Origin of the sequence: Micromonospora sp. NPDC048842, from assembly GCF_040649935.1 — a bacterium.
Taxonomy (GTDB): domain Bacteria; phylum Actinomycetota; class Actinomycetes; order Mycobacteriales; family Micromonosporaceae; genus Micromonospora; species Micromonospora hortensis.
Window position 1 is genome coordinate 1 of sequence record NZ_JBEZGK010000028.1, and the last position, 57,033, is coordinate 57,033.

General features: G+C 71.3%; 50 protein-coding genes. 18 read left to right on the plus strand and 32 right to left on the minus strand.

The annotated features are described in order from the left end of the window. Nucleotides 1-119: 119 nt before the first annotated feature. From AB0C19_RS28335 to AB0C19_RS28360, 6 genes are all read right to left on the minus strand, one after another. Nucleotides 120-1,229: a branched-chain amino acid ABC transporter permease gene (locus AB0C19_RS28335; protein WP_357190198.1), complete on the minus strand. Its 1,110-nt coding sequence runs from the start codon at nt 1,227-1,229 to the stop codon at nt 120-122. Next, complete coding sequence (locus tag AB0C19_RS28340; protein WP_112584735.1) at nt 1,226-2,116, minus strand: branched-chain amino acid ABC transporter permease; 891 nt, start codon at nt 2,114-2,116, stop codon at nt 1,226-1,228. Before AB0C19_RS28340 ends, AB0C19_RS28335 begins: the two co-directional genes overlap by 4 nt. After that, nucleotides 2,116-2,886: an ABC transporter ATP-binding protein gene (locus AB0C19_RS28345; RefSeq protein ID WP_357190200.1), complete on the minus strand. Its 771-nt coding sequence runs from the start codon at nt 2,884-2,886 to the stop codon at nt 2,116-2,118. The genes AB0C19_RS28340 and AB0C19_RS28345 overlap by 1 nt, the downstream gene beginning before the upstream one ends. After that, a complete protein-coding gene (locus AB0C19_RS28350; protein ID WP_357190202.1) occupies nt 2,886-3,629 on the minus strand; it encodes an ABC transporter ATP-binding protein in 744 nt (247 codons plus the stop codon). The genes AB0C19_RS28345 and AB0C19_RS28350 overlap by 1 nt, the downstream gene beginning before the upstream one ends. Nucleotides 3,630-3,631: 2 nt before the next feature. After that, entirely contained in the window at nt 3,632-4,831 is a 1,200-nt protein-coding gene (locus AB0C19_RS28355; RefSeq protein WP_357190204.1) for a substrate-binding domain-containing protein, read from the minus strand. Between the two features lie 473 nt (nt 4,832-5,304). Continuing rightward, nucleotides 5,305-6,417: a glycerophosphodiester phosphodiesterase gene (locus AB0C19_RS28360; RefSeq protein WP_357190206.1), complete on the minus strand. Its 1,113-nt coding sequence runs from the start codon at nt 6,415-6,417 to the stop codon at nt 5,305-5,307. Nucleotides 6,418-6,556: 139 nt separating this feature from the next. Here AB0C19_RS28360 and AB0C19_RS28365 point away from each other — a divergent pair, with 139 nt between their 5' ends. Both AB0C19_RS28365 and AB0C19_RS28370 read left to right on the plus strand, forming a co-directional pair. Beyond that, a complete protein-coding gene (locus tag AB0C19_RS28365; RefSeq protein WP_357190208.1) occupies nt 6,557-7,891 on the plus strand; it encodes a potassium transporter TrkG in 1,335 nt (444 codons plus the stop codon). A gap of 68 nt (nt 7,892-7,959) precedes the next feature. Then, nucleotides 7,960-8,628: a TrkA family potassium uptake protein gene (locus AB0C19_RS28370; protein WP_357190210.1), complete on the plus strand. Its 669-nt coding sequence runs from the start codon at nt 7,960-7,962 to the stop codon at nt 8,626-8,628. A 119-nt stretch (nt 8,629-8,747) separates the two neighbouring features. Here AB0C19_RS28370 and AB0C19_RS28375 read toward each other — a convergent pair whose 3' ends face one another. The 7 genes from AB0C19_RS28375 to AB0C19_RS28405 form a co-directional block, all read right to left on the minus strand. Next, nucleotides 8,748-10,406 (minus strand): serine/threonine-protein kinase, encoded by a 1,659-nt coding sequence (locus AB0C19_RS28375; protein ID WP_357190212.1) that lies wholly within the window; start codon nt 10,404-10,406, stop codon nt 8,748-8,750. Nucleotides 10,407-10,477: 71 nt separating this feature from the next. Next, complete coding sequence (locus AB0C19_RS28380) at nt 10,478-12,040, minus strand: fused MFS/spermidine synthase (RefSeq protein ID WP_357190214.1); 1,563 nt, start codon at nt 12,038-12,040, stop codon at nt 10,478-10,480. Nucleotides 12,041-12,076: 36 nt separating this feature from the next. After that, complete coding sequence (locus tag AB0C19_RS28385; protein ID WP_357190216.1) at nt 12,077-13,093, minus strand: hypothetical protein; 1,017 nt, start codon at nt 13,091-13,093, stop codon at nt 12,077-12,079. A gap of 180 nt (nt 13,094-13,273) precedes the next feature. Next, entirely contained in the window at nt 13,274-14,083 is an 810-nt protein-coding gene (locus AB0C19_RS28390; protein WP_357190218.1) for an inositol monophosphatase, read from the minus strand. Next, nucleotides 14,076-14,528: a response regulator gene (locus AB0C19_RS28395; RefSeq protein WP_030491688.1), complete on the minus strand. Its 453-nt coding sequence runs from the start codon at nt 14,526-14,528 to the stop codon at nt 14,076-14,078. Before AB0C19_RS28395 ends, AB0C19_RS28390 begins: the two co-directional genes overlap by 8 nt. Then, on the minus strand, nt 14,525-16,258 hold the full coding sequence (locus tag AB0C19_RS28400; protein ID WP_357190221.1) for an ATP-binding protein: 1,734 nt from the start codon (nt 16,256-16,258) through the stop codon (nt 14,525-14,527). Before AB0C19_RS28400 ends, AB0C19_RS28395 begins: the two co-directional genes overlap by 4 nt. Continuing rightward, a complete protein-coding gene (locus AB0C19_RS28405; RefSeq protein ID WP_328652055.1) occupies nt 16,255-17,454 on the minus strand; it encodes a fused response regulator/phosphatase in 1,200 nt (399 codons plus the stop codon). The genes AB0C19_RS28400 and AB0C19_RS28405 overlap by 4 nt, the downstream gene beginning before the upstream one ends. 338 nt (nt 17,455-17,792) lie before the next feature. On the opposite strand from AB0C19_RS28405, the gene AB0C19_RS28410 reads away from it, so the two are divergent. Continuing rightward, nucleotides 17,793-20,165 carry a M28 family peptidase gene (locus tag AB0C19_RS28410; RefSeq protein ID WP_357190294.1) on the plus strand — a complete coding sequence of 791 codons (2,373 nt, stop codon included), beginning with the start codon at nt 17,793-17,795 and terminating at the stop codon, nt 20,163-20,165. Nucleotides 20,166-20,253: 88 nt separating this feature from the next. Here AB0C19_RS28410 and AB0C19_RS28415 read toward each other — a convergent pair whose 3' ends face one another. The 3 genes from AB0C19_RS28415 to AB0C19_RS28425 all read right to left on the minus strand — a co-directional run bounded on the left by AB0C19_RS28415 (nt 20,254) and on the right by AB0C19_RS28425 (nt 21,905). Next, nucleotides 20,254-20,418 (minus strand): hypothetical protein, encoded by a 165-nt coding sequence (locus AB0C19_RS28415; protein ID WP_357190223.1) that lies wholly within the window; start codon nt 20,416-20,418, stop codon nt 20,254-20,256. A gap of 272 nt (nt 20,419-20,690) precedes the next feature. After that, nucleotides 20,691-21,386, minus strand: a complete 696-nt coding sequence (locus AB0C19_RS28420) for an SMI1/KNR4 family protein (RefSeq protein WP_357190225.1) — start codon at nt 21,384-21,386, stop codon at nt 20,691-20,693. Between the two features lie 21 nt (nt 21,387-21,407). Beyond that, complete coding sequence (locus tag AB0C19_RS28425) at nt 21,408-21,905, minus strand: NUDIX domain-containing protein (protein ID WP_357190227.1); 498 nt, start codon at nt 21,903-21,905, stop codon at nt 21,408-21,410. A gap of 188 nt (nt 21,906-22,093) precedes the next feature. Between AB0C19_RS28425 and AB0C19_RS28430 the strand changes: the two genes are divergently transcribed. Together AB0C19_RS28430 and AB0C19_RS28435 are read left to right on the plus strand one after the other, a co-directional pair. After that, entirely contained in the window at nt 22,094-22,696 is a 603-nt protein-coding gene (locus tag AB0C19_RS28430; protein WP_357190229.1) for a DinB family protein, read from the plus strand. A 20-nt stretch (nt 22,697-22,716) separates the two neighbouring features. Then, a complete protein-coding gene (locus tag AB0C19_RS28435; RefSeq protein WP_357190295.1) occupies nt 22,717-23,088 on the plus strand; it encodes a class I SAM-dependent methyltransferase in 372 nt (123 codons plus the stop codon). Here the strand turns inward: AB0C19_RS28435 and AB0C19_RS28440 are convergent. The 3 genes from AB0C19_RS28440 to AB0C19_RS28450 form a co-directional block, all read right to left on the minus strand. Beyond that, on the minus strand, nt 23,012-23,266 hold the full coding sequence (locus AB0C19_RS28440) for a Smr/MutS family protein (RefSeq protein ID WP_007465523.1): 255 nt from the start codon (nt 23,264-23,266) through the stop codon (nt 23,012-23,014). The two genes, AB0C19_RS28435 and AB0C19_RS28440, sit on opposite strands and share 77 nt — an antisense overlap. A 121-nt stretch (nt 23,267-23,387) precedes the next feature. Next, the gene (locus AB0C19_RS28445) at nt 23,388-23,756 is read right to left on the minus strand and encodes a tetratricopeptide repeat protein (RefSeq protein ID WP_355005736.1); all 369 of its coding nucleotides are present in this window, start codon (nt 23,754-23,756) and stop codon (nt 23,388-23,390) included. A gap of 120 nt (nt 23,757-23,876) precedes the next feature. After that, entirely contained in the window at nt 23,877-24,647 is a 771-nt protein-coding gene (locus AB0C19_RS28450; protein ID WP_357190231.1) for an ROK family protein, read from the minus strand. A gap of 62 nt (nt 24,648-24,709) precedes the next feature. Here AB0C19_RS28450 and AB0C19_RS28455 point away from each other — a divergent pair, with 62 nt between their 5' ends. The 3 genes from AB0C19_RS28455 to AB0C19_RS28465 all read left to right on the plus strand — a co-directional run bounded on the left by AB0C19_RS28455 (nt 24,710) and on the right by AB0C19_RS28465 (nt 27,681). Continuing rightward, nucleotides 24,710-26,347 (plus strand): ABC-F family ATP-binding cassette domain-containing protein, encoded by a 1,638-nt coding sequence (locus AB0C19_RS28455; RefSeq protein ID WP_357190232.1) that lies wholly within the window; start codon nt 24,710-24,712, stop codon nt 26,345-26,347. 38 nt (nt 26,348-26,385) lie between these two features. Continuing rightward, complete coding sequence (locus tag AB0C19_RS28460) at nt 26,386-26,694, plus strand: hypothetical protein (protein ID WP_124822832.1); 309 nt, start codon at nt 26,386-26,388, stop codon at nt 26,692-26,694. Between the two features lie 261 nt (nt 26,695-26,955). After that, nucleotides 26,956-27,681, plus strand: a complete 726-nt coding sequence (locus AB0C19_RS28465; protein ID WP_357190234.1) for a methyltransferase domain-containing protein — start codon at nt 26,956-26,958, stop codon at nt 27,679-27,681. Here AB0C19_RS28465 and AB0C19_RS28470 read toward each other — a convergent pair. After that, on the minus strand, nt 27,678-28,685 hold the full coding sequence (locus AB0C19_RS28470) for a LacI family DNA-binding transcriptional regulator (RefSeq protein WP_357190236.1): 1,008 nt from the start codon (nt 28,683-28,685) through the stop codon (nt 27,678-27,680). The genes AB0C19_RS28465 and AB0C19_RS28470 overlap by 4 nt on opposite strands. A 37-nt stretch (nt 28,686-28,722) precedes the next feature. Continuing rightward, nucleotides 28,723-30,204 (minus strand): amino acid permease, encoded by a 1,482-nt coding sequence (locus AB0C19_RS28475; protein WP_357190238.1) that lies wholly within the window; start codon nt 30,202-30,204, stop codon nt 28,723-28,725. Nucleotides 30,205-30,406: 202 nt separating this feature from the next. Between AB0C19_RS28475 and AB0C19_RS28480 the strand changes: the two genes are divergently transcribed. Next, nucleotides 30,407-32,065, plus strand: coding sequence for a family 10 glycosylhydrolase (locus AB0C19_RS28480; RefSeq protein ID WP_357190240.1), 1,659 nt, complete (start codon nt 30,407-30,409; stop codon nt 32,063-32,065). A gap of 179 nt (nt 32,066-32,244) precedes the next feature. Next, nucleotides 32,245-32,781: a phospholipase gene (locus AB0C19_RS28485; protein ID WP_357190242.1), complete on the plus strand. Its 537-nt coding sequence runs from the start codon at nt 32,245-32,247 to the stop codon at nt 32,779-32,781. 126 nt (nt 32,782-32,907) lie between these two features. Here AB0C19_RS28485 and AB0C19_RS28490 read toward each other — a convergent pair whose 3' ends face one another. Beyond that, the gene (locus AB0C19_RS28490; RefSeq protein WP_357190244.1) at nt 32,908-35,748 is read right to left on the minus strand and encodes an NB-ARC domain-containing protein; all 2,841 of its coding nucleotides are present in this window, start codon (nt 35,746-35,748) and stop codon (nt 32,908-32,910) included. Between the two features lie 152 nt (nt 35,749-35,900). Next, nucleotides 35,901-36,116 (minus strand): zinc ribbon domain-containing protein, encoded by a 216-nt coding sequence (locus AB0C19_RS28495; protein WP_238666924.1) that lies wholly within the window; start codon nt 36,114-36,116, stop codon nt 35,901-35,903. Nucleotides 36,117-36,153: 37 nt separating this feature from the next. On the opposite strand from AB0C19_RS28495, the gene AB0C19_RS28500 reads away from it, so the two are divergent. The 5 genes from AB0C19_RS28500 to AB0C19_RS28520 all read left to right on the plus strand — a co-directional run bounded on the left by AB0C19_RS28500 (nt 36,154) and on the right by AB0C19_RS28520 (nt 43,824). After that, nucleotides 36,154-37,692: a lytic transglycosylase domain-containing protein gene (locus tag AB0C19_RS28500; RefSeq protein ID WP_357190246.1), complete on the plus strand. Its 1,539-nt coding sequence runs from the start codon at nt 36,154-36,156 to the stop codon at nt 37,690-37,692. Between the two features lie 72 nt (nt 37,693-37,764). Then, the gene (locus tag AB0C19_RS28505; RefSeq protein ID WP_357190297.1) at nt 37,765-38,781 is read left to right on the plus strand and encodes a GNAT family N-acetyltransferase; all 1,017 of its coding nucleotides are present in this window, start codon (nt 37,765-37,767) and stop codon (nt 38,779-38,781) included. Between the two features lie 91 nt (nt 38,782-38,872). Further along, nucleotides 38,873-42,151 carry a lamin tail domain-containing protein gene (locus AB0C19_RS28510; protein WP_357190248.1) on the plus strand — a complete coding sequence of 1,093 codons (3,279 nt, stop codon included), beginning with the start codon at nt 38,873-38,875 and terminating at the stop codon, nt 42,149-42,151. 156 nt (nt 42,152-42,307) lie between these two features. Next, nucleotides 42,308-42,877: a sigma-70 family RNA polymerase sigma factor gene (locus AB0C19_RS28515; RefSeq protein WP_220090045.1), complete on the plus strand. Its 570-nt coding sequence runs from the start codon at nt 42,308-42,310 to the stop codon at nt 42,875-42,877. A gap of 17 nt (nt 42,878-42,894) precedes the next feature. Beyond that, nucleotides 42,895-43,824 (plus strand): CU044_5270 family protein, encoded by a 930-nt coding sequence (locus tag AB0C19_RS28520; RefSeq protein WP_357190251.1) that lies wholly within the window; start codon nt 42,895-42,897, stop codon nt 43,822-43,824. Nucleotides 43,825-43,832: 8 nt separating this feature from the next. Here AB0C19_RS28520 and AB0C19_RS28525 read toward each other — a convergent pair whose 3' ends face one another. The 6 genes from AB0C19_RS28525 to AB0C19_RS28550 all read right to left on the minus strand — a co-directional run bounded on the left by AB0C19_RS28525 (nt 43,833) and on the right by AB0C19_RS28550 (nt 50,316). Continuing rightward, nucleotides 43,833-44,336, minus strand: coding sequence for a helix-turn-helix transcriptional regulator (locus AB0C19_RS28525; RefSeq protein WP_357190253.1), 504 nt, complete (start codon nt 44,334-44,336; stop codon nt 43,833-43,835). 269 nt (nt 44,337-44,605) lie between these two features. Next, nucleotides 44,606-45,589, minus strand: coding sequence for a porphobilinogen synthase (gene hemB / locus AB0C19_RS28530; RefSeq protein ID WP_357190255.1), 984 nt, complete (start codon nt 45,587-45,589; stop codon nt 44,606-44,608). A 20-nt stretch (nt 45,590-45,609) separates the two neighbouring features. Then, on the minus strand, nt 45,610-47,190 hold the full coding sequence (locus AB0C19_RS28535) for a uroporphyrinogen-III synthase (RefSeq protein WP_112584249.1): 1,581 nt from the start codon (nt 47,188-47,190) through the stop codon (nt 45,610-45,612). Next, entirely contained in the window at nt 47,187-48,155 is a 969-nt protein-coding gene (gene hemC, locus AB0C19_RS28540) for a hydroxymethylbilane synthase (protein WP_091402711.1), read from the minus strand. The genes AB0C19_RS28535 and hemC overlap by 4 nt, the downstream gene beginning before the upstream one ends. Further along, nucleotides 48,152-49,549 carry a glutamyl-tRNA reductase gene (locus AB0C19_RS28545; RefSeq protein WP_238682184.1) on the minus strand — a complete coding sequence of 466 codons (1,398 nt, stop codon included), beginning with the start codon at nt 49,547-49,549 and terminating at the stop codon, nt 48,152-48,154. The genes hemC and AB0C19_RS28545 overlap by 4 nt, the downstream gene beginning before the upstream one ends. Next, the gene (locus tag AB0C19_RS28550) at nt 49,546-50,316 is read right to left on the minus strand and encodes a redox-sensing transcriptional repressor Rex (RefSeq protein WP_091402715.1); all 771 of its coding nucleotides are present in this window, start codon (nt 50,314-50,316) and stop codon (nt 49,546-49,548) included. Before AB0C19_RS28550 ends, AB0C19_RS28545 begins: the two co-directional genes overlap by 4 nt. Nucleotides 50,317-50,685: 369 nt before the next feature. Between AB0C19_RS28550 and AB0C19_RS28555 the strand changes: the two genes are divergently transcribed. Further along, nucleotides 50,686-51,990 (plus strand): sensor histidine kinase, encoded by a 1,305-nt coding sequence (locus AB0C19_RS28555; RefSeq protein ID WP_357190259.1) that lies wholly within the window; start codon nt 50,686-50,688, stop codon nt 51,988-51,990. Between the two features lie 117 nt (nt 51,991-52,107). Continuing rightward, a complete protein-coding gene (locus AB0C19_RS28560) occupies nt 52,108-52,761 on the plus strand; it encodes a response regulator transcription factor (protein ID WP_357190261.1) in 654 nt (217 codons plus the stop codon). Here AB0C19_RS28560 and AB0C19_RS28565 read toward each other — a convergent pair. The 3 genes from AB0C19_RS28565 to AB0C19_RS28575 are packed head-to-tail and all read right to left on the minus strand — an operon-like array spanning nt 52,742 to nt 55,276. After that, complete coding sequence (locus AB0C19_RS28565) at nt 52,742-53,404, minus strand: HAD hydrolase-like protein (RefSeq protein ID WP_357190263.1); 663 nt, start codon at nt 53,402-53,404, stop codon at nt 52,742-52,744. The two genes, AB0C19_RS28560 and AB0C19_RS28565, sit on opposite strands and share 20 nt — an antisense overlap. A 20-nt stretch (nt 53,405-53,424) precedes the next feature. Then, on the minus strand, nt 53,425-53,679 hold the full coding sequence (locus tag AB0C19_RS28570) for a glutaredoxin family protein (RefSeq protein WP_030490173.1): 255 nt from the start codon (nt 53,677-53,679) through the stop codon (nt 53,425-53,427). Next, a complete protein-coding gene (locus tag AB0C19_RS28575; protein ID WP_357190265.1) occupies nt 53,669-55,276 on the minus strand; it encodes an AMP-binding protein in 1,608 nt (535 codons plus the stop codon). The genes AB0C19_RS28570 and AB0C19_RS28575 overlap by 11 nt, the downstream gene beginning before the upstream one ends. A gap of 585 nt (nt 55,277-55,861) precedes the next feature. Here AB0C19_RS28575 and AB0C19_RS28580 point away from each other — a divergent pair. Next, a complete protein-coding gene (locus tag AB0C19_RS28580; protein ID WP_091403551.1) occupies nt 55,862-56,818 on the plus strand; it encodes an ECF subfamily RNA polymerase sigma factor, BldN family in 957 nt (318 codons plus the stop codon). Nucleotides 56,819-57,033 lie beyond the last annotated feature (215 nt).

The following is a 57,033-nucleotide window of genomic DNA, read 5'->3' on the forward strand; positions in this document are numbered from 1 at the left end:
GCCCCCCCGGGGCCCGCCCCCCCCACAACCCCCCCACCCCCGATTTCATTATCTTTCCCCCCTCCCGCCCGGGCTTCCTTTCTCAACAATAACTGCACCCCCGGGGTGGTGGGGTGGGGTCAGCGGGGGGAGCGGGGGCGGAGGGCTCGGGTTACGTGGGACAGGCGGGGGGCCAGGCTGGTCAGGCCGCCGGGGAAGAAGTAGACGGCCAGGATGAAGACAGTGCCCAGGACGAACAGCGGCTGGCTCAGCGGACGGCTGAGGACGGCCGGCAGGTTGTCCACCGCGTCGCTCGTGCCGAAGGCGGTGAGCCGGTGGTCCAGGTACATGTAGAGGACACCACCGAGCACCGGACCCCACCGGGTGCCCGGCCCGCCGAGCACCACCATGACCAGCAGCGACAGGGTCAGCTCGGAAGACGTGATGTGCGGCGACGCGCCGCCGACGATCAGGACGTAGACCACCCCGCCCGCCGACGCCAGGCCGCCGGCCAGGGTGAACGCCACCAGCTTGTAGCGGTACGGGTCCAACCCGAGCACGCCGATCCGCCGCTCGTCGTCGCGCAGCCCGGCGAGCACCCGACCGGTCGGTGACCCGCTCACCCGGTGCACCACGAAGACCACCAGGGTCAGGTACGCCAGCGCCAACCAGTACAGGTTGACAGTGTTCGTCACCCCCACCAGTCCGGCGGGCAACCCGGACACGTCCAGCGGCAGGCCCTCCTCGCCGCCGGTGAGCCCGCCGAAGTCCCGGGCCACCAGGATCGCCCCGACCTGGGCGAAGGCCAATGTGACCATGGCGAACGCGATGCCCACCGTCCGCAGCGCCACAGCGCCGAGCAACGCGGCGAGGATGGTGCCGCCGGTGACGGTCAGCAACGCCGCCTGCCACAGCGGCAGACCCGCCCGGGTGACCAGGATGTCGGTGCCGTACACGCCGGCGGCGAAGTACAGCGCGTGCCCGAAGGAGAGCATCCCGGTCCGACCGAAGAGCAGGTCGTACCCGGCCGCCAACCCGCCGAAGATCAGGCAGATGGCGAGCAGTTGCAGGGTGCCGGGTGAGTTGACCGGCCCCTCGAAGATCCCCGGCAGGGAAATCGTCGAGTACGGCAGGATCGCCAGCACGACCAGCGCGACCAGCGGCAGGAACGGGCGGACCCGATGCCACCGCCCCCGCTGCGGACTCAGTTCGTCGGGCACCTGCGCGCGAGGCGCGTCGATCACCGTCATGCCGTTGCCACCTTTCCGGCGATGCCCTGCGGACGCAGCAGCAGCACCACTGCCAGCAGCCCGACCACGCAGATGTCGCCCAGCCCGGACGTGCCGTAGTAGTTGACGAACTGCTGCACCAGCCCGACCACGACCGCCGCGTACGCGGAGCCGACCACCGAGCCCATCCCGCCGATCACCACAACGATGAACGCGAAGATCAGCAGTGAGCCGCCCTGCCCGGGCGAGACGGTGCCGAAGTAGACCCCGCCGAGCGCTCCGGCGAGCGCGGCGGCCGCCCCACCGATCGCGAAGACCAACGTGAACGCCTTGCGGACGTCAATGCCCAGCGCGGTCACCATCTCCCGGTTCTCCACCCCGGCCCGGATCACCAGGCCGTACCGGGTCCAACGCAGGAACGCCAGGATCGCGCCGAGCACCAGCACCGCCGCGATGATCAGCAGCAGGCCACCGTTGGGCACCTGCGCGCCGAAGATCCCGGTCACCTGCCGGGTCCAGTCCGGACGCGGGAACGGCCTTGCGTCCGCACCCCAGGTGGCCTGGAGCAACGCCACACCGGCCAGCGACAGGCCGACGGTGACCAGCACCTGTTCGATGGTGCGGGAGTACAGCGGGCGGATCAGCACCAGCTCGACCAGGATCGCGACCAGCGTGCCGGCGGCCACCCCGAAGGCGACAGCTAACACGAAGCCGAACCCGTCCGGGCCGGCGCCCGGCAGGTTGCCCGCCGCCCACCAGGTGCCGTACGCGCCGACGCCGAGGAACAGCCCGTGCGCGAAGTTGAGCACGTCGGCCAGGCCGAAGACCAGGGACAGGCCGGAGGCGACAAGGAAGTACAGCGCCGCCAGGCCGAGCCCGGTCAACGCCAGCAGGATCACGGTACCCATCAGTGCGTGTCCTTCCCGGCCACCGGAGCCCGGTCCGACCCGGCCGGGCGGTGTGCCTCGCCGGTGCCGACGCCGAGCAGGGACTTGGTCAGCGCCGTTTCCAGCAGCAACTCGCGGGCGTCGCCGGTCCAGGCCACCTTGCCGGCGGCCAGCACCACCGCGTCGCGGGCCAGTCGGCGTACGACCGCCAGATTCTGCTCGACCAGCAGCACCGGCACCGACTCCGCGACCCGTTCCAACACCTCGGCCACCTCGGTCACCACCTTTGGCGCCAACCCCTTGGTCGGCTCGTCGACGAGCAGCAGCCGGTTGTCGTTGAGCAGCACCCGACCGATGGCGAGCATCTGTTGCTGCCCGCCGGAGAGCGAACCGGCCCGTTGCCGTCCGCGTCGGTCCAGCTCCGGAAAGAGCGCGAAGACCTTGTCGTACGCCGGCGCCGCGCCGCGCCGCTCGGCGAGCCGCAGGTTCTCCGCGACGGTGAGCCCGGCGAACACGCAGCGGTCCTCGGGCACGTAGCCGAGTCCACCGCGGACCAGCCGGTGCGTCGGCCGGGCCAGGAGACTCTGCGCGCCCATCCGGATGGTGCCGCGGACCTCCCCGGCGGGCGGGGTGAGGCCGACGATCGCGCGCAGCGTGGTGGTCTTGCCGACGCCGTTGCGACCGAGCAGGACTGTCACGCCGGTCGGGGCGACAGTGAAGGACACCCCCTGGAGGATGTGCAGCCCGGAGATCCGGACCGACAGGTCCTCCACACTGAGGATCGGTTCCATCAGAGTTGCTCCCCCAGGTAGGCCTCTTGCACTGTGGGGTTGGCCATCACCGTCTCCGGGGTGTCGCAGGCCAGCAGCGCGCCGTGATGCATGACGGCGATGCGGTCGGCCAGTTCCAGGATGACGTCCATGTGGTGTTCGACCATCAACACCGCCCGACCGCTGTCGCCGGTCAACGACTTGATGACGGCGACCAACTCCGGCACGTCCTCGGCGCTGACCCCGGCCATCGGCTCGTCCAGCAGCATCACCCGCGGTTCACCGGCGAGCAGCAGGGCGATCTCCAGCTTGCGCTTCTCGCCGTGGGCAAGGGTGCCGGCGAGGGCCGTACCCCGGTGGGCGAGGCCGACCCGGTCGAGCGCCGCGTCGGCGGCGGCGGCGACCTCCCGGTCGGCCGCCGCCCGCCGCCACAGTGCCATCGAGCCCCCACGGTGCGCCTGCACGGCGAGCCGGACGTTCTCCCGCACGCTCAGCGAGCCGAAGACCGAGGACGCCTGGAAGGTACGGCCCAGACCGAGGCGGGCCCGCCGGTGCGGCGGGAGCGCCCCGATGTCCTGTCCGTCCAGGACGACCCGACCCTCGGTGGCCCGGCGCAGGCCGGTGATCAGGTTGAACAGTGAGGTCTTACCGGCGCCGTTCGGCCCGATGACACCCAGGAACTCCCCGGGCGCGAGGTCGAGGTAGACGCTGTCGACGATGGCGACCTCACCGATCCGCCAGGTCAGACCGCGGGTGGCGAGCATGGTCAGCCCTTCATGGCCACGGCCGGCGGCGCGGTCTCGTCACCGGTGAGGCTCTTCTGGGCGGTAGCCGTGAACGCGGTGCCGCTGCCGGTCAGCTTCGCCTGGAACATCGGCTGGAGCAGCGCGTGGTCGGCGGCCCGGATGGTCATCTTGCCCTTGACCCCGTCGAAGCTCCAGCCCTCCAGGGCGGTGACCATCTTGTCGACGTCGTCCCCACCCTCCTGCGCGGCACGGACCACCATCTGCGCGGCGGCGAAGCCGTCCGGGTGGAACAGGTCGATGGTGTTGACCTTGGCCTTCAGCGCCTTGCTGGCCTCGGTGTCGCTGGCACCGTCGAAGTAGTGCGACAGGAAGGAGATCTTCGCGCCGGCAGCACCGAAGGTCGGCCACGAGGCGCGGATGTCCAGGCCGGTGACGACAGTGGTGGACGAGAGGACGCCCTGCTGGTCGAGGGTCTGCCACATGGCCGGGGCGGTGGTGCCCGCCCACGCCACGAAGAGCAGGTCCGGCTTGGCGGCCTTGATCTGGCTGGCGAACGGGGTGAACTCGGTGGCACTGGCCGGAGCGCGGACGCTGGTCACTGTCGCGCCGGCACTGCCGATGACGGCCTTGACGGCTGCCTCGTTGGCGTCACCGAACGCACCGTCCTGGGCGAAGACCACTACCTTCTTGCCGGTCGGGTCGCCGATGAACGACTTGGCGGTCACCACATCCTGGTAGGACTGCCGACCGGAGCGAAAGGTGTACTTGTTCGCGCCGGTCACCGCGTCCGTCGCGGCTGGTCCGGAGATGAACAGGACCTTGTTCTGCGCCGCGATCGGCGCCACCTGGAGCGCCACACCGGAAGCGGTGGAGCCGGCGATGATCTTCGTACCCTTACCGATCAGGTCCTTCGCCGCGGAGACCGCCTTGGCCGGGTCGCCCGCGTCGTCGACCTCGGTCAGCTCGATCTTCCGGTCACCGACCTTGCCGGTGCCCTTGGTGGCGAAGTCCAGCCCCGCCTTGAACCCCTCGATGTACTGCTTTCCATAGCTGGCCAGGGCTCCCGACTGGGAGTACACCAGGCCGACCTTGACCGGCGCGGCACTGTCGCCGCCGCCGGTGGCGGTGTCCTGCGGGCTGCCACAGGCCGTGGCGGCCAGCGCCGCGGCCATCATCGTGGCGGCGGAGAGGAACGCCCGCCGCGTCGTCCGGACCGTCATTGCGACTCCACATGAGGACTCAGAGGGAGAGAACTTCTTCGTGACGGCTCACGCTAGAAGTGACGTCACCCACGAGCTATGTGGCGGAAACACACAAGTAACAGGAATGAGGTGGCCGGAGGTTACAACGGGCCGCACTACCAGCCGGGAGCCCGCGCCCTCGATGGCCCGAACCCCCACGGACCACCCGAACCGTGTGTCGCCCCGCACCATTCGCCCGGTTCGGTGAGGTGCTACCCCTTCGAGGTCGTGCTCGATCCTGGTTGTAGTGGCCTCGGGCGGCCACGACACCACTACTTCCTGGATCGAGTGCGATCTTGGAGGCGCGGTCGAGGGCGATCGTGAGGAGTGGGCCTGCCCGGACGTGCCGCTGGCCCGCCGTCCGGGTGGCGGAAGGCGGGCCAGCGTGTGGGCCGGGCGTGGTCGGCCCGGTGGTCGACTCGGAGCGGATCAGCTCCGGGCCGAGGTGTGCGTCAGCGGCCGGCGAGGGCGGCGACAGCAGTGTCCGGGTGATCGCTGAAGACGCCGTCGAGGCCCAGGCCAAGGAAGAGTTCATACTCGGCGGTGATGTCGCCACGCGCGTTCGGGTCGGTGCCGATCCGGAAGTCCACCGGAAGGAACTGGTTCTCGGCGCGGAACGTCCAGGAGTGCACGAGCAGGTGCTCCCGGTGCGCGTCACGTACCACTGTGGTCGGGGCGAGCAGGGCGCCAGCGGCGTTCCGGGGGACGATCAGGTTCTTGTTCGCGCCGATGCCGTCGGCGTATCCGGCGATCCACTTCAGCCCGGCCGGCGTGACCAGATCCTGGTAGGTGCGGGCGTCGCCGGCGACGGTGAAGTCGTACGGGCGGCCGGTCGCGTCGAGCAGTTGGACCAGCTTCACGTCGGTCAGGCGGCTCAGGCGGCGCAGGTTCGCCGTCTCGAACGACTGGATGAAGACCGGTGAGTTCTTCCGGTCCAACTTGTTCTGCCGCAGCACCCGCAGCAGCGGTTCCTCCAACGGCAGTTTGATCGAGGCGAAGTAGCTCGGGTGCTTGGTCTCCGGGTAGATGCCGATGGTGCGGCCCCGTGCCCGCCCCTCGGTCCGGGCCAGGTCGATGACCTCCTGGAGGGTGGGCACCTCGAAGCGGCCGTCGAAGGCGGTGTTCGCCACGCGTACCTGCGGCAGGCGCTCCTTGGCCCGCAGCGTCTTCAGCTCGGCGAGGGTGAAGTCCTCGGTGAACCACCCGGTCACGGCGACGCCGTCGATGGTCTTCGTCGCCTTGCGGGCCGCGAACTCCGGGTGGGTCGACACGTCGGTGGTGCCGGAGATCTCGTTCTCGTGCCGGGCGACCAGCACGCCGTCGGAGGTGGAGACCAGGTCCGGCTCGATGTAGTCGGCACCCATCCGGATCGCCAACCGGTACGCCTCCAGCGTGTGCTCGGGCCGGTAGCCGCTGGCGCCACGGTGACCGATCACGATTGGTCGGTCGTTGGCCCGGGAGCGGTCCGCGTTGGCAGTTGGTTCGGCCGCGGCCACGGTCGGCAGGGCCACGGCGGCGGCGAGCAGAGCGCCGGCCACGCCGAGGGTCGAGAGGGTACGTCGCAACGCCGTCTCCTGTCATCGATGGTCCGGGTAAGCAGACCGCCCGTGATTTGCCAGGAGTTGGTCGATGGCTGGCCGGCAGATGAATCTCCGGAATGCCCGTTCCCACTCCGGGGCCGCGGGCTGCCAGGAAGATTGTCTGGTGCGCCGGTTTTTCCGCAATCCCGTGCGGCTGGTGCCGTTCGCGTTCCTGGTGCCGATCCTGCTCGGGACCCTGTTGCTCATGACGCGCTGGGCGACCGTCGAACACGTACGCCCACCCGTGGTCACCGCGCTCTTCACCGCCACCTCGGCCGTGTCGGTCACCGGCATGGCCATCACCGATACGCCGAACTACTGGTCCGGCGCGGGACTGGTGGTGATCACCCTGCTCACCCAGCTCGGCGGCCTCGGCATCCTCACTGTCGCGGCGTTGGTCATCCTGGTGGTCTCCAGCCAGCTCGGGCTGCGCAACCGGTTGCTGGTGCAGGCCGAGACGGCGGAGTTCGGCATCGGTGAGGTGGGCCGGTTGCTCCGCCGGATAGCGCTGACCGTCTTCGCCTGTGAGGCGGTGATGACAGTGCTGATCGCCGGTCGGCTCTGGCTGGCCTACGACTATCCGTTCGGGCAGGCCCTCTGGTCGGGTGCCTTCCACGCCGTGCAGGGGTTCAACAACGGTGGCTTCGCGCTCTACAGCGACGGGCTGCTGGCCTTCAGCCGTGATCCGTGGGTGTCGCTGCCTCTGGCGATCGGCGCAATCATCGGCGGTCTCGGGTTTCCCGCGCTCTTCGAGGCGGTCCGCGAGTGGCGGCAGCCGACCCGCTGGGCGGTGGCGACGAAGTTGACCATCTGGGGCAGCGCCGCGCTGCTGCTGCTCGGTTTCGCTGGCCTGCTCGCCGCCGAGTGGACCAACGCGAGCACGATCGGCCAGTACGACGTACCCGGGAAGATCCTCGCGTCGTTCACCCAGATCGCGCTGAGCCGCACCGGCGGCTACAGCGTCCTGAACATCGCCGCACTTCAAGAGGAGAGCTATCCCCTGCTGATCGTGCTGATGTTCATCGGCGGCGGCAGCGCCAGCACGGCCGGTGGCATCAAGGTCTCCACGTTCTTCCTGCTGGCGTTCACCATCTGGGCGGAGCTGCGGGGTGAGCCCGACGTGACGATCGGGCACCGGCGGGTGGCCACCGCGAGCCAGCGGCAGGCGATCACCGTGGCGCTGCTCAGCGTCGCGTTGGTGACGGCCGGAACCATGCTGTTGCTGCTGCTCACCGAGGGCGTCCGCTTCGTCGCGGCCCTGTTCGAGATCACCTCGGCGTTCAGCACCACCGGCCTGACCATCGGTCTGGCCGCCGAACTGCCAGCCGGCGGCCAACTGGTGCTGACAGTGCTGATGTTCATCGGCCGGGTCGGGACGCTCACCCTGGGGTCAGCGATCGCCCTGAACACCCGACGCCGGCTCTACCGCTATCCCCAGGAGCAACCCATTGTCGGCTAGGGCGTGTTTCGGAAGTGTCGGCCGGCCCGCACGTCGGGAAGGCGCCAGTGGAAGCAGGGAGGGCCGAGGTGTCGGCTAGACGGGCGGACAGCGGCGGCATCGTGGTGATCGGGCTGGGTCGATTCGGTTGCCACCTGGCCGGGTCGCTGACCCGGATGGACCGCGAGGTGTTGGCCATCGACCGCAGCCCGGCGAAGGTGCAGCGCTGGTCGGCGCAGCTCGACCGGGTGGTTCAGGCCGACGCTACCGAGGAGGGGGCGCTGCGACAGCTGGGCATCACCGGCTTCGGGCGGGCGGTGGTGGCCATCGGGGCCTCGGTGGAGGCGAGTGTGCTCACCGTGCTGGCGCTGGTCGAGCTGGGTGTGCCCCAGATCTGGGCGCGGGCCACCTCGCAGAAGCACGCCAAGATCCTGGCGTCGGTGGGCGCGCACCACGTGATCTTCCCGGAGGCGGAGACCGGGGACCGAGTCGCGCATCTGATCGTCAGCCGGTTGCTCGACTTCATCGAGTTCGACGACGACTTCGCCATCGCCACCGTCCGGGTGCCGGAGTCCCTGGTCGGGCGCACACTGCTCGACCTGAGACCGGAGGAGCGCTTCGGGGTACGCGTGGTCGGTGCCAAGCTGCCGGGTGAACGCTTCCGGTACACCTCCGACGACACCGCTCTTCCCCAGGGCGGGGTGCTCATCGTCGAGGGTGGGATCGACCAGGTGCAGCGATTCGCGGGAATGCGCTGACCTGCTTCACAGGGCGATATCGATCGGGGCCGTCGGACCAACCGGTCCGACGGCCCCGAAGCATGGTGACACCGTGTGGCCTGCTCACTTCCGATGACCACGCGGCCCCTTGGTCACCTTCACACTTTTCCCGGACCACCACCGGCGGCCTTCGCGGCCTTCGCGGGCTTCGCCGGGGCCTTCGCGGGCTTCGGCGGCTTCGCCTTGGACGCGCCACCGCCCGAACCGGAACCGCTGCGCACCTTCGGCGCCTTGGGCGGAGCCTTCGTCGTGGCGGCCTTGCTCGGCGGTGCCGTGGACGGCGCGCTGCCGGCGACGCCGGAAACGCGAACCCCGCAGGTCGCCTCGCCGAGCCGGAACTCCACAGGCAACGGGTTCGCCCCGCTGTACTTACCCGTGAGGGTCACCTTCTCGGCCGCACCCGGGGCCAGCGTGGTGCGCTGGGCCACCGGTCGGATCAGCACAGTGCTCCCCTGCTGGTGCACCGGCGCGGGCTCCGCCTTCGTCACCTTCTGCTGCCCGGGGAAGGTGAAGCTCATCGCCCAGTCCCGCAGCTCACGGCCACCGGTGTTGGTCAACGTCAGCTCGGCGGCGAACTCCGTGCCGGAGTCGGTGCGCAACGCGTACGCCACCTCGCAGGGCGCCGCGGCCGGCAGACCCATCCGAGCCTCGGTCGTCGGCCGGTCCCCGCCGCTGGCCGGGCTGCGCGAGGTGAACCCCCACATCGCCCCGGTGACAGCGATCAGCCCGACGGCGGCCACTCCGGCCTCCACCCGCCGACGCCGGGTCACCCGCTGCCGCGTCCGACGGTCCCGGTTGCGGGTCCGCGACAGCGGCAACGCGTCGGTCGCCGCCGACCAGGGCAGGATCGTGGTACGCGCACTGCCGAGCATGGCCGCGTCCAACGGCCCGGCGGCCGGGGAGACCGGCACCGCCGCGAGCATGCCGGCAGCCTCGGCGAGCGTCCGGGTCAGCTCGGCGGTGGCCGGCCGGTCGGCGGGCTGCTTGGCCAGGCAGCGTCCGACCAGGTCGGCCACCCCGTCGGGCAACCCCGGGACGGTGGGCATCGGCTCCGGGTCGCTGTACATGTGGGCGCGCAGCATCTGGGTGGTAGTGCTGGCCTGCCACGGCAGTCGGCCGGTGAGCATCCGGTAGAGCAGCAGCCCGACGGCGTACACGTCGGTGGCCGGGGAGACCTGGCCGTTGTCCAGCCGCTCCGGGGCGAGGTACGCGGGAGTGCCCAACAACGCGCCGTCCGGCCCCTTCTCGCTCTCCCCGACCAGCGCGGAGATGCCGAAGTCGACCACCTTGACCCCGGTCGAGGTGAGCATGACGTTGCCCGGGGTGACGTCGCGGTGCACCACCCCGCGAGCGTGCGCGGTGGCCAGCGCGGAGCTGACCTCGGCACCGATGGTCACCGCCTCCCGCCACGGCAGTTGGCTCTCCCGACCCAACCGGCTGGCCAGCGAAGCGCCGTCGACCAGCTCCATCACCACGTACGGCACTGTGAGACCGACCTGCTCGGACTCGCCGTAGTCGTACACGTTGGTGATGTTGGGGTGGCAGAGCCGCGCGGCGGCCTGCGCCTCGACCCTGATGCGGTGGCGGAACGCCCGGTCGCTGGCCAGCCGGGAGGCCAACACCTTCACCGCGACCTGACGGCCGAGCACCTCGTCGTAGCCACGCCAGACCACCGACATGCCGCCCGCGCCGAGCTGCTCGATCAGCCGGTACCGCTCATCGAGCAGCTGCGCGCTGTTTCGGTCCCCACCACCCATGGTGAGCGATGTTGCCCAGGAACGGCCCGCCTACACCTGGAGTATCGGAATCGGTCAGGATTGTCACCCGATCAGGCGGTCGCCAACAGTTGGTCCACCGGGGCGTAGTCGTCGGTCAACACCATCGCCTGACCGACGAAGTCCGTCAGCGCCGCACCGGACAGCAGGCTGACCTTCGGGTCCACCTCGGCCAGCCGGGCCCGGACGGCTTCCAGCGGCAACGGCGCGTCGGAGCCGACGATGAGGAAGTTGGAGCCCTGCTCCTGGGCGAGCGCTTCCGGCGGTGCGATCAACGCGACGTGCCCGAACTCGGCGGCCACCGTTGCCAACTCGGCGCGGATGAACCGCAGCGGCGGGTAGTCGATGACGTTCTGCACGTACACGCCGCCGGGGCGGGTCACCCGCCGGACGTCGGCGGCCATCTCCCGGGTGGCCAGGTGCCAGGGCACCACCAGGTGCCCGAACGCGTCGCCGACCACCAGGTCACGGCTGTCGGTCGGCTCGCCGGCGACCAGCATCCGGGCGTCACCCACCACCGCCCGCAGCTCCGGCCCCGACCGTACGCCCAGCTCCTGCTCGCCCAACTCGACCAGCCCGCCGTCGATCTCGAACACCAGGTTGTCGGTGCCCGGTCGGGTCGCTGTCAGGTAGCGCGGCACCGTGAACCCACCGCCGCCCAGGTGCAGCGCGTCCAGGCGCTGACCGGCCGGCGCGGCGACGTCGCCGACCGCGCCGATCCACTTCGTGTACGCGTACTCCAGGTGTTTCGGGTCGGCGAGGTCCACGTACGAGTGCTGGGCGGAGTTGAGCAGCAGCGTCCGCCCGCTGGGCCGGGCGGGGTCCGCGGTGACCCGGGCGCAGTGGTACGCCGTCTCGATGTCGCACGGGTTGGGCGCCACGGTGGTCAGCCCCGCCCCGGCCAGGCCGAGCACTGCCAGCGCGGCCCGGGCCCGGGCCGGACCGGGCAGCTCGGTGGGCTCCTGCCGGCGCAGGTACCAGCCGAGGCCGATGCCGACCAGCCCGAGCGCGAGCGCCAGGGCCAGCAGGATGACGGTGCTGCGCAGCGCGGCGACCAGCACGAACCCGGTCAGCAGGGTTGCGGTGATGCCGCCGAGGGTGCCGATCCCGGAGAGTCGACCGACCACCTGGCCGGTGCGGCGCAGGTCGGCGAGCTGAAGTTTCACTACCAGCGGGGTGACGGCGGCCAGCAGCGCGGCCGGCACGAACACCGCCAACGCGACAAGCAGCAGGATGCCGCTGGCCGCACCACCGCGCAGCACCTCACCGGCGTACCTGACGACGGGCAGGGTGACAGCTGTGGCGATGCCGGCCAGCACCAACGCCGGCGCCAGCAGGCCCCGCGGGTTGCGTCGGTCGGCCAGCCAGCCGCCGGACCACGCCCCGTAGGCGATAGCGGCCAGCGCGATGCCGATCACCGAGCTGGTCACCTGAAGGGTCACCCCGACGTACGGGCCGACCAGGCGCAGTGCGACGGTCTCCAGCACCAGCACGGCGCCGCTGGAGAAGAAGACCAGGAAGGCGGCCAGGCCGTTGGGCAGAGCCCGGCCGGTGATCGGCACGGGCGGGGCCGGGGGTGCCGGCAGGGCCGCTACGTCGGGCGGTGGGGAGCTCATCGTCGCGATGGTACGCAGCGAAGCTGGTGCAACGGGTCAGTACATCGAGAGATGAACATGGTTCGTGTGGGACGCCGCCGGAGAGCCGCTTCCACTGTACGAGCGCCAACCGGTGCCGGGATGCCAAATCTGCCGGTACCAGATCACGTAGAGCACGCCCAGCCGGTCGGCGTTGCGCACGTGCCAGGCCGCCAGGCTGTCCCCGTACGACTTGTCGCCGCCTGTCGCGTTCTTGTCCTCGAAGCCGTTCGTGGCGGCCGAGAAGTCGCAGGCCCGGCCCTTCGGATGCTCGCCGCCGCCACCGCTGCGCTTGCAGGAGACGTGCCGCTTGTAGCCGGCCGCCTGGGTCTGCTTGAGCGCGTTGAGGGTGCGCGGAGTGATGCACCCGGAGGTGGTCGGGTCCTTCACCGAGCAGGATTCCGACGGCCAGGACCCGTCGGAGTTGCGCGGCGCCGGCTTCGCCGAGGTGGAGCTGCCACCGCTGAAACCGTTGCTGCCGCCGGAGCTGACCTCGGCGAGCGCCGCCTCGGCTTCTTTCTTCTTCTTCGCCATCACGGCGAGTTGCTTCTGCTGCTCGCGGACCTCGGCGTCGATGGCGACCTTGGCCTGTTGCGCCTGCTGCCGAGCTTCGGTGAGGTCACGCAGCCGCTTGCTGTCCCGCTGGGCCATCAGGTCGAGGTCGCCAGCGCGTTGCAGGAACGCCTCCGGCGTGGCGGTGTTGAGCAGCATCGAGACCGCGCTCAGCCGACCCACCCGATACGACTGGGCGGCCACCTCGCCCACCTGGCTGCTGAGCCCGACCAGCCGACCCTCCAGCGTCGTCAGCTCGCCGGTCAGCGCCGTCTGGCGACGCTTGGAGTTGTCCAGCTTGGCCTTGGCCTCGATGTGGCCCTTGGCGGTCAACTCCAGCGCGTCCTGCAACTTCTTGCTGCCGCCCTCGCCAGGCTCCGCGTACGCGGGCACTGCGGCACCGCCGAGCACCAGCGCGACGGCGGCGAGCACTGCGAACAGAGCGCGGCGACCGAGCCGCGGGCTGAGCCTGGTCCTGGGCACGAAAGCGTCCTTCCGTCGACCGCCGGCCCCCGATGAACACTGCACGGCGGCGCCGGTCGGCGGCCTGCTGGCGGAGACCGCCGGTCACGATACCGGATCGTGGGCCGGTGACCAGCCCGCTGACCCTCTGGCTGTCTCGATGTCGACGGAGCGTCGCACAATGGTCGCGCAGCGCGCGGATCAGGTGCTGAGGAGCGCGTCGCGCACCTCGGCCCAGACCTGCTCGTTGGCGGCGACGAGCAGACCGCGACCGTCGTCGGCGGGGTGGTAGTCGACGCCGTCGAACCGGCGGGCGACACCCCCGGCGGCACGGACCAGCACGGTGCCCGGGGCGTGGTCCCAGGGCAGGGTGCGCCAGAAGAGAACGAACTGCTGCTCGCCGGTGAGGATGTCCAGGTACTCCCGACCGGCGCAGTGTTGGCCGGGCAGCAGTTCACCGAGGCGTCGACCGCCGGCGCGGACCCGGTCGCGGGTCTCCGGCGGCAGGAACTTGGTCATCGCCGCGCCGCGCAGCTCGCCGAGCGGCGGCACCGGGCTGGTCCCGTCCACCGGTCGACCGTTGAGCAGTGTGCCCTCGTCGGCCGAGCCAACGGCGAGAGTGTCGGCGAGCGGGTCGAGGATCCAGCCGGCGGTCGGCCGCCCGTTGCTCAGCAGCGACACCATCAGGGCGAACGGCCGGCGACCGGCGGCGAAGTTGGCGGTCCCGTCGACCGGGTCGACCAGCCAGACGTCACCACTGTCGCGGAGGTGCCGCAGCAACCCCGGATCGTCGGCGACACCCTCCTCGCCGACCACCATCGAGCCCGGCCGCAGCCGGCGCAGCCCCGCCGAGAGCAGCTCCTCGGCCCGGCGGTCGGCGACGGTGACCACCTCGCCGGGTGCCTTCTCCGACACGTCATCGTCGTCGAGCTTGCGAAACAACGGCAGCACGACCTGGTCGGCGGCCTCCCAGAGCAGGCCACCGACGTCGTCCAGCAGGGTGTCAGCCACGCGGCGGCAGCTTGACCACGCTGACGAAGAACTCGTCGATCTGACGGACCACCGAGATGAAGCGTTCGAAGTCCACAGGCTTGGTCACGTAGGCGTTGGCATGCAGCTGGTAGCTGCGCAGAATGTCCTCGTCGGCCTGTGAGGTGGTGAGCACCACCACCGGGATCCGGCGCAGGTCCTGGTCCTTCTTGATCTCTTCCAGCACCTCCCGGCCGTCGCGCCGGGGCAGGTTGAGGTCGAGCAGGATCAGGTCGGGCGCCACCGCGTCGGCGTACTGGCCCTCCCGGCGCAGGTAGGCGAGCGCCTCGGCCCCGTCGGAGACGACGGTCAGCCGGTTACGCAGCTTGTGTTCCTCGAACGCCTCCTGGGTCATCAGCACGTCACCCGGGTCGTCCTCGACGAGCAGGACCTCGATCGGGCTCTTGCCATCCGCCGGCGCGGTCATCTCACCGTCTCCCTCATGTCACCCGTTCTACCGCTTTCCAGCGTTCCGTCGGCCCGGTCCGGCTGGTCCGGCCCGTCGGCCTGCTCCGTCGACGCTGCCGGAGCCTCGGTCGTGGGCGTGGTGTCGCCCATGGTCGGGGCGTTCGGCTCCCCCGCGGAATCGGCGGCGGCAGCCGCCGCGACGTCCTCGGGGAGTGCCGGCAGGGTGAACCGGATCGCGGTGCCCTCCGGCACGTCGGTGTCCACCCAGACGCGGCCGCCGTGGTACTCGACGATCTTCTTGACGATCGCCAACCCGATGCCGGTGCCCGGGTACGCGTCCTTCGAGTGCAACCGCTGGAAGATCACAAAGATCTTGTCGGCGAACTCCGGCTCGATCCCGATGCCGTTGTCCTGGCAGGTGATCTCCCACTCGGCGCCCACCAACCGGGCCGAGACGTGCACCTTCGACGGCACATCCGGGCGGCGGAACTTGATCGAGTTGCTGACCAGGTTGGCCAGCAGGTTGGTCAGCAGCGGTTCCTCACCCGAGATCACCGGCAGCTCGCTCCAGGTCAACTCGGCGTCCGCGTACTGCCGGGCGGCCTCGGTCTGGCCGGCCACGTCGCCCATCACCTTGTTGAGGTCGACCTCGACGAAGCCGGTGGTGAGCCGCCCGATCCGGGAGAACGCGAGCAGGTCGTTGATCAGGCGCTGCATCCGTTGCGCGCCGTCCACAGCGAAGGCGATGTACTGGTCGGCCCGCTCGTCGAGCTGCCCGGCGTAACGGCGCTGGAGCAGCTGACAGAAGCTGGCGACCTTACGCAGCGGCTCCTGCAGGTCGTGCGAGGCCACGTACGCGAACTGCTCCAGGTCACGGTTGGACCGGGTCAGCTCCTCGGCCTGCTTCTGGAGCTGACTGTTCACCCACTCGATCCGCTCGCGGGCGGCCCGGACCTCGGCCAGGTCGGCGGCGATCTTCTGCCGCATCGCGTCCACGTCCTCACCGAGCCGGATGAACTCCGGCGGACCGACGGTGGCGATGCGGTGCTGGTAGTCGCCCTCGGCGACCTCTCGGACCTGGGTGGCCAGGCCGGTCAGTGGCCGGACCACCATCCGGTCCAGCGAGAGCAGCAGCACCGCACCGGCCACGACCACGACCAAGGCGGCCACGATCAGCAGGACGACAAGCACGTTGCTGCTGGTACGCACGTTGGTGGCTGTCTGCTCGCGGGCGGCCAGGACCTCCTCCTGGAGGTCGTTCACCGCCGAGCGCACCTCGTCGAACTGTTGCCGGGCCGCTTCGGTGACCAACGCCTGGCCGGCGGTGGTGCCGCTCTGTGCGGTGGTGGCGATGACCGGCTCCGCGACCGACTGTCGCCACTGCGTGACACGCTCCTCGACGGTCCGCAGCTCCTGGCTGATCTCCGGATAGTCGTCGAGCAGCGTCCGCATCGAGGCGGTGACGCTCCGCTCCTGGGCGAGCCCCTCACGGTAGGGGTTCAGGTCGTCCTGGTCGCCGCTGACCGCGTACCCGCGGATCGCCGTCTCCTGGTCGAGCAGCGCGTTGAGCAGCTCCTGCGACTGCACCCGCAACGGGCCGGTCTCGTTGAGCACCGCGTCGATCTGGGTGCGGTTGCGGGCGGCCATCGCCGCTTCCGCGCTGGCCAGCCCGATCAACAGAAAGCCCACGACGGTAAGCAGGGTGATGACCCGGCGGCGCAGACTCCAGCCGCCGATGACCGGCTTCACCGGCCACCGCCCCGGCTGACCAGCAGCATGGCCACGTCGTCGGCGAGCGGGCCACCGTTGAGCCGCTCGGCTCGCCCGACCAGCCACGCGGGCAGCTCGGGCAGCGACACCGAACGGTTGGCCGGCTCGTCCAGCAAGCCACTGAGGCCGGGCACGTCGAGCCGTTCGTTGCCGGCGCCCACCCGCCCCTCGATCAGGCCGTCGGTGTACATCAACAGGGACCAGTCATCGGTGTCGAACTCCAGGTCGTAGGCGATCGGCCGGCGAGGTCGTACGCCCAGCAGCAGGCCGCCGGGCGCGGGCACCGGGGCGACCCGGCCGCCGGAGAGCAGCAGCGGTGGCGGGTGCCCGGCCAGTCGAACGGTGGCCCGGTTGGCGTCCAGGTCCAGTCTGACGGTGGCCACCGTCGCGAAGATCTCCTGGAGGCGGCGCTCACTCATGAGCACCTGCTCCAGGGCGGGCAGCACCTCGTCGTCCGGCACCCGGGCAAGCACCAGGGCGCGCCAGGCCACCCGCAGCTCGACCCCGAGCGCTGCCTCGTCCACCCCGTGCCCACAGACGTCGCCGACGATCAGGTCGAGGCGGTCCGGGTGGGTCTGCACCACGTCGAAGAAGTCTCCGCCGATCAACGCGGCGTGCCGGCCCGGCCGGTAGAAGGTGTGCACAGCGACCTGGTCGGTCGTCATCAGCGGTTGGGGCAGCAGGCCGCGTTCGAGTCGGGCCGACTCGGCTTGGCGCAGCTCGACCTCGCGCAGCCGGCGGGCGTTCTCGTCGGCGCGCTTTCGCTCCACGGCGTAGCGCAGCGCCCGGGTCAGCAGCACCCCGTCGACCTGACCCTTGACCAGGTAGTCCTGGGCACCCTCGGCGACCGCCACGACGCCCAGGTGCTCGTCGGTGCGGCCGGTCAGCACGCAGACCGCGGCGCCGCTGGACATCTCCAACACCTGGCGCAGCCCGTCCAGCCCCTGCGCGTCGGGCAGGCCCAGGTCGAGCAGGACGCAGTCGACGTCGTTGATCCGCTGCCGCGCCTCGCGGAGGCTGGTGGCGACCAGCAGGTCGATCATCGAGTTCGTCTCGGCGAGCAGCTCACCGACCAGGAAGGCGTCGCCCTCGTCGTCCTCCACCAGCAGCACCCGCAACCGCTCACCCGGCGGCAGGTTGGCGTGCCGCGCCAGGCCACCATGCGGGTACGGCACAACTGGGGAACCGGCCAAGCCGGCCCCCCGGTGCGGCCGGGTCACCGCCGCGAGACGCGGGAGTTCGCTGGTGATGTTGGGCTCCTTTCGAGTGCCCTGCTGATCCTGTATTAGACAACGGTCGCACACAACACGATGCCTGCGGCGCGGGCGGGGATGGGGCGCATCACTGCTCGGCCGGGGACAAACCGGGCGGCTGATGGATGCCTGACGTACCGGCCATCCCATCCGCAGCCCCCGACCGGCAGGATGATCCCACCCCAGGCCCCACCACCCCCCGAGGAGTTCCCGTGGGCGCACCCACCACCCCGGCCACGACGGGCACGCCGCCCCGTCCGATTCCGGGCGTACCCCCTGCCAGCCGCGCGCTGACCCGGCCGCGTCGGCGGCTCGTGGCCGCCGCGGCGGCGCTGGTCGCGCTGGCCGCGGTCGGCGCCGGCAGTCTGCTCGATCTGCGCACCCCGGCCCCGAAGTCGGTCGACGCGCCAACTGGCGAGTTCAGCGCCGGCCGCGCGTACGAGGACGTCCAGGTGATCGCCGCCCGGCCGCACGTCGCCGGCAGCCCGGCCAACGAACAGGTCCGCGCGCACCTGGAGCAGCAGTTACGGGGGCTGGGTCTGGAGACCGAGGTGCAGGACACTGTGGCGCCGGAGGCCGGTCAGCTCAGCGGGGCGGCGGGCGGGGCGACAGTGGCCCGGGTCCGCAACGTGGTGGCCCGGCTGCCCGGCACCGACTCGACGGGTCGCCTCTTCCTGGTCTCCCACTACGACTCGGTCCAGACCGGGCCGGGCGGCAACGACGACGCGGCCGGCACGTCGACCATCTTGGAGGTGGCCCGCGCGCTGACCACCGGCCCCCGGCCACGAAACGACATCGTCTTCGTGCTGACCGACGCCGAGGAGGCGTGTCTCTGCGGCGCGGCCGCGTTCGCCGCCAGCCACCCGCTGGCCGCCGACGGTGGTGTGGTGCTCAACCTGGAGGCGCGGGGCTCCACCGGGCCGGTGATCATGTTCGAGACGTCCCGGAACAACGCGAAGCTGGTGGACATCTTCGGCCGGGCCGCCCCGCACCCGGTCGGCACCTCGTTCGCTGTGGAGATCTACCGCGCGTTGCCCAACGACACCGATTTCACCGCCTTCCTCGATCAGAAGTTCGTCGGGCTGAACTCGGCGTACATCGACGGGGGCGCGATCTACCACACGCCGTTGGACACCCCGGCCGCCATGGACCGGGGCAGCCTCCAGCAGCACGGGGACAACGCGTTGGGCCTGGCCCGGGAGTTCGGTGGCACCGACCTGACCGACCTGCGCTCCGGGCACGACGCCACCTACTTCCCCGTCCCCGGCGGGCTGGTCCGCTACCCGGGCTGGCTCACACTGCCGCTGGCCCTGCTCGCGGTGGCACTGGTCGCCGGACTGGCCTGGCTGACCCGCCGGAGCGGCCGGGCCAGCACCGGCCGGCTGGCCGCCGGCTTCGCGCTGGCCCTGGTGCCGATCGTCGCCGCGCCGGTCGCCGCCCAACTGTTCTGGCTGGCGATCACCACGATCCGACCGGGGTACGCGGAGCTGCTCGACCCGTACCGGCCGATCTGGTACCGGCTGGCCGTCCTGGCGCTCGCCACCGCCATCCTGTTCGCCTGGTACGCGCTGACCCGCCGCCGGATCGGCCCGGCCGCGCTCGCCGTCGGCGGGCTGGCCTGGCTGGCAGTGCTCGGGGTGCTGCTCGCCGTGGCGGTGCCGGGCGGGGCGTACCTCACCACTGTGCCGGCGCTGGCCGGCGCCCTCGGCGGGCTGGTCGCGCTGCGTACCCGACAGACCGGACCGTGGCCGGTGGTGGCGGTGACGGCCGCCGCGGCAGTGGGTGTGGTCATCCTGCTGCCCACAGTGGTGCTGCTATTCCCCGCGCTGGGGATGGCAATGGGCGGGGTGGCCGCGCTGGTCGCGGTGTTGCTCGGCCTGGTCGCCCTGCCGGTGGTCGACCTGCTGCACCCGCAGGCCGGCGGCCAGCGCGGTCTGCTCGCGCTGCGGGCCCGGCGGCTCGCGGCGCTGCCGGCCGGCGCCGCCGCGGTGGCGGCGGTGGTGCTCGCCGGGGTCGGCCTGGCCGTCGACCGCTTCGACGCCGCCCACCCCGCGCCGACCCACCTGATGTACGCCATGGACGCCGGCACTGGCCAGGCCCGCTGGTTGAGTGACGAGACCGACCCACAGCCGTGGACGGACGGCTACGTGGACAAGGTGACCAGCGTCGAGGACGACTTCCCCGGGCTCGGCGGCGACGCGCTACGGACCGGGCCGGCGCAGGCGGCGGACCTGCCGGCGCCGAAGCTGGAGGTGCTCGCCGACAACGCCGTCCGCGACGAGCGCACGCTGCGGTTGCGACTCACTCCGCAGCGGGCGGTCCGGGTCGCCACCCTGCACGTCGAGACGGTCACCGCCACGGTGCTGCGGGCCGAGGTGGCAGGCCGCGTGGTGCCCGTGCAGCAGGGTGGCCGCCGGTGGGGCTTCGGACTGGTCTTCCATGCTCCGCCGCCGGAAGGTGTCGAGATCACGCTCACGCTCCAGCGTTCCGCAGGACCGGTGCCGATTCGGGTCATGGACGCCAGTGACGGGCTGGACGCGCTGCCCGGATTCCGCCCCCGACCGCCGGCCGTCGGCGTCGTCGGGTCGCACACCTCCGAGATGCTGGCGGTCGCTCGCACCTATCCCATCTGATGGACGGCCGGGTGGTCCGGCGGAGCGATTCATCCGCCGGACCACCGCCTTTCCTCTCGACCGGAAATGCCACCTGGCGTCGAATCCGTCAGCCCACCGGTTCGGGTTGGCCGGCCCCGATCCGGTGCCAGCGGTTGCCGTCGTGATCGGTGAAGGTGAGGTCCACCAGAACGGTGTCCGCCGGGCGTAGCCGATGCTCCGCCGCGACGGTGACGAAGAGGTCGTGCACGTCACGGCCGGGGATCCGACGCACCTGCTCCTCGACCTTCCCCGCCTACCGCATCGTGCAGGCGCAGTGGGCCGCAACGGCGGATACTCCGGCGATGACCCTGCCACCGCCGCAGCTAGCCGACTGCTAGCCAAGAACAGACGTGGCGTCCAGCCCGCGCCGATCTTGCAGTTTCTGTCGCCGAAAAGCGTGGAATGCTCTTTAAGTCGGGACAGAAAGTGCAAGATCGCGGCATTGGGGGGACCCGGGCGACCAATGCCCGAGGGAGCAGTCGATCCGCACTGATTAGTGCCGGTTCAGTCGTCGAAGCGTCTTTCCCAGATCGGTGCCTGAATGTCGTAGCTGCGCACCAGTCCTCCACGGGCCGCCAGCGTCTGCTCCGCAGCCCTTAGCCAGTCGAGGTAGAAGTCAGTGAAGGTCACGTGCATGCCGTCCTGGTGGCGCAGAGGCACGATCACGTCGCTCGAGGCGCGCCGATCGAACCAGATGTTGCCGCGTTCGGTGCCGGAGACGACAAGCAGCGTGTAGAAGCCGCATCCGTTGTCGCTGAGATATACCACCCCAGTGGTCTGTGCCCGCTCAAGGTCGTTGCTGCGCCGGTTCCACGCTGCCCAGCCGGCCTCGTCTGAGAGCTGCGGCTTCATAGCTTCGAGCTCGTCCCACTGACCTTCGTACGAGTCCTGGTCTGGAAACGGCGTCGTCAGAGCCCCATGGTCCGTCTCCTGGTCGTCCTCCCATGCCCAGCAGCCGGAGCTGCGCGATAACCGGCGGAGGTTTACCGGCCCGATCCCGCCGGAGTCGACATGCAGCAGGAACTCCCGGTATCCGCCGGGCAAGGTGACACCGAACTGCTGCTCCGCGTCGGTGAGTTCGCTGTCGGTCAGAGGAGCCGGCGGGCGATGACCGGGCAAGAGGGGGGAACCGGATCGGTCCGTCAGGGCACTACGCACCCGAAGTGTGCGGCTTCGTACCGCATCCCAGTCTGTCTCCACGTCCGGTCCGCTTCGCTCTGCCTACAGGCCAAGCGGGACGGGTTGGGTTGGTGCTCCGTCAGCGATCAATGCGGCCAACGGCGTGGCGAGGTCTCGGGGCGAGAACAGTTCCGGACCGCGGTGTTCGCTGATCTCCGACAGCGACCACCAACGCCAGCCGATGACGTGCTCGGCGGCGAGTTCCTCATCGCTCATCGAACCGCGCGGCGTGAACGAGGCGGTCCGAACGAGGAAGTAGTCGTTCACGATGCCATCGTGACCGGGTGCGAACCCAGCGGCGACTATCTCCTGGCGCCAGACCTGAGGCGGGTCGGCATCGAGAGCAAGGCCGACCTCTTCGCGCAGCTCTCGCCGCAGGGCGGCCAGTGGCGTCTCGCCGTCTTCGACGCCACCCCCGGGAGTGATCCACACGACGATCGTGCCTGCGGGATCGGGAATGGCGAGTCGTAGCAGCAGAACACGGTCGTCCTCATCGACGACGACCGCACGCGCCGATCGCCGCAGGTTCACCGTCGACATCAGGACACCCTACGGGTCAACGATCACCGTCGACGCCCAGCTCGACGCTGCGCCCTGATGTGGCTGTTCGGCCGTGCTCACACACAGAATCAGCGGCCGAGGCGGCACGGTAGGCACTCGCGGCCCACGGCCGGCGACGGCGTCCGCGAGGGGCGCTGCCAGGTCGCCGCTGTAGGTACCGTGCGGAAATGACAAGGAGCGAGCGAATCGCGGACCAGTTGGACCGGCACTGGCACAAGAACCTGCGGCCGCGGCTGCACGGTCTTGCCGATGAGGAGTACTTCTGGGAGCCGGTACGTGGCTGTTGGAGCATCCGCCCACGTGGCACGTCGGCCGCACCGATGTCGGCGGGTTCCGGGAAGTGGACGATGGACTTCGCGTCCCCTGACCCGGTGCCGGCGCCGGTGACCACGATTGCCTGGCGGCTGGCGCACATCATCGTCTCCTGCCTGGGCTATCGGGTCGGATGGCACTTCGGCGGCCAGGACGTCGACTCTCAGACGTTCGCCTACGCGGGGACCGCTGACGAGGCGCTGAGACAGCTCGATGAGACGTACGGGAGGTGGAACGCGGGGGTCCGTGAACTCTCCGACGCCGACCTGGAGAATCCGCCCACCGTGGGTCCCGAGCGGTTTCGCATGGAAGGCATCGTCCTGCACGTCAACAGGGAACTGATCCATCACGGCGCCGAGATTTCCCTGCTGCGCGACCTCTACCGCTGGCAGGACGAAGCCGCACCGCGATCAATGAGTCGGCAAGCGGCACCGAGCCTCCTAGCGTTCCCGGAATGAGCAGGAGCGACGAGCGTGACATGGTCCGACGCGGGTACGACGCACTCTCGTACCACTATCGATCGGACGACGCTGACGACGGCCAGTACGCTCCCTGGCTCGCCGGCTTACACCAGCGCCTACCTGCCTCAGCAGCAATCCTCGACCTCGGATGCGGCTGTGGGGTGCCGGTCGCCCGCTCCCTCGCCAATGCTGGACACCGCGTCACAGGCGTTGACATCAGTGAGGTGCAGATTGAGCGGGCACGCCCTCTTCTGGGCACAGCGCCCACAGGGCTGACCTGGTCCGAGCCGGAGGTCAAGTGCCGTGACGCTTCTACTTCCAGCGGAAGTGCACGAAGAGGCGGCCGAAGTTCTTCGAGTCCTTCTCGACCCGGTGGTAGAGCTGCTTGACGTCCTTCTGGTCGAGGAACCGCAGCACCCGCTTCTTGAGCTGGCCGGACCCCTTGCCGGGGATGATCTCGACGAGGGTGGCCTTCTTCGCCACCGCCTCGTCCATGATCCCGCGCAACGCCCGGTCGATGTCCTGGCCCTTGTTGAAGATCTCGTGCAGGTCCAGCTTGAGCTTCATGCCGCAGCCCCCGGCCGGTCAGGTCCCATGTCCGCCATCCTAGGCGCGGCCGCCGGCCCGCCAATCGGGCGACGGAAGGGGCGGCCCCGAAGGACCGCCCCTGTCATGGAACTGCGCACCGTCAGCGCCTGCCGCCCACACGGGTCTCCACCCGCTCCAGCGCGGTCCGGTAGTCGTCGTTGGCCGCGTACATCGCGGCGGCGATCCGCAGGTGCCGCAGCGCGTCGGTGTGTCGGTTGAGCCGCTCCAGCGTCCGGCCGAGCACGTGGTGCGCGTAGTGGTCGCTCGGGTCCCGTTCGACAAGCTCGCGCAGATGCTCCTCGGCCCGGTTGAGCTGGGCCGACTGGAAGTACGCCCGGGCCAGCAGTTGCCGGACCGCCGCGTTGCCGGGTTCGGCGTCGATGATCGGCTCCAGCAGTCGAGCTGCCCCGCTGGGGTCACCGGTTTCGAAGAACATGGTCGCCCGCCGGTAGTCCGCCAGAAGATCCATCTGCCACCTCCTCGGGTCGCACCGTCACCTGTTCCGACGCTGGCACAACACCGAGAGTTTGGCGACTGTTCCCGGGGTCGAGATCGGGTCAGTTCCGGCCGGCCGACGGGCACCGAAGGGTCAGGTGCGGGCGTCCCGGCGTCCGGCGGAAAGTTCCCAGGCGCGGACACCGCCGACGATTCCGGCGGTGTTGGGCACCACCACCACGTCGTCGCCCATCCGGGCCAGTTGCTCGGGCCGGATCAGTCGGGAGTTGCCCCCACCCAGGTAGAGCCGATCCCAGCGGAACACCGGGCGCAGCCCGTCCACCACCTGGCGGATCCGGCGGGACCAGAACGCGTCGCCGAGCCGCCGTCGTTCCGGCTCACCGACGTACGTGTCGTAGGTGGTGCCCCAGCGCACCGGCGCGTGCGACAACTCCAGGTGCGGTGCGAGCACACCGCCGTCGAAGAGCGCGCTGCCCAGCCCCGTCCCCAGGGTCAGCACCAGCTCGCAGCCGGTGCCGGCGACCACTCCGGCGCCGTGCACCTCGGCGTCGTTGAGCACCAGCGCCGGCACCCCGAACGCGTCGGCCAGCGCGCCGCGCGCGTCCCAGCCGGACCACTCGGCTTGCAGGTCCGGGTCGACCCGGCTGCGGGGGCCGTTGCGGGTCACGTAGTGCGGCGTGCTCACCACCACTCCGTGCCGGATCATCCCGGGTACGCCGACAGTGATCCGGTCCGCCGTTGGCAGGCGCCCGCCGAGATCCAGCAGGGTCCGGACGAACAGCGCGGGCGGCAACGGGTACGGGGTAGGCACCCGCAGCGGCCGGGCCCGCATCGTTCCCGCCTCGTCGAGCACGGACGCCTTGATGCCCCCGCCGCCACAGTCGATCGCCAGTGTGGTCACCACGTCGTTGAGTCTGCCCGCTGCCGGCCGGTCGTATGCGGGCGGCCGGATAGGCTGCCGTCCTGATGAGCGCCACGATGATCGTCAAGGACCTGGCCGCCGGGCACGGCGACCGCCCGCTCTTCGCCGGATTGGACCTGGTGGTCGCCCCCGGCGACGTGGTCGGGCTGGTCGGGCCGAACGGGGCCGGCAAGTCGACGCTGCTGCGTACCCTCGCCGGGTTGTTGCCGGTCGAGGCCGGCAGCGTGCGGCTCAGCCCGCCCACCGCGAGCGTCGGACACCTGCCGCAGGAGCCGGAACGGCGACCGGGCGAGACGGTACGGGACTTCCTCGCACGCCGGACCGGGGTGACCGCCGCGCAGGCGGCGTTGGACGCGGCGACCGAGGCGCTGACCGCCGGGGCGGCGGGTGCCGACGACGCGTACGGCGACGCGCTGGAGCGCTGGCTCTCCCTCGGCGGCGCCGACCTGGACGAACGCGCCGAGCAGGTGAGCGCCGACCTGGGGCTCGCTGTCGACCTGGATCACCCGACGACCGGGCTCTCCGGCGGTCAGGCGGCTCGGGCCGGGCTCGCGTCGCTGCTGCTCAGCCGGTACGACGTGTTCCTGCTCGACGAGCCGACGAACGACCTGGACTTGGCGGGGTTGGAGCGGCTGGAGGAGTTCGTCACCGGCCTGCGGGCCGGCACGGTGCTGGTCAGCCACGACCGGGAGTTCCTCACCCGCACTGTGACCCGGGTCGTGGAGCTGGACCTGGCGCAGCAGCAGGTGCACCACTACGGCGGCGGCTACGCGGCCTACCTGGAGGAGCGCGAGGTGGCCCGCCGGCACGCCCGTGCGGACTTCGAGGAGTACGCCGACACCAAGGCCGGGCTGGAGGCTCGGGCCCGCACCCAGCGTGGGTGGATGGAGAAGGGCGTACGGAACGCCCGCCGCAAGGCCACCGACAACGACAAGATCGGTCGCAAGTTCCGCAGCGAGTCGAGCGAGAAGCAGGCCGCCAAGGCCAAGCAGACCGAACGGCTGATCGAACGGCTCGACGTCGTCGAGGAGCCCCGCAAGGAGTGGGAGCTGCGGATGGAGATCGCCGCCGCACCCCGCGCCGGCGCCGTCGTGGCCACGCTGCGCGGAGCCGTGGTACGCCGTGGCGGCTTCACCCTCGGCCCGGTCGACCTCCAGATCGACTGGGCGGACCGGGTCGCTGTGACCGGGGCGAACGGCTCGGGCAAGTCCACCCTGTTGGCCGCGCTGCTGGGCCGACTGCCGCTGGACGCCGGCACCGCCTCGCTCGGGCCCGGCGTGGTGGTCGGCGAGGTGGACCAGGCCCGCGGGCTGTTCCTCGGCGACGTGCCGCTGATCGACGCGTTCGAGGCGGCCGTACCCCACCTGTCGCCGGCGGACGCGCGGACCCTGCTGGCCAAGTTCGGCCTGCGGGCTGCGCACGTGCCCCGACCGGCGGCCACCCTCTCCCCCGGTGAGCGGACCCGGGCCGCGCTGGCCCTGCTCCAGGGCCGTGGGGTCAACCTGCTGGTGTTGGACGAGCCCACCAACCACCTGGACCTGCCCGCCATCGAGCAGCTCGAATCGGCGCTGGCCAGCTACCCCGGAACGCTGCTGCTGGTCACCCACGACCGGCGGATGCTGGCCGCCATCGAGACCAACAGGCGACTGCGGGTCGACGCCGGGCGGATCGCCGAGGATTGATCCGTGCCCGCGGGCCGGCGCGGGGTGAGAATGACGCCATGCTCAAGTGGGAGTACGCCCTGCTGGTCCGCCGCCGCCAGGCTGCGACAAACGACCTCGGCTGGGAGGTCGTCTTCGTCTGGTACGGGCCGGACGGCTCGATGGTCGACGTGACGCCGTACGGCGACACTTCGCTGGCCCACCTGAACCGGGCCGGCGACCAGGGCTGGGAGTTGGTCGCGATGAGCGAGGACCCGTCCCTGCCCGGCAACCACGAACTGCACCGCTACCACCTCAAGCGGCCGAAGCCCGCCGACCCGCCGCCTCGCCAGCGGATGCGCGGGGGCCGCCGCACCCTCTCCGGCTGACCCGACCGCGCCGGGCCGACTGCTGTGGCATGAGCCGAGTTGGTCGTTCGCGGCTCGCCCGTGCGCGGGCGGAGCCGATGTGTGCGTTGAGCGTGATGCCACAGAGTCATCGTGATGCCTGTGTGGCATCAGGATGACTGCGGTCCTGCCCCGAATCCTGCGACACCCCCATCGCTGGGCCGCGCCCGAGTCGGCAACGAGGTGGACGAGCGGGGCATACCGGGCGCGATTGCGGGTATCGCGCGGCGGGAGGTGGCCCGAATGGTCGCTTTGGCACAGACTCCGCCCTCGGCCGACCGGCTGCGGGCGATAGACGATTTCCTCGCCCAGGCGTGGGCGGACCAGGTCCGCCACGATGATCGGTTGCGGGACCTGGCGGTCGAGGTGCGGTTCGACCGGGGGGTGGCCCATCTGAGCGGAGAGGTGGCCGAGCCCGGCCAGTTACGGCTGGCGCGGGACCTGGTGGGGCGGCTGGCGGGTGTCTACGGCGTCTGGTGCCGGGTCGGCATCGGCGGGCGGGCACCGGTGGTGGTGGACCTCGGTTGTGGGCCGACCAAGCAGTGGTCGAGCAACCTGGGGCTGGACATCTATCCGGCGCCCGGCGTGGATGCCGTGGCGGACCTGTCCGGCTCGCTACCGCTCGCCGACAACTCGGTGGACGTCCTCTTCGCGGTGCACATCCTGGAGCACCTGATCGACTTCCTGCCGCTGGTCGACGAGTGTCATCGGGTGCTCCGCCCCGGTGGGGTGCTGCACGTGATGAGCCCCTGGTGGGGGCATGTGAACGCGGTGGCCGACCCTACCCACGTCCGGCTGATGGACGTGCAGACGTTCAAGGGGATCTGCCAGCTCCGGCCACCGGGCACGCCGCGCTGGTACCCGTTGCACGCGGGCTGCGACGGCGCCTCGATCTTCGCCGACCTGACGCCCCTCCCCCCGGACGCCGACCCGGCACCGCCGTCCCACCTGGCCCGCTTCTTCGACTAGCGGGTCCCTGTGGACTCGCGCAGTTCCAGGCGGTAGGGGGCGCGGAGTTCTCGGGCGGGGACTGTGGGGTCACCGTCAAGGCGGTTGGCGAGGAGTTGGACGGCCAGGCGGGCGATCTGCTCCTTGTCCGGGGCGACGGTGCTCAGGGTCGGGGTGGCGAACCTGCCGTCCTCGATGTCGTCGAAGCCGACTACCGCCACGTCCTCGGGCACCCGCAGGCCGGCCTCGTGCAGCGCGCGCAGGGCACCGAGGGCCAGCGTGTCGTTGAAGCAGAAGACGGCGTCGGGGCGTACCCCGGAGGTGAGCAGGCCCCGCATCGCGGCCGCGCCGTCGGCGCGGTGCCAGGCCGGCGCGGACGCCACCAGGGCCTGGTCGTAATCGAGGCCGGCGGCGCGCAGCGCGTCGCGGTAGCCGGCCAGGCGCAGCCGGGCGCTGGCGCCCTCGTCGGTGCGCTGCGCGCCGACGGCAGCGATCCGGCGGCGACCCAACTGGATCAGGTGGCCGGTGATCTCCCGGGCCGCTGCCACGTTGTCGATCACCACCCGATCTGCCGGGCAGTGTTCGATCCGCTCGCCCAGCAGAACCATCGGGGTGCCATCCAGACCGGCCAGGTCCGCAGCGGTGAGCGCCGACGGACTGAGGATGAGCCCGTCGATCAGGTGGTCAGTGATACCGGAGGCGAGCACCCGTTCCTGGTCACGCCGGCCGCCGGTCTGGTCGATCAGCACCGTCCAGCCATGCTCGGCGGCTGCGGTGACCACGTGACGGGCCAGTTCGGCGAAGTACGGGATGTCCAGTTCCGGAACCGCCAGCGCGATCACGCCGGTGCGTCCCTTGCGGAGGTGACGGGCGGAGAGGTTGGGTCGGTAGTTGAGTTCGACTATCGCCTCCTCGACCCGGGCCCGGGTGTCCGGTCGCACGTGCACGTGGCCGTTCACGACGTTGGAGACGGTCTTGACGGAGACGCCGGCCCGTTCGGCCACGTCCTTGAGTCTGTGTCGCACGCCGCAACCTCCCCGAGGTGACGGGCGCACCATACCGTCAGCCACCCTCCTGCACGGCGGGCTCGTGCTGGGCCAGCCGGTTGCGGCGGTGGCCGTAGCCGAAGTAGATCACCGCGCCGAGCAGCATCCAGGCCAGGAACCGCAGCCAGGTCTCCACCGACAGGTTGAGCATCAGGTAGAAGCAGGCCAACGCCGAGACGATCGGCAGCACCGGTGAGAACGGCACCCGGAACGGCCGCTCCAGGTCGGGCCGCTTGCGGCGCAGGATCGGCACCGCCACCGACACGAGGACGAACGCGCAGAGCGCGCCGATGCTGACCAGATCGGCCAGCGCGGACAGCGGCAGGAAGCCGGCCAGCAGCGCGACCGCCACCGTCATGATCGCCGAGATCCGGTACGGGGTGCCCCAGCGCGGGTGCACCTTCGCGATCGAGGGCGGGATCAAACCGTCCCGGGCGATGGCGAAGCCGATCCGGCCCATCGCCACCAGGTCGACCAGGATGACGCTGGTCAGGCCCGCGACCGCGGCGATGGAGACCAGCACGGCGGCCCAGCCCGCGCCGACCGACTCGAAGGCCGACGCGATCGGGGCGCCCCGGTCGATCTCGGTGTACGGCACCATCCCGACCACCACCAGCGAGACGCCGATGTAGAGCACCGTGGAGATCAGCAAGGTGCCGAGCAGACCCAGGGTGAGGTCCCGCTTGGGCTTCCTCGTCTCCTCGCCCAGGTTGGCAACGGCCTCGAAGCCGGTGTACGCGAAGAAGACCACTGCGGCGGCGCTGAGCACCCCGACGAAGCCGAAGACCGACGGCTCCAGTCCGAAGAGCGCCTGCGTGACAGGCTGCTTGATGCCGTCGTCGCCGCTACCGGCGGGCTCGGCCGGCGGGATGAACGGGGTGAGGTTGGCGGCCTTGACGAAGAACAGCCCGGCCACCACCACGAAGACGCAGATGGCCACCTTGACCAGCACCAGCAGGTTGGTGATCCGGGCGGATTCCCGGATGCCGACGATCGCCACGATGCCGAGGATCAGCACGATGGCGATGGCGCCCACGTTGACGGTGCTGCCCTCCTCGCCGAACCACCGGGTCGGCAGGTCGAGCAGTTCGGCGAGGTAGCCGGACCAGCCTCGGGCCACCACCGCGGCGCCGAGCGCGAACTCCAGCAGCAGGTCCCAGCCGATGATCCAGGCGACGATCTCGCCCATCGTGGCGTACGCGTAGGTGTAGGCGCTGCCGGCGGTCGGCACGCTGGAGGCCAGCTCGGCGTAGCAGAGGGCGGCGAGCAGGGCGACCACCCCGGCGATGGCGAAGGAGATCACCACGCCCGGCCCGGCGCTGTCCCGAGCCTCGATCCCGGTGAGGGTGAAGATGCCGGTGCCGATCACGATGCCGATGCCGAAGCCGGTGAGGTCGACAGCGCCGAGCCGTCGCTTCAGCCCGAGCTGGCCGTCGCTGCCGTCCGCCTCACCTTGGGCTATCACGTCCTTGATTGGTTTTGTGCGCAGCACGGACACCCGGTCACCCCTCCCACCGTGCGACCACCTCCGTGGCGGCCGGTGATCGCCGTTGCTACCCACCGGCGCGATTGGTCAACCACGAACTCTTGCGGCGATGGCCAGATTGTGAAAATTTCCTACCAGCAACGCGGACATCGACGGCGAATCTTGCCGCACACCGCGCGAACCATCCGGGAGCCCCAACGAAGGGACACACCGCATGAAAGCCACCCGACTCGGAGTCGCCGGGCTGGTCGCAGCCCTGCTCGGCACGTTCGTCACCACCACCCCCGCGAGCGCCGTACCCAGCGCGGCCGACACCACCACCGCCACCTGCGCCACCGACCCGGCCACTCCGAAACGGCAGTTCCGGGCCATGTGGATCTCCTCGGTGGTCAACATCGACTGGCCCAGCAAGGCGTCCCAGACCAGCCCGGACCGGGTCGCGGCCCAGCAGGCCGAGTACCGCGAACTGCTCGACCTTGCCGGGCGACTGCACCACAACGCGGTCGTGGTGCAGGTCCGGCCCACCGCCGACGCGCTCTGGCCCTCGCCGTACGAGCCCTGGTCGGAATACCTGACCGGGGCACGCGGCCAGGACCCGGGCTGGGACCCGCTGGCCTTCCTGGTCGACGAGTCGCACAAGCGGAACCTGGAGTTCCACGCCTGGTTCAACCCGTACCGCGTCTCCATGCCGGCCCCCGGTGGCGCCGGCGCAGACCTGACCCAGCTCGCCCCCGGCCACCCGGCCCAGCAGCACCCCGACTGGACCTTCGCCTACCCACCGGCCGGCGTGGCTGGCAGTCGGCTCTACTACAACCCCGGAATCCCCGAGGTCCGCGAGTTCGTCCAGACCGCCATGATGGACGCCGTCAAGCGGTACGACATCGACGGCGTCCACTTCGACGACTACTTCTACCCCTACCCCAGCGGCACGTACCAGGTGCCTGACGACGCGACCTTCGCGGCCCACAACCGGGGCTTCACCGACCGGGCCGACTGGCGGCGGGACAACATCAACCTGCTGATCCAGGAGATGAACGGCAAGATCAAGGCGGCGAAGCCGTGGGTGAAGTTCGGCGTCAGCCCGTTCGGCATCTGGCGCAACAAGACCGCCGACCCGCTCGGTTCGGACACCACCGGCAGCCAGTCGTACGACATCATCTCCGCCGACACCCGCAAGTGGATCAAGCAGGAGTGGGTCGACTACGTGGTGCCGCAGCTCTACTGGTACATCGGCCAGTACCCGGCCGCCGACTACGCGCGCCTCGTGCCGTGGTGGGCCGAGACGGTGCGCGGCACCCGCGTGCAGCTCTACATCGGCCAGGCCGACTACAAGAGCGGTGACCCGGCGTACGGGCCGTACTGGCAGAACCCGCGTGAGCTGTCCGACCACCTGACGCTCAACCGGTCGTACCCGGAGGTGCAGGGCAACGTGCACTTCTCAGCGGTGCAGGTGCGGGCCAACCGGCTCGGCGCCACCGACATCTACGCGGGCGAGCACTACTCCCGGCCGGCGCTGGTGCCGACCATGCCCCACCTGCCGGCCCGGCCGCTGCTCTTCCCAGTGATCAGCAAGGCGACCCGGCAGGCAGACGGGGTCCGGCTGACCTGGCGGCAACCCGCCGACGGCGTCGGCCCGCTCGGCACTGCCACCTCGTACGCGATCTACCGGTTCGACGGCACCATGCTGCCCGGCCGGTGTGCCACTGCCGACGCCGCGCACCTGGTCGACACCGTCCGCGCCACGCCCGGCAACGCCCAGTCCTGGGTGGACACCTCGGCCGAGCCCGGTCGGCGCTACACCTACCAGCTGACAGCCGTGGACCGGTCGGCGAACGAGAGCCCCGCCAGCCCGCCGGCATTCGTCAGGCGCTGATCGCCCCTCTGAATGCCCCGGACGCCTCGCGCGTCCGGGGCATTCGTCTGTTTCAACGTATGTCACCAATAGTTGGCGATGTGCATACCGCCTAGTTGATCAGCTGATCGACACTCATCGACATCCGGTAACCCGCCGGTAACTTCCGTCCCACCCGCTCACCCCCGCGGAGGTAAACCGTGCCCCGACGTCTCGCCACCCTGCTCGCCTCGGGCGCGTTAGCGCTGCTCGCCACCCTCGCCATCGCCTCCCCCGCCGCCGCCGTCACCCCCGCCCAACGACTCTCCGTGCTGTCCAGTTGGACCCAGACCAGCGCGTCCAGCTACAACTCGTGGAACAGCGCCCGGGTCAATCGGGCACCCTGGGCCGAGTACAACTTCAACTGGTCCACCGACTACTGCTCGTCCAGCCCGGACAACCCGCTCGGCTTCACCTTCAACCTGGGCTGCTACCGGCACGACTTCGGCTACCGCAACTACAAGGCGGTCGGCCAGTTCTCCGCCAACAAGTCCCGCCTCGACAGCGCCTTCTACGAAGACCTGAAGCGCGTCTGCACCACGTACAACTCGGTCGTCCGGCCGGCCTGCTACAGCCTGGCCTGGACCTACTACCAGGCGGTCAGCATCTTCGGTTCGGTAGCGGCCGTCCAGCAGGCCGACATCGACCGCGCCGCCCGAATGAAGGCCCAAGCCGAAGCCAACGCCGCAACCCACTAACCCCACCCCACCCCCACCACCCGCGTTGATCAAGAGGTTTCGGTCACCGGAAGCGCGTTTCCTGACGCAAACCTCTTGATCAACAAGGGTGGGGGTGGGAGGGCAGGGTGGGGGGCGGAGATGGGGTTAGGCGCGTTCGGTTCTGGTGGCTGGGTGGCGGTCGGGGTCGGCGGGAAGGCGGGGGGTTGGTTGGGACAGGCCGGTGCTGAAGCGGGTCGAGTCCGCTGCCAGGTCCGGGTGTTCCACGTCGAGTGCCAGCGCCGCGGCCTCGTCCAGCCCCAACTCCGCACCCTCGCCGTACGCGTCGTCGAAGGCCGCGTCGCCCAGCACCGCGCGCAACTCCCCCTGCTGCTCGGCCCAGTAACCGCCGAAGATGCCGGGGGTGGCACGCATGCTCGCGCGGGTTGCCTGCGCTGCCCCGAACAGGCGGGCGGCGGTCAGCCGCTCCCCGCCGATCGCGCAGCGCACCGCTACCGCGTTCAAGGTGTCGCACGCCCGGCCGTGGTAGCCGTGGCCCATCCGGGAGCGCAGCGCCACCAACAGATGCTCATGTGCGGCGATCACGTCGCCGCGGGCCAGCGCGACCATGCCGAGCAGCATGTCCACCGAACGTCGGCCCCGCTCCACGGGCCGGGCCGCCTCCACCGGACGTACCGCGCCCAGCAGCTCCGCAGCCTCCTCCAGGGCGCCCCGCCGCCAGAGCAACTCGGCCAGGCTGAAGACCGCGAACAGCGCCTCGCCGACCACGTCCTGCCCGTGCGCCCAGTCGATGACCTCCCGACACACCCGCTCGGCCTCGACGAACTGCCCCATGTCGACAAGCGGCGCGGCCCTGCCGGCGAGCACCCGGGCCAGCAAGCCGGCGTCGCCGGCCTGCCGGGCCGCTGCCTCAGCCCGCTGGGAGTAGCGCAGCTCCTCGGCGAACTCGCCGTCGGCGCTGGCATGCAGCGAATGCATGTGGTACGCCGCCGCCAGCTCCGCCTCCGGGATCCGCTCCCCCGTCTCCGCGATCCGTCCGTACAGCCGGAACAGCCACAGCCGCCCCTCGCGGGCCAGGCCCCGCTCCAGCCACCACTGGTCCAGCCCACCCGCCAGACCGAGGCCGGCACGGGCGTTGCCTCCGGTGGCGCACCACCGCAGCGCGGCGCGCAGCTCACCGGCCAGTGGATCGAGGGCATACAGCGACAGCGTCACCGGCCTGCCGTCCTGGCCCAGGTGGGCCCGGTCCAACGCGTGCGCCGACCAGGCCACGTGCCGGTCCCGAGCGGCCTGCTCCTCGCCCGCCTCGGCCAAACGTCGCGCCGCGTACGCCCGGATGGGGTCGAGCATCCGGTAGGTGCTGCCGGCGGCACGCGGCTCGGCCAACACCATCGACTTGTCCACCAGGACCGAGAGCGGGTCCAGCGGATCGTCGCCCAGCAGCCATTCCACCGTCGCCAGATCCACCGGGCCGGCGAAGACCGCCAGCCACCGCAGCAGGCGGGCCGCCCGGGGCCCCAGCGTTCGGTAGGACCAGGTGACTGTGGCCTGCATGGTCAGATGCCGTTCGGTGGCCGAGCGCTGCACCGCCCGACTCGCCGGGGTGGGAGGTGACGCTCCGGCCGCCGCGGCGACCAGGTCCACGGTGTCCTGCTGGTTGCCGGACCAGCCGCGCTCCACCGGCGGCGGATCCGGGTCCTCCCGGCCGGCGTCCAGGGTGCCGAGGACGTCGTCCAGCCGCTCGGCGAGCTGACCGACGGAGAGCACCCGCAGCCGGGCGGCGGCCAACTCGATGGCGAGCGGCAGACCATCCAACCGCTGCACGACCCGACGCAGGTCGGCGGACTCGGCCGGGTCGGGCTGCCGACCACCGCGCGCCGCCGCCGTACGGTCCAGCAGCAGCGCCACCGCATCGCTCTCCGCACCGTCCGCGCGCGGGTCGACCGAGAGCGGCGGAATCCGCCACACCACCTCGCCGGGCAGGCTGAACGACTCACGACTGGTCGCCAGCACCCGTACGCCGCTCCCGCCGGACAGCAGCCGCGCTATCACCTCGGCGCAGGCGGCCGGTTGAGTGTCGCAGGTGTCCAGTACGACAAGCATCCGACGGCCGGCCGCGTACTCGACGAGGGTGTCCAGCATCGGTCGACCGGGCTCGGGACGCAGGCCGAGCACTGCGGCGATGGCGAACGCCACCAGCCCCGGGTCGGTCACCGAGGCGATGTCGACGAACCAGACCCCGTCCGGGTGCGCCTCGACAACTCCGCTGGCCAACTCCACGGCGAGCCGGGTCTTGCCCGCGCCGCCGGCGCCCAGCACTGTGACCAAGCGGTGCTGACGCACCAGCAGGCCCAGCTCGATGCGCTCGGCCTGCCGGCCGACGAACGAGGTCACCTGGGTGGGCAGGTTGTGCGCCACCGCGTCGGCGGTACGGGGCCGGGGGAACTGTCGCTCCAGACCCGGCGCGACCAGTTGGAACAGCCGTTCCCGGTCGTCGAAGCCGCGCAGGCGGTGCAGGCCCAGGTCGAGCAGGGTCGCCCCCGGCGGCATCGGCTCGGCCCGACGTGCTGTGGACGCCGTACAGAGCACCTGTCCGCCGTGCGCGGCGGCCGCCACCCGGGCGGCCCGGTGCACCTCGGGGCTGGCGTACTCGCCGTCGCGTGGCTCGGCATAGCCGGTGTGCAGACCCATCCGCACCCGGGGTGTGGCCTCTGGGGTGGGCCAGTCGTGGCTGGACAGCGCCCGCTGGGCGGTCAGGCACGCGGTCATCGCCGCTGTCGCTTCCTCGAAGGCCAGGAAGAACGAGTCGCCCTCGGTCAGCAGCTCCGCGCCGCCCGTGCTGGCCAGCGTACGGCGCAGCAGCCGTCGATGCTCGGCGAGCACCGGACGGTAGTCGGGGCCGAGCAGTTGAGCCAGTCGGGTCGAGCCCTCAATATCGGTGAATACGAAGGTCACCCAACCGCTCGGGAGCTGGATCCGTGGCGACATGCGAGGAACCTCCGCCCGTGACGTCGGGTTCATGCTGCCTGAGTCCGAACGATCACACATCGTGAGAACGGCCGGGCAAGTGCCGCCTCAACGTGCCACTCGGACCCGCTCCCGGCAAGGCCGGCCCACCAGGCGGCGGCGAATTGGCCCGATCAGCAGCCGCAGGCGCCGCCGCAGCAGCCACCAGCGGCGGGTGCCGGGGCGCCACCGGCACCACCGCTGCGGCCGGTGACAGCGACCGCGGAAAGAAGCTTGACCGTGTCGGCGTGTCCCTGGGGGCAGCTGGCCGGCTCACCGGCCGCCGCCATCGAACGGTTGACCTCGAAGGTGTCGCCGCAGGCGCGGCAGCGGAACTCGTACCGGGGCATGCCACCCAGGGTACGTGGATCTGACGGTTCGCGGAGCATGGGTGATACTCGACAGGTGGTGGACGGCGAGGACGACACGCGTGTGCAACCGTTACGACCGGCCGCGCCGCTGGACGGGCCGCTCGAAGGCTCAGGGGCCGCGCCCGACCCGGTGCGCAAGGTGCCCCGCCCCCGCCGCCCCTGGCTGAGCGGGCGTTCCGCGGCTGCGCCGAGCACGCCACCGGCCAGCACGCCAGCGGCCAGCACGCCGGCTCCGCCAGCGGCCAAGCCCGCCGCGCCCGACTCCGCCGGGTCCGAACCGGACGCGCGCACCACCGGCACGAAAATCCCAGCCGAACCCGTCCCGACCGCAAGCCCAGCAGCCGCCCTCCCGGCCGCGGCAGCCAAGGCCGAGACCGGTAAGGCCGAGACCGGTAAGGCCGAGGACCTCAAGGCCGACGCTGCGAAACCCGAGGACCAGAAAGCCGACACCCCCAAGGCCGAGGACGCGAAAGCCGACGCCGCGAAAGCCGGGGACCCCAAGGCGGACGGCGCGTCGAGCGCCGACACGCCCGCCGACGACGCGAAGACCGGTACCGCGGATCCGGCGAAGACCACTGTGGATGAGATCCCGGTCGTGTCGGCGTCCGACCCGGCCCGCCGACGGCGGGTGCAGTTCGCGCACGCGGTACGGCTGCCCCCGCGCCGGGCAGCGGCCGCCGCGGCTCGGGCGACCCGCGCCTGGGCGCGCCGGCCGAGTGGTCGGTTGACCCTGCCCGGCGTCTTCCTGCTGGCGCTGGTGGCCGCGACCGCCGCGGCGGGAGCGCTACTCGTACCGGCCGCGATCCGCTCACCGCGCCCAGTGGCTGTCGACGCCTCGGCCGCGCCGAGCGGTGTCGCAGCACCGGGGATGCCGTCCGGCCTGCCGACCAGCCCACTGCCCACCGGCCCGCTGCCGACCCTCCCGCTGCCCTCCGGCGGGTTGCCCGGCAACGGGCTGCCGACCGGGTCGGTGATCGGTGGCCGACCGTCGGACGCCCTGGCCGGTTGGGCGCAGCAGGTCGGCGCCAAGGTCGATGTCCCGGCGGTCGCCATGCAGGCGTACGGCTACGCCGAGCTGGTGCTCTCCCAGACCAACCGCAGCTGTGCGCTGAGCTGGACCACGCTGGCCGCGATCGGAAAGGTCGAATCGGATCACGGCTCGACCAACGGGGCGCGGTTGGGGCAGGACGGCAAAGCGGTGCCCAATATCTTCGGGCTGCCGCTGGACGGGAAGGAGGGCCGGATGCGGATCATCGACACCGACCGTGGGGCACTCGACGGAGACGCCACCCTCGACCGCGCCATCGGGCCGATGCAGTTCATCCCGACCACCTGGCAGGAGGTCGGCGCGGACGCGGACAACGACGGCCGCAAGGACCCGCACGACCTGGACGACGCGGCCCTGGCAGCGGGAAACTACCTCTGCAAGGGGGGTCGCAACCTGAGCATTGCGGGCGACTGGTGGAACGCGATCCTCTCCTACAACGACGTACGGCGGTACGCCCAGGACGTCTACGACACCGCGAACCGGTACGGACGGGCCAGTCGGTCGTGAAGTGATCGTCTCGATACGTTGGAGAACTGGACACTTCCCCCGGGCCTCTGTTAGCGGCAAGCTAGACGGGTGATGGTGCGCGAGTGGGACCCCAGGACCGCGTCGTCCGCCGAGATCGCGTCGCTGTTGGCCACGCTGAACGCGGTCCTGGCGGCCGATCTGCCGCAGGATCCGCCCTGGCGGGAGGCTTCGCTGCGGGAGTACCTCGCCGAGGTGATGCCCGGCGAGCGGCGGATCTCCTGGATCGCCCAGGCCGAGCCGACCGCCCCGGGCGACACGGGCGCGGTGCTCGGCCAGGTGCACGTACTCCTTCTGGGTGACATCGGCGTGCTCGAGGTGCTGGTGCACCCGTCCGCCCGGCGCACCGGCCTCGGCCGTGACCTGGTGCTGCGTGCCGCGCGTCGGGTCTACCAGGAGGGCTTCCGGTCGATCGGGGTCGAGGTCGTCGGCGACACGCCGGCTGTCGGGTTCTACGAGTCGCTCGGCTTCAACCGGGAGTACGTGGAGACGCGCAGCGTGCTCGACCTGACTGCGGTGGACTGGGCCGAGCTGGCCGAGATGGCCACCGGCATCGGGGCGGGCTACCAGCTGGAGTTCTTCCCGGGCGGGCCGCCGGACGACCTGATCGAGGCGTACGCGCGGGCGAAGGCCGAGGTGCGCGACGTCGACGACGGCGAGCTGCGACCCAGCTCCTACGACCCGGAGCGGCTGCGGGACAGCCTCGACACGCTGCACCGGCGGGGCATGAAGCCCTACATCGTGCTCGCCCGCCACGAGCAGAGCGGCGAGGTGGCCGGTCTGACCGAGGTGGTGGTGCCGGCGCAGCACCCGACCCGCGCCGACCAGTACGACACGATCGTCGCGCAGGATCACCGGGGCTACGGCATCGATCGGGCGATCAAGGCCCGGATGCTGCTGGAGTTACGCTCCGCCGAGCCGGAGCTGATCGAGGTGCAGACCTGGAACGCGCAGGCCAACGAGGCGATGTTGAAGGTCAACGCGGAGCTGGGCTACCGCCCCGACCGGGACTGGTGCGAATACAGCGTCGACGTCGCTGAGCTGGTGCACCGCCTCGATCCGCCGCGCTGAGGAATTCACGAAACTGTCCATTAGGGGATGGACGGTGGACAGTCGCGCACCTTAACGTGCGTTGACCCCATCCACCCATCGTGGAGGCCCTATGCGCCCGCGCCGCTCAATCGCCGCGCTCGCGACCGCCACCGCCGCCGTGACAGTCACGGCGCTCGGCGTCGCACCCACCGCGGCCAGCGCCGCGCCCACCGACCTGTTCATCTCGGAGTACGTCGAGGGAACGTCGAACAACAAGGCGATCGAGCTGTTCAACGGCACGGGCGCCGCCGTCGACCTGGCGGCCGGTGGCTACCAGTTGCAGCTCTACTTCAACGGCGCCACCACGGCCACCACCATCGCCCTGGCCGGCAGCGTGGCGGCCGGCGACGCGTTCGTGTTCGCCAGCGCCTCGGCCGGGGCCGCCATCCTCGCCCAGGCCGACCAGACCACCGGGGCGAGCCTCTTCAACGGTGACGACGCGATAGTGCTGCGTCGGGGCACCACTGTGCTCGACTCGATCGGCCAGGTGGGCGTCGACCCGGGCACCGAGTGGGGGTCCGGCGTCACCAGCACGGCGGACAACACGGTGCGCCGCCTGGCGAGCGTGGCCGCCGGTGACACCGACCCGTCGGACGCGTTCGACCCCGCCGCGCAGTGGGCCGGTTTCCCCGTCGACACGTTCGACGGGCTGGGCGCGCACACCGTGGACGGCGGTGGCCCGGTCGACGCACCGGCCACGCTGACCTGTGGCGGGCCGCTGGTCACCTCCGCCGGAACGGGCACGAGCCGCGAGGTGACCGCCGCCGATCCCGACGACACGATCGTCGACCTGGCGGTGACCGCGATCAGCCCGAGCCCGACGTCCGGCTCGATCACGCGTACCGCGTTCACCCCCGCCGACGGGGTGGGCGGCACCGCCCGCGCCACTGTCGGCGTGAGCTCCGACCTCGCCGCCGGGGCGTACACGGTCACCCTCACCACCACCGACGCGGGCGGTGGCACCGCGAGCTGCGCGCTGGCCGTGCAGGTGACCCGTGAGCTGACCGTCGGCGAGGTGCAGGGTCCGACCACCGACGCCGAGTCCGGTCCGGGCGACAGGTCACCGCTCGCACCGGCGAGCGGCAACGGCACGAGCAGCACCCTGTACGACGTGCGCGGCGTGATCACCCAGTTGACCCTGGCCCGCACCTCGGCCGGGGCGGAGCAGCACGGCTTCTTCCTGCAGAGCCGCGTTGGTGACACCGACGGCGACCCGACCAGCTCCGACGGCATCTTCGTGTTCATGGGCACGTTCACCTCGCTGATCGGCGGTTACGTGCCGACTGTCGGCGACGAGGTGGTGCTGCGGGCCCGGGTGTCGGAGTACTACAACTTCACCCAGCTCTCCGGCGCGTCGCTGGTCCGCCGGATCGGCGGTGGGCTGGTAGTGGACACCGCGGTCGCGGTGGCCGACGCGGTGCCACCGGCCGTGCTGACCGACGCGCAGCGCTTCTGGGAGCGGCACGAGGGCTCCCGGATGCGGGTACGCGCGGGCAGCGGCGCGGTGAGCGGCCGGGACGTCTTCTCCTCCACCGCCGACGCGGAGCTGTGGGTGGTCGACGGCGACGACCCGCTGCTGGACCGCGCCGACGCGTACTCCCGGCGGGTCTTCCGTGATTCGCACCCGCTGGACAACGACCCGACCCGCCGCTTCGACGACGGCAACGGTCAGCGGACGCTGCTCGGCAGCATGGGCGTGAAGGCCACCGCCGGGGACAGCGCCGCGCTGCTCCCGCCGGCGCACACCTTCGACACGCTGCGGGCGGACGCGGTGGGCGGGGTCTACTACTCGTTCGAGAAGTACGGCGTCCAGGTCGAGCGGGCGGAGTTCGCCGCCGGGGCCGACCCGTCGAAGAACAACCCGCCCAAGCCTGCCGACCGGTCGCAGGAGGTGGCAGTGGCCACCTACAACGTGGAGAACCTGTACGACTACCGCGACGACCCGTTCGACGGCTGCGACTTCGCCGGTAACGCCGGCTGCGTGGGGGTCACCCCGCCGTTCGACTACGTCCCGGGCAGTGAGGCGGAGTACCGCGAGCAACTGGCCGCGCTCGCCGACCAGATCGTCAAGGACCTGCACGCACCGGACCTGATCCTTGTGCAGGAGGCCGAGGACCAGGACATCTGCACGATCTCCGGGGCGGCGCTGAGCTGCGGCGACACGAACAACGCCGATGGCGCTCCGGACAGCATCCAGGAGTTGGCGCTCACTGTCGCGGCGGCCGGTGGGCCCGCGTACGCCGCCGCCTACGACCGGACCGGCGCGGACGCCCGCGGTATCACCGCGGCCTTCCTGTACCGCACGGACCGGGTGTCGCTGGCGGCCGCGACGGCTGCGGACCCGCTGTTGGGGTCGGCACCGACAGTCCAGTACCGGGCTGCGGGGCTGCCGGCGAACGCCGACGTGCAGAACCCGAAGGCCCTCAACGCTGTGTTGCCGGCGGATGTGGACACCTCGACCGGTCGGGACGGCAGCAACGTCTTCACCCGTGCCCCGCAGTTGGGCAAGTTCAGCGTGGCCGCCGCGCCCGGCTCGACCGAGCGGTTCACCCTGTACGCCCTCAGCAACCACTACTCCTCGGGCCCGGACAGCCGGGTCGGGCAGCGGCGGGAGCAGGCGCGTTACGGCGCGGCGATCGTCACAGCGATCGAGGCGGCCGACCAGACAGCCCGAGTGGTCTACGGCGGGGACCTGAACGTCTTCCCCCGCCCGGACGATCCGATCGCCACCGGTGACCAGCCCACGCCGTCGGACCAACTCGCCCCGCTCTACGAGGCGGGCCTGCACAACCTGTGGGACAACCTCGTCGCTGACGTGCCGGCCTCGGCCTACTCGTACAGCTTCGAGGGGCAGGCGCAGACTCTCGACCACCTGTTCGTCAACGACGCGTTTTACGGCGACCTGGTGCAGGTGCGGGCGGCGCACATCAACGCCGACTGGCCGGCGGAGTTCGCCGGTGACGGGTCGCGGGGTTCCAGTGACCACGACCCGCAGGTGGCGCGGTTCCGGTCCCGGGCGTCGTTGACAGTCGCCGACACGGCGGTGGCCGAGGGCAACCAGGGCACCCGGCAGCTGACCTTCACCGCCACCGTGTCTCGGCCGCTGTCCCAGTCGGTGCTGCTCTGCGCCGCCACCGTCGGCCTCACGGCGCAGGCGGGGTCGGACTTCGACCCGTACGCCGGCTGCAAGGTCTTGGCCGCCGGGCAGACGTCGGTGACGTTCCCGGTGTCGGTGCGCGGTGACCGCAAGCGGGAGGCGGACGAGAAGTTGACGCTGCTGGTGGCCGGTGTGCCCGGCCTGCGGCTGGCCGATCCACTGGCGACCGGAACGATCACCAACGACGACTGAGATTCGTCTCAACCACGCTCGACCCAGGATGTAGTGGCCTTCGTGGACCAGGGGGCCACTACATCCTTGTTTCAGCATGATCTTGCAGAGGACGTAACACGCTGCCGCCGCCGAGCCAATGAAGGGGTGTAAGGACGGCCAACGAGAGGACGGCCTGTGACTATCCCGAGCCCAGGCGGGGACGGCCTAGCAGCCATCGGCGCGGACCCCGAAGCGTTCGAGCGGTTCTACCGGCGGCACGTCGAGACGATCAGCCGGTTCGTCGCCCGTCGCGTTGACGACCCCCACACTGCCGCCGACCTCACGGCCGAGGTGTTCCTCGCGGTGATCGACAGCGCGACGAGTTACCGGCCGGAACGGGGCAGCGAGTTGGGCTGGCTCTTCGGGGTGGCTCGCAACGTCATAGCTGCCGAACATCGGCGGGCGACCCGACTCCTGCGGGCCAGCGGTCGCATAGCGGGACGACGGCTGCTCGACGCCGACGACATCGCCCGGATCGAGGAACGCATCGACGCCGAGGCGCTGGCCCGCCGCACCTACCAGGCGCTGCGCGGCCTACCGGAGCGCACTCGCGCCCTGCTGGAACTCGTCGCCGTCGACGGCCTCTCCGTGGCGGACGCCGCCGACGCGCTCGGCATCTCCCCGGTCGCCGCCCGGGTCCGTGTGCACAGGGCCCGCCGGGCGGTACGCCTCGCGCTCGCACAGTCCGAATCCGCACTCGTCTGATCGGAGGGATGATCACCATGACCCACACCCCACTGGGCAACTTCGAGGAACGACTCCTCGGCGAGTTGCGGGACCACGTCACGAACCAGACCTCCGCCCCGGCGCCGACCGCGCCTCCCGGTCGTGCAGCCCGCGGGGGCCCGCGGTGGCGTCCGCCGGGCTGGCGCCTGGCCGGGGTCGGTGGGCTGGTCGCCCTGCTGACCATCGGCGGATTGGTGGTGCAGACGGTGGACGACGCTCCACCCACGGCGAGCGCGGCCGAGATCCTGACCGAGGCCGCGGATTCGGCCCGGCAGCAGCCAGATCTGGTGGCGCGTCCCGGCCAGTTCCTCTTCATCGAACTGCGACTCACCTGGCGGGATCGGCCGGATGCCGGCCCGTACACCGAGGAGCGGCTCCAGCGCTGGGTGCCGATCGGCGACGACCCCACCTGGCAGCAGCGGCGGAGGCTGGAGAGCCGCCCCGACGAGTGGCGGACAGACAACGTCTCGCACCTGGCGCCGCCGCCCGGCTACTTCCAGGGACTGCCCACCGAGCCGGAGAAGATGGCGCAGTACCTGCGGGATCACCCGATCCCACTGGATCTGCCCGCCGGCGCGGACCTGGAGGCCATCCGGAACGACCCTACGACGATCTTCGGCGACGGAATGTGGATGCTCGAGGGGTACGTGCCGCCACAGTCGCTCGGCGCGCTGTTCCAGGCCATGGCCCAGGTGCCCGGGGCCACAGTGTTGCCCGACGAAATTCGGGACGCGGCCGGCCGGCGGGGGGTGGCACTGCGGACGCCGGGCGTGTTCGGTGCCCACATCGACCTGATCTTCGACCGGGAGACCCACACCTACCTCGGCACCCGCCGTCTTATCGTGCGGAATGGCAAGGAGTCGCCCTACACGAGCACCGCCGTCACCCAGGTGGCGATCGTCGACCGCCCGGGGCAGCTGCCCTGATCACGGGCTCAGTAGTAATCGTGGACCGGTGGTGGGGGTGGCGCGCTGCGATGCTGCGCCACCCGTACCTCCCACTGGCTGCGTCGGCGTCGCGCCTCGCGATCTGCCGAACTGCGGTGGTAGGTCTCCGGAGGGCGGGCCAGCCCGTAGATGTCCCCCCACCACTCCCCCAGCTCCGGGTCGAGGATCGTGTCGAGGTGGGACGGATAACGGCGACTCGCCCCGTCCTGGACGTCGTCGCGGTCGGCCATCGGCAGGACGACCCGGCCCTCCTGGTCCACCACGACCAGGAAGAGCCCGGCCGCGCCGAGAAGGCGCTCCAGCACGGCCAGGCTCGGCACAAGGTTCCCCGCTTCGACCCGACCTATCGTCGAGGGCGCGACCTTGGCGAAGCGGGCCATCTGCTGCTGGCTCAGCCGGACGATGCGACGTGCCCGGCGAACCAGACCCGCGATGGGAAATCGTCCGACGAGGGGACCAGGAGGTTGGGGAGAACCAAGCGTCGACGCCATCCGACCACCATCCCGGGCGCGCCGGCCATGCTCAATCCCTGTGGACAAACCTGTGGACAGCCGTCGTCGAGTGGCGGCGGCGCCGGGGAGCGGTCGCCTGGTCCGAGCCCTTTGCTCTGCTTCAATCGACGCAACGGTTAGGCCCGCAAAGTGTTGCGCTGGTTGAAGCAGAGCAAAGGACGCCCAGAGGCACAACGATCCCCGCGGTGAAGTGCCCGAAAGCGCAGTCGCGTCGGTTCCGACCGGGAGGCCCTGAGCGGGCGGGTCGCTCAGTAGCGCTGGCGGAGCAGGCCGGCGGCCTCGACGGCCCAGTAGGTGAGGATGACCTGCGCGCCGGCCCGCTTGATCGAGGTGAGCGTCTCGAGCATCACCCGCTCGCGGTCGATCCAGCCGTTCGCGGCGGCCGCCTCGACCATCGCGTACTCACCGGAGACCTGGTAGGCGGCGACCGGGACGTCCACAGCGGCCCGCACCGCCGACACCACGTCGAGGTAGGGCAGCGCCGGCTTGACCATCACCAGGTCGGCGCCCTCGGCGACGTCCAGTGCTACCTCACGCAGCGACTCACGCAGATTGGCCGGGTCCTGCTGGTAGGTGCGCCGGTCGCCCTCCAGCGCCGACTCCACAGCTTCCCGGAACGGGCCGTAGAAGGCGGAGGCGTACTTCACGGCGTACGCCAGCACGGAGACGTCCTGGTAGCCGGCGGCGTCGAGCGCCCGGCGTACCACGCCGACCTGGCCGTCCATCATCCCGGACGGCCCGACCATGCCGACCCCGGCGGCGGCCTGGGCCACCGCCATCTCGGCGTACGCGGCCAGGGTCGAGTCGTTGTCGACCTCACCGTCGGGGGTGAGCAGCCCACAGTGCCCGTGCGAGGTGAACTCGTCGAGGCACAGGTCGCTCATCACCACAGTGGCGTCGCCCACCTCGGCCACCACGTCGCGGATGGCGACGTTGAGGATGCCGTTCGGGTCGATGCCGCCGGAGCCGGTCGGGTCCCGCTGCTCCGGCACGCCGAAGAGCATGATCCCGCCGACACCGGCCTGGACCGCCTCGACCGCGGCCTTTCGCAGCGAGTCCCGGGAGTGCTGGAGCACCCCCGGGAGCGACCCGATGGCTCGGGGCTCGGTCAGCCCCTCCTTGACGAACATCGGCAGGACCAGCTCGGCCGGGTCGACCCGGGTCTCCGACACCAGCCGGCGGACCGCCGGGTTGCGGCGCAGCCGGCGGGGCCGGATCTCGGGGTACGACATGGCAGGCCCTCCTCGAACGACTACCGGAAGCGCAGAGCGGTCGGGCCCTGCACCTTCGAACCACGGCGCTGCTTGGCCGGCATGGCGGCCAGCTTCTCCCGCAGCTCGACGGCGTAGGCGGCGAGCGCCTCCACCAGGTCGGGCACCGAGGCGTGCGGCGGCTGGACGTCGACGCGCAGGCCGAACTCCGTCGCGGTCTCCGCCGTCTTGGGCCCAATGACGGCAACAACGGTCCGGGCGTGCGGCTTCCCGGCGATGCCGACCAGGTTGCGGACTGTGGAGGACGAGGTGAAGAGCACCGCGTCGAACCCGCCCGACTTGATCGCGTCGCGGATCTCGGCGGGCGGCGGCGCCGCCCGCACCGTCCGGTACGCGGTCACGTCGTCGACCTCCCAGCCGCGCTCGGTGAGCCCGGCGGCGAGCGTCTCGGTGGCGATGTCGGCGCGCGGCAGCAGCACCCGGCCCACCGGGTCGAGGATCTCGTCGTGCGGCGAGAACTCGGCCAGCAGGCCCTCCGAGGACTGCTCCCCGGCGGGGATCAGCTCCGGCTGGATGCCGAACGCGCGGACCGCGTCAGCGGTGGCCTCGCCGATGCAGGCGATCTTGACGCCGCCGAAGTGCCGGGCGTCGAGACCGTGCTCGGCGAACTTCTCCCAGACCGCGCGGACCGCGTTCACCGACGTGAAGATCACCCAGGCGTACCGGCCGTCGACCAGGCCCTTGACCGCCCGCTCCATCTGCGCCGGGGTGCGAGGCGGCTCGACAGCGATGGTCGGCACCTCGCACGGGATCGCCCCGTACGCGCGCAGTCGGGCGCTCATCGCGCCGGCCTGCTCCTTGGTCCGAGGTACGAGCACCTTCCAGCCGTACAGCGGGCGGTTCTCCCACCAGCTCAGCTTGTCGCGCTGCCCCACGCCGACACCGACGGTGAGCACCACCCGGCCGGTGAAGCCGAGCGCGGCGGCCACGAAGCTGTCCACCGTCGACGTGGTCGTGTACTGGGTCTCGCCGGTGCCGTCGCCGGTCACCCCGACGCCGGTGGTGCCGTCGACCCCGGCGGCGAGCAGCCCGTCCCGGACGGCGGCGAGGTCACCGGCGTCCACGGCGAGCGCTAGCGAACCCCGGCCGACGGCCGTGGCCAGCGCCTCGAAGTCCAGCGCGCTGACGTCCTCGACGTCGGCTGCCGTACGCACACCCGGCAGCGGGACCCCGGCGTAGGTGGCCACACCCTCGGCCTGGCCGACGCCGGGCACCACCTCGAAGTGGGCGGCGGTGCGGGCCACCGCCTGCACCTCCTTGACCACCGAGTCGTGTCCGAACGGGTCGCCAGCGACCAGGTGCACCGCGTTCAGCCCTGAGCGGGCCGCGGAGATCAGCACCTTCGCCACGTCCCCCGGCGCGCCCTCGGCCGGAGTGAACTCGGCATCGTCCCTGGCCTCGGCGCGAACGACGGTGAGCAACGACTCCGGGACTCCCCGGTCGTAGATCACCTGGTCAGCGTCGACCAGGGCGTCGTGGGCCCGACGGGTCAGCAGGCCCGGGTCACCGGGGCCAGCCCCGACGAACGCGATACGGCCGACGGGCTTACGGGTGCGGGTCATTCTGTGCTCCCAAATTGCTGGGTCCCCGGGCCGGTGTGTCCTTCGTGGCCGAGGATCGAGTCGGCGCCGAGCTCGAGGAGTTCGGCGGCGAGTGCCTTACCGATCTCCGCCGCGTCGGCGGGCGTTCCGGTGCGGGACAGCCGGAGGTCACGAGTGCCGTCCGGGCTGATCACCGCCCCGCGCAGGTAGATCTCATCGCCGGTCTCGCCTTCGGCGAGTTCGGCATAGGCGGCGACGGGTGCGCTGCACCCGGCCTCCAGGGTTGCCAGAAACGCACGTTCCGCGGTGACCGCGGCACGTGACGGTGCGTGGTCGAGCACGGCGAGCAGCTCGACCAGGTCCTGGTCGTCGACCCGGCACTCCACTGCCAACGCGCCCTGAGCGGGAGCGGGCAGCATGAGCATCGGGTCCAGCGATTCGGTGATCACATCGAGCCGGCCGAGTCGGGCCAGACCGGCCCGGGCCAGGACGACGGCGTCGAGGTCGGCCTCGGGGCCGAGCACCCGGCCCAGGCGGGTGTCGACGTTGCCGCGGATCGGGGTGACCTCCAGTTGCAGGCCGAGGGCGTGCAACTGGGCGATCCGACGCAGCGCGCCGGTGCCCACTGTGGCCCCGGGCGGCAACTCGGCGAGCGTCCGGCCGTCGCGGGCCACCAACGCGTCGCGCGGGTCCTGCCGGGCCGGCACCGCCGCGATGTGCAGCCCACCGGCGGCGGCCGTGGGCAGATCCTTGTACGAGTGCACCGCGAAGTCGATCGTTCCGGCGGTGAGCGCGTCACGCAGGGCGGAGACGAACACCCCGACGCCCAGCCGGTGCACCGGCGCGTTGGAGCGGTCGCCCGCGGTGACGACCTCGACCAGCTCGACGGGGCGGCCGGTGGCGGCGGTCACCGCCTCGGCGACCTGGCCGGACTGGGCCATCGCCAGGGCGCTACCCCGGGTGCCGAGGCGCAGGGGGGCGGTCATCGCGCACCTCCGGTGGGTGGGGTGGGCTCGGCGGCGTCGGCTCCGGACACCGGGTCGGTGCCGGGGAGCGCCATGCCGAAGTCGGGGGTCAGCACGTCCGGGACGGTGTCCACCGGCGAGGTCTGCGGCACCTCGAGGTCGAACAGCTCGCGCAGCAGTGCCGCGTACTGGTCGCCGCCGGGCTCCGCTGCCAACTGGCGGACCTTGACGGTGGGCTGGTGCAGCAGCCGCTGCACGACCCGGTGCACAGTGCGGGCCACCTCGGCCCGCAGGTCGTCGCCGAGGTCGGGGCGACGCTGGGCCAGTCGGCGCAGCTCGGCGGTGACGACGTCGTCGGCCCTGCCACGCAGCGCTGCCACTGTGGGTGCCACGTCGGCGCCGCGCAGCCAGGTGAGGAAGCCCTCCACCTCGCCGAGCACGATGCGTTCGACGGCGGCGGCGTCGGCAGCCGCCGGACCGTCGGCGAGCAGCGCCGCCATCCGGTCGATGTCGATCACCTCGACGCCGGGCAGCTCGGCGACGCCCTCCTCGACGTCGCGCGGAACGGCCAGGTCGAGCAGGACCAGTGGGCCCCGGGCCGGGTCGCGCTCGGCCAGCGCCGTGGTGACCACCGACCGGGTCAGGACCGGTTCGGTGGACGCGGTGGCGGCCACTACGATGTCCACTGTGGAAAGGGTGTCGGCCAGCTCGGTCATCGGCGCGGCACTCGCCCCGTACGACTCGGCGAGCCGGACAGCCCGGTCGGCGCCCCGGTTGCTGACGGTGAGCGGCCCGGCGCCCAGCCGGGACAGCGTGGCCACTCCGAGCGAACCCATCGCACCGGCGCCGACCACCAGGGCCGGATGGCCGACGAGGTCGCCGTCGAGGTGCCCGGCGGCCAGCTCCAGGGCGGCGGTGACGACGCTCTGGCCGGCCCGGTCGATGCCGGTCTCGGCGTGGGCCCGCTTGCCGACCCGCAACGCCTGCTGCATCAGCTCGTGCAGCAGCCGGCCGGCCGAGTCGGCGCCGGTGGCCCAGTGGTACGCGTCACGCAACTGGCCGAGGATCTGTGCCTCGCCCACCACCATCGAGTCCAGACCGGTGGCGACCCGGAAGACGTGGTCGACGGCCGCGGTGTCGTAGTGCACGTACAGGTGGCTGGCGAGCGCGGTCGGGGAGCTGCCGGCCTGCTCGGCCAGCACGGCGCAGACGTCGCCGAGCCCACCGTGGAAACCGGACACGGCGGCGTAGACCTCCACCCGGTTGCAGGTGGAGACGATCACCGCCTCAGCCACGTACGGCTGGGCGACCAGGCGATCCAGTGTGCGGGTCAGGTCGGCGGGGGGCACTGCCAGCTGCTCCAGCGTGGCGACCGGGGCGGTCCGGTAGGACGCGCCGACGACGAGCAGTTTCACGTGCCTATCGCCTCCTGGGTGTCGGTGGCCGCGAACCCGCCCGGCAGGGCGGTGAGAGCGGTCCCGCCGGTGGCGGGCAGCGCGGTCAGCGACGCCTTGCGGTGCTCGTGGAAGGACAGAATCTGCAGCTCGATGGCGAGGTCGACCTTGCGCACGTCGACCCCCTCCGGAACCGAGAGTACGCACGGCGCGAAGTTGAGGATGCTCGTCACGCCGACGGCGACCAGTTGGTCGGCGACCTGCTGGGCGGCGGCGGCCGGGGTGGCGATCACGCCGATCGCGAGGGATTCCTCAGCGGCGACAGTCGGCAGGTCGTCAACATGCCGGACAACCAGGCCGTTGATCTCCTCACCGACCCGGGAGGGATCGGCGTCGAGCAGTGCGGCGATCCGGAAGCCCCGGCTGGCGAAGCCGTCGTAGCCAGCCAGAGCGTGACCGAGATTACCTACGCCGACCAGGGCGACCGCCCGGCGTTGGGTGAGCCCGAGCACATACTCGATCTGCTCGATCAGCAGCGCGACGTCGTAACCGACGCCCCGGGTGCCGTACGAGCCGAGGTGGGAGAGGTCCTTGCGGAGCTTGGCGGAGTTGACCCCGGCGGCGGCGGAGAGACCCTCGCTGGAGACCGTCTCGTGCCCGGCGTCGGCGAGGTTGTGCAGCGCGCGCAGGTACTCCGGGAGCCGAGCGACGGTCGCTTCGGGCAGATCCGGGAGCGCCGGTACGGCACCGGCGCGGCCGGGCGCGCCTGGGTGACGGTGCTGACTCATGAGACTCCGTGCGGTGCGATCCTCGGCCAACTCCGCTGGTCGGCCGTTTGTGGACTCCCGCTGGCGACCGAGGATGCCGGCTGTGCTAGCAGGGCGCGTCGGAGTCACAGCGTAGGCGCTTGTGAAGACGTGCACAAATCGCGATCTTGTCGCTGCGTGGCGCGACCTCACCAGCCCCTCCATTCCACAAGATCGATTGAACGCCCAGGTCCACCCACGGCCCCGGGCGATTATTGCTCAATCCCGACTTCTCTGACCAATCCCGCGCCGGCCTGGCCAGGGCCCTTCTGGCGGGGTAGGGGCAGCACTACGGAGGAGAGGCGGGGTTTCGGGATGGGGACACCAAGCCCACATGCCTAGCCTTTGAGCATGACCGCCGTTGCCGCCACCAGCGACCGACCGACGCTGGCACCGAGCATCCCCCGCCAGCTCTTCGTCGACTCCGGGTACGTGCTGCTCGGCCTGCCCCTGGCGCTGGCCAGCTTCGTCGTCCTCGTCGTCGGCCTCGCGGTCGGCATCGGCCTGGTGGTCGTTGTGATCGGCCTGCCGATCCTCAGCGGCACCCTGTACACCGCCCGTGGGCTGGCCGACGTCGAGCGGCTGCGGCTGCCCGCGGTGCTCCACCAGCCCCGGATCCGGCCGCACTACCGGCTGCCCGAGGCGGGCGCGAACGCCTGGCGGCGGATCTTCGTGCCGATGCGGGACGCCCAGTCCTGGCTCGACCTGGCGCACGGCATCCTGCGGCTGATCGCGGCGGCGGGCACCTTCGTGGTGACGGTGTCCTGGTGGGCCGCGGCGATCGCCGGCTCGCTCTACTGGGCGTACGACTGGGCCCTGCCCCGGGCCGACGGCGAGGGTGATCAGGACCTGGCGCAGCTGCTCGGCCTTGGCGACTCGACCACCGCCCGGATCGGCCTGTACACCGCACTTGGGGTGTTCTTCCTGATCACCCTGCCGATCGTGGTGCGGGGTTGCGCGCTGCTCCAGGCCAGCTTCGCCAAGGCGATGCTGACCGGTGTGGCCGAGATGCGCGACCGGATCACGGTGCTGGAGGAGCAGAAGCGGGCCGCCGTGTCCGCCGAGGCCTCCGCGCTACGCCGGTTGGAACGTGACATCCACGACGGCCCCCAGCAGCGTCTGGTCCGGTTGGCGATGGACCTCAGTCGGGCCCGGATGCAGCTCGCCTCGGACCCGGAGGCGGCCGGTCGCACCATCGACGAGGCGGTCACCCAGACCCGGGACACGCTGGCCGAACTGCGGGCGCTGTCCCGGGGCATCGCGCCGCCGATCCTGGTCGACAGGGGCCTGCCCAGCGCTCTGGCCGCGATCGCCGGCCGCGGGCTGATCCCGATCGAGCTCCAGGTGGACCCGCAGCTCGGCACCCCGGCCGGGCGGCTCGACCCGGCGGTGGAGAACACCGCGTACTTCGTGGTGTCCGAGGCGCTGACGAACGTCGCCAAGCACAGCCGGGCCACCGAGGCCACGGTGGCCGTGGCCCGTAAGGACACCCATCTGCAGGTGCGGGTGGGCGACGACGGGCAGGGCGGCGCGCACCTGGCGAAGGGGCACGGGCTGGCCGGCATCGCCGACCGGGTCCGGGCCGCCGGTGGCGAACTGGCGGTGGTCAGCCCGACCGGCGGCCCCACCGAGATCCGCGCCGAGCTTCCCCTGTGAGCGCGAGGAGTGAGCCGGGTTTGCGAGCCCCGCAGCCGCGAACAACGGAGATGCTGTGAGCAGTCCGGCACCGCGCCGAGCCCGCACGACGGGCCGGACGTGGTAGACAACACAGCCATGCGCATCGTGATCGCGGACGACGCCGTCCTGCTCCGGGAGGGGCTGGTCCGGCTGCTCACCGAGAGCGGGCACCAGGTGGTGGCCGCCGTCGGGGACGGTGAGGCCCTGGTCGAGGCGGTGGTCGAGCACCGGCCCGACGTGTCGATCGTCGACGTCCGGATGCCGCCGTCGCACACCGACGAGGGGCTGCGGGCAGCGGTGGAGGCCCGCCGGTTGGTGCCGCGTACCCCGATCCTGGTGCTCTCCCAGTACGTCGAGGTGTCGTACGCCGATGATCTGCTCGCCACCACCGGCGGCGCCGGCGGCGGGATCGGCTACCTGCTCAAGGACCGGGTGGCGGCGATCGACGAGTTCCTGGACGCGCTGCGGCGGGTGGCGGGCGGCGGGACTGTGCTCGACCCGGAGGTGGTCGGTCAGCTCTTCGCCCGGCGTCGCCGCGACGACCCGCTGCGCGAGCTGACCCCCCGCGAGCGCGAGGTGCTCGCCCTGATGGCCGAGGGCCGATCGAACACCGCCATCGCACGCGCCCTGGTGGTCAGCGACGGCGCTGTGGAGAAGCACGTGCGCAACATCTTCACCAAGCTCACGCTGCCACCGGACACCGAGCAGCACCGGCGGGTGCTGGCCGTCCTCACCTATCTGCGGAACTGACCTCCCGGGCCAGGGCGACCGCGTCGGTGAGGGTGTCGGCCACCGGGTGACCGGAGGCGCGCAGCCGGGCCGGGTCGGTGAACCCGCCGGTGTAGAGCACGGCACGGCCGCCCACAGCGAGCGCCGCGTCCGCGTCGTCGATGGAGTCGCCGATCAGCACCACCGAGGCGCCGTCCACGCCCAGTTCGGCCAGGTGCAGCTTGAGCGACTCCGCCTTTCGGCCGCCGCCGACAGTGGCCCGCAGGCCGTCGACGCGGGTGAAGTGGCCCGCCAGACCGTACGTGTGCACGGTCGGGACCAGCTCCTCGTGGAACCACATGGAGAGCAGGCTCTGGCTGCCCGGCCAGGCGGCCATCGCGGCGCGCGCGTCGGCGGCCAGCTCACAGGTCGTCAGCCCGGTGCGGTACGCGTCGTGGAAGATCTTGTCCAGTCGGCCGAACTCGTCGTCGTCCACGGCCTGCCCGAGCACCTCGGCGTAGTACTCGGCGATCGGCCTGCGGAACCGCACCCGATGCTCGTCCGGGGTGACAGTCGGCCCGCCCAGGCTCGCGAACACGACGTTGGTGGCGGACACCACCAGGCTGAGGTCGTTGAGCAGGGTGCCGTTCCAGTCCCAGACGAGGTGCGAGGGCGCAGAGGTCATCAGAGCACCTTAGGCACCCGTCAGAGCTGCGGCGTGGTCAGGTCCCGCAGCAGCCGGTCCTCCTCGACCCGCCAGTAGCCGTGCTCCTTGCCGTCGAGCATCACCACCGGCAGCCGGTCCCCGTACTCCCGCTCCAGCCCCTCGTCGCCGGTGACGTCCCACTCGACCCACTTGTCGCCGGTGACCGCTACCACCCGGTCGAGCGCCGCCTTGGCGTCGTCGCACAGGTGGCAGCCCGGTCGGGTGATCAGGGCGAGTCGGGCGTCACTGGCCATCGGTTACCTCCGTGCGGTCGGTCGGCGTCGCCGACCGGAGTTGGGTCTTGCGAACCTTGCCGATCGCCGAGTGCGGCAGGGCGTCGACGAACTCGACAGCGGTCGGGCACTTGAACCGGGCCAGGTTCCGTGCGCAGTGGGCGAGCAACTCCTCGCTGGTCACCGGTCGGCCCTGCACCGGCACCACGTACGCCCGCACAGTCTCGCCGGTCCGCGGGTGCGGCACACCCAGTACCGCCGACTCGACCACCCCGGGGTGCCCGGCGAGCACCAGCTCGACCTCGTGCGGATAGACGTTGAACCCGTTGACCAGGATCAACTCGCCGAGCCGGTCGACCAGGAAGAGGTCCCCGTCATCGTCGGCGTACGCGATGTCACCGGTGCCCCACCAACCATCGGCGTCTGGACCGCTCCGACCGTCGGGCCAGTAGCCGGTGAAGAGGTTCGGGCCGGACACCACTATCTGCCCCGGGTCGGTGCCCGGCGCCACGTCGGAGATGTCCAGCTCGTCCGGGTCGTCGTCGGGGACGGCCAGCCCGTCGCGCCACAGGTCCACCCCGTCGGCGCCGACCAGGCGTAGCCGCACCCCGGGCAGCGGCCGGCCGATCGAACCCGGCTTGGCCACGCCGCCGACCAGGGTGGAGGTGAGCACCGGCGCGGTCTCGGTGAGGCCGTACCCGATGTGCACCTGATGCCCGGTGGACTCCGTGAAGCGCGCCGCGACAGCGGGTTCGAGCGGTGCCGCGCCGCAGACCGCCACCCGCACCGACGCTGTCGCCGCGCGGGCCGTGGCCGCTCCGGCCCAGGTCAGGAACATCGACGGTACGCCGACCAGCACGCTGACCCGGTGCCGCGCGACCTCGTCCAGCCCCGCCGTCGGGCCCGGCTCGTCGAGCAGCACACCTGTCGCGCCGTGGTGCACGACCGCGCCGAGCCCCGAGTTGAGCCCGTACGCATGGAAGAGCGGCAGCGCCAGAAGAACAGTGTCGGTCGGCCCGACCACCGGCGGCTCGATCTCCGCGACCTGTTCGTGGTTGGCGAGCAGCGCCCGGTGCGAGAGCATCGCCCCCTTGGGTCGCCCCTCGGTGCCGGAGGTATAGAGCAGTACCGCCAGGTCGACGCCGCCGCGTCGCGGGCGGGGCGCCGGTCCGGGCGCCTCGGCGGTCGGTGGCGTGCCGTGCAGCGAGGCGAGCGCGGGCAGCTCGGCGGCCACGTCGGCGACCAGGCCTCGAACGTGGTCGGTGGCGATGAGCACCGACGCGCCGGAGTCGGCAAGCACGTGCCGCAACTCCGGGGCGGTGAGGCCGGGGTTGACCGGCACTGTGACCAGCCCGGCGCGGAGGGCGCCGAGCCAGGCGATCACGAAGTCCGGTGTGTTGGGCAGCGCGATGGCGATGCGTGGCGGCGTACCGCCGGGGTCGGTGGGTGGCGCGACGGCGGACAGGCCGCTGGCGGCGGCGTCCACAGCGGCGTCCAGTTCGGACCAGCTCAGTGTGTGTTCACGCCAGTGCAGCGCGGGCCGGTCGGCGCTGTCGAGAGCCGCCCGGCGGACCCGGTCGGCGAGGTTCGGCGCGGGGCTTTCCGAGGCGTCCTGCACGGTGATCGAGTCTGGCACAGCGGACGGCGACGGGCCACGCCCGATGGTTGCGGCCACGCCCGGAGGACGACACCGCGACAGTCCCATGTACGGGACTGTCCGGTGTGCCACCGGCGATCCGATCAGGTCCTGTCGATGGGACGTGCGACGCTGACCACGGGCAGTTCGGCCGCTCCGTCCGGCCGGCCGGCGCGGCGGGTCACCCGAACGGGCGGCGTGCCTCCGACCTGGGGATCCATCCTGGAACACCGGGTCGGCGGAAAGTCAATCGCACACGACGGACAACCGGTCCGCCACCGGTGCGACGGAGCGGGAAATACTTCCGCCTTGTGTAACGGACTTGCCACGCGCGGGTGACGTTGGCCCTATCATCACTCGGGTCGGCTCACCCCATTTGCCGTGAGTCGACACCCCTCAGCCCGAGGAGGCCCCCGTGCCTGTGAGCGCATTGGACCAGCACCTCCAGGGGAATTGCCGCCCGTCGGCAACTCCCGTGACCGTCCTGCCCGACCGGTCACCCGGTCGGTCCGCCCCGACGAGACCTAGACCGGCCCGCCCGGCGACCGACGGGACGGGGGCAACACGGTGACCACCTTCGGTTACGCGGAACGCCCGGTCGGCCTGACCGGTCAACCCGCCCGCTCCCATGTGAACGAGCGGCCAGCGGCCCGTGCCCCATCGGACGAACAGCACGGCGGCGTCGTGCGCGGTGACGGCGCGGCGCAGCGGATTCGCAGCCGACCACACCACAACGAGCCGCCGCCGCGACCCGCGGTGCCCGGTGGAAACGCGAAGCCGGCCGGCGGCCGGGTCGCCGTGCCGTCGCGACCGACAATGCCCGTGCAGGGTCGTCGGGTAAGCGACACACCGGCGGTCACCACCGACCCGGCGGCGGGTGAGACAGCGGTGATCCCGGCGGTGCCGGCCACCACAGCGACCACCCCGACCGGTTTCCCGAGCCGCCCCGACCCGTCCGACCCGGCAACCGAGGTCTGGACGCTGATCGAGCGGGCCCAGGCCGGCGAGTCCGAGGCGTTCGGTCTGATCTACGACCGCTACGTGGACACCGTCTTCCGGTTCGTCTACTTCCGGGTCGGCAACCGGCAACTCGCCGAGGATCTCACCTCGGACACCTTCCTGCGCGCGCTCAAGCGGATCGGCAGCTTCACCTGGCAGGGCCGCGACCTCGGCGCCTGGCTGGTGACGATCGCCCGCAACCTCGTCGCGGACCACTTCAAGTCGGGTCGGTACCGGCTGGAGGTCACCACCGGCGACGTGCTCGACGCCGACCGGGAGGACCGGGGCCCAGAGGGCAGCCCGGAGGCGGCGGTGGTGGAGCACATCACCAACGTCGCGCTCCTCACCGCCGTGAAGCAGCTCAACCCCGAGCAGCAGGAGTGCATAGTGCTCCGCTTCCTCCAGGGCTTCTCGGTCGCCGAGACGGCCCGCGCGATGGGCAAGAACGAGGGAGCCATCAAGGCCCTCCAGTACCGCGCCGTCCGCGCCCTGGCCCGACTGCTGCCCGACGGCTTCCAGCCGTAGTTTGTTACGGCGGGACCGACGGACGTCGATCAACGTCCGCGCAGCTCAGAGTCGGTCCCGCCCGGTGATGACCATCACTTTCTGTAATTTCCGCCCCGCCAGGCCCGTAACCCGTGCCCGGTCCGCCGCGTTTCTCCGGGTGCGACCGGTGGATGTCCCGGCAGGCCCGGGTCACCGAGGTCCGACCGGCATGCCGGCGGCACCTCACCTCCGTG

What these genes read in the sequence shown, in the direction of transcription:
- AB0C19_RS28335 (WP_357190198.1), bottom strand. Translation starts at nt 1,229, where the DNA reads ATGACGGTGATCGACGCGCCTCGCGCGCAGGTGCCCGACGAACTGAGT.
- AB0C19_RS28340 (WP_112584735.1), bottom strand. Translation starts at nt 2,116, where the DNA reads ATGGGTACCGTGATCCTGCTGGCGTTGACCGGGCTCGGCCTGGCGGCG.
- AB0C19_RS28345 (WP_357190200.1), bottom strand. Translation starts at nt 2,886, where the DNA reads ATGGAACCGATCCTCAGTGTGGAGGACCTGTCGGTCCGGATCTCCGGG.
- AB0C19_RS28350 (WP_357190202.1), bottom strand. Translation starts at nt 3,629, where the DNA reads ATGCTCGCCACCCGCGGTCTGACCTGGCGGATCGGTGAGGTCGCCATC.
- AB0C19_RS28355 (WP_357190204.1), bottom strand. Translation starts at nt 4,831, where the DNA reads ATGACGGTCCGGACGACGCGGCGGGCGTTCCTCTCCGCCGCCACGATG.
- AB0C19_RS28375 (WP_357190212.1), bottom strand. Translation starts at nt 10,406, where the DNA reads ATGGGTGGTGGGGACCGAAACAGCGCGCAGCTGCTCGATGAGCGGTAC.
- AB0C19_RS28380 (WP_357190214.1), bottom strand. Translation starts at nt 12,040, where the DNA reads ATGAGCTCCCCACCGCCCGACGTAGCGGCCCTGCCGGCACCCCCGGCC.
- AB0C19_RS28395 (WP_030491688.1), bottom strand. Translation starts at nt 14,528, where the DNA reads ATGACCGCGCCGGCGGATGGCAAGAGCCCGATCGAGGTCCTGCTCGTC.
- AB0C19_RS28425 (WP_357190227.1), bottom strand. Translation starts at nt 21,905, where the DNA reads ATGTCGACGGTGAACCTGCGGCGATCGGCGCGTGCGGTCGTCGTCGAT.
- AB0C19_RS28430 (WP_357190229.1), top strand. Translation starts at nt 22,094, where the DNA reads ATGACAAGGAGCGAGCGAATCGCGGACCAGTTGGACCGGCACTGGCAC.
- AB0C19_RS28435 (WP_357190295.1), top strand. Translation starts at nt 22,717, where the DNA reads ATGGTCCGACGCGGGTACGACGCACTCTCGTACCACTATCGATCGGAC.
- AB0C19_RS28440 (WP_007465523.1), bottom strand. Translation starts at nt 23,266, where the DNA reads ATGAAGCTCAAGCTGGACCTGCACGAGATCTTCAACAAGGGCCAGGAC.
- AB0C19_RS28445 (WP_355005736.1), bottom strand. Translation starts at nt 23,756, where the DNA reads ATGGATCTTCTGGCGGACTACCGGCGGGCGACCATGTTCTTCGAAACC.
- AB0C19_RS28455 (WP_357190232.1), top strand. Translation starts at nt 24,710, where the DNA reads ATGAGCGCCACGATGATCGTCAAGGACCTGGCCGCCGGGCACGGCGAC.
- AB0C19_RS28460 (WP_124822832.1), top strand. Translation starts at nt 26,386, where the DNA reads ATGCTCAAGTGGGAGTACGCCCTGCTGGTCCGCCGCCGCCAGGCTGCG.
- AB0C19_RS28465 (WP_357190234.1), top strand. Translation starts at nt 26,956, where the DNA reads ATGGTCGCTTTGGCACAGACTCCGCCCTCGGCCGACCGGCTGCGGGCG.
- AB0C19_RS28480 (WP_357190240.1), top strand. Translation starts at nt 30,407, where the DNA reads ATGAAAGCCACCCGACTCGGAGTCGCCGGGCTGGTCGCAGCCCTGCTC.
- AB0C19_RS28490 (WP_357190244.1), bottom strand. Translation starts at nt 35,748, where the DNA reads ATGTCGCCACGGATCCAGCTCCCGAGCGGTTGGGTGACCTTCGTATTC.
- AB0C19_RS28495 (WP_238666924.1), bottom strand. Translation starts at nt 36,116, where the DNA reads ATGCCCCGGTACGAGTTCCGCTGCCGCGCCTGCGGCGACACCTTCGAG.
- AB0C19_RS28500 (WP_357190246.1), top strand. Translation starts at nt 36,154, where the DNA reads ATGGGTGATACTCGACAGGTGGTGGACGGCGAGGACGACACGCGTGTG.
- AB0C19_RS28505 (WP_357190297.1), top strand. Translation starts at nt 37,765, where the DNA reads ATGGTGCGCGAGTGGGACCCCAGGACCGCGTCGTCCGCCGAGATCGCG.
- AB0C19_RS28510 (WP_357190248.1), top strand. Translation starts at nt 38,873, where the DNA reads ATGCGCCCGCGCCGCTCAATCGCCGCGCTCGCGACCGCCACCGCCGCC.
- AB0C19_RS28520 (WP_357190251.1), top strand. Translation starts at nt 42,895, where the DNA reads ATGACCCACACCCCACTGGGCAACTTCGAGGAACGACTCCTCGGCGAG.
- AB0C19_RS28525 (WP_357190253.1), bottom strand. Translation starts at nt 44,336, where the DNA reads ATGGCGTCGACGCTTGGTTCTCCCCAACCTCCTGGTCCCCTCGTCGGA.
- hemB (WP_357190255.1), bottom strand. Translation starts at nt 45,589, where the DNA reads ATGTCGTACCCCGAGATCCGGCCCCGCCGGCTGCGCCGCAACCCGGCG.
- AB0C19_RS28535 (WP_112584249.1), bottom strand. Translation starts at nt 47,190, where the DNA reads ATGACCCGCACCCGTAAGCCCGTCGGCCGTATCGCGTTCGTCGGGGCT.
- hemC (WP_091402711.1), bottom strand. Translation starts at nt 48,155, where the DNA reads ATGACCGCCCCCCTGCGCCTCGGCACCCGGGGTAGCGCCCTGGCGATG.
- AB0C19_RS28550 (WP_091402715.1), bottom strand. Translation starts at nt 50,316, where the DNA reads ATGAGTCAGCACCGTCACCCAGGCGCGCCCGGCCGCGCCGGTGCCGTA.
- AB0C19_RS28555 (WP_357190259.1), top strand. Translation starts at nt 50,686, where the DNA reads ATGACCGCCGTTGCCGCCACCAGCGACCGACCGACGCTGGCACCGAGC.
- AB0C19_RS28560 (WP_357190261.1), top strand. Translation starts at nt 52,108, where the DNA reads ATGCGCATCGTGATCGCGGACGACGCCGTCCTGCTCCGGGAGGGGCTG.
- AB0C19_RS28565 (WP_357190263.1), bottom strand. Translation starts at nt 53,404, where the DNA reads ATGACCTCTGCGCCCTCGCACCTCGTCTGGGACTGGAACGGCACCCTG.
- AB0C19_RS28570 (WP_030490173.1), bottom strand. Translation starts at nt 53,679, where the DNA reads ATGGCCAGTGACGCCCGACTCGCCCTGATCACCCGACCGGGCTGCCAC.